The organism is Escherichia sp. MOD1-EC7003 (genome assembly GCF_002965065.1).
In the GTDB taxonomy this organism is placed as follows: Bacteria; Pseudomonadota; Gammaproteobacteria; order Enterobacterales; family Enterobacteriaceae; genus Escherichia.
On sequence record NZ_PTRE01000048.1, the window covers coordinates 57672 to 115342 of the forward strand.

General features: G+C 51.2%; 45 protein-coding genes and 6 pseudogenes (2 of these 51 cut by a window edge). 34 read left to right on the forward strand and 17 right to left on the reverse strand.

Annotated features, from left to right (window positions below; translation table 11 throughout):
* Positions 1–1197 carry the 3' portion of a vWA domain-containing protein gene (locus A7090_RS09080; RefSeq protein ID WP_105273772.1) on the forward strand. 549 nt of this gene lie to the left of the window's left edge, so the window shows 1197 of its 1746 coding nt (coding positions 550–1746); the start codon falls outside the window, past its left edge; its stop codon occupies positions 1195–1197.
* Between the two features lie 120 nt (positions 1198–1317).
* On the opposite strand, the gene rbn is transcribed toward A7090_RS09080, so the two are convergent.
* Positions 1318–2235 carry a ribonuclease BN gene (gene rbn / locus A7090_RS09085; protein WP_105273813.1) on the reverse strand — a complete coding sequence of 306 codons (918 nt, stop codon included), beginning with the start codon at positions 2233–2235 and terminating at the stop codon, positions 1318–1320.
* Between the two features lie 64 nt (positions 2236–2299).
* Here rbn and A7090_RS09090 point away from each other — a divergent pair, with 64 nt between their 5' ends.
* From A7090_RS09090 to pmrD, 9 genes are all read left to right on the forward strand, one after another.
* Positions 2300–2761 carry a GNAT family N-acetyltransferase gene (locus tag A7090_RS09090; RefSeq protein ID WP_105273773.1) on the forward strand — a complete coding sequence of 154 codons (462 nt, stop codon included), beginning with the start codon at positions 2300–2302 and terminating at the stop codon, positions 2759–2761.
* A 54-nt stretch (positions 2762–2815) separates the two neighbouring features.
* Positions 2816–3121 carry a stress response protein ElaB gene (gene elaB, locus A7090_RS09095; RefSeq protein ID WP_000070621.1) on the forward strand — a complete coding sequence of 102 codons (306 nt, stop codon included), beginning with the start codon at positions 2816–2818 and terminating at the stop codon, positions 3119–3121.
* Positions 3122–3199: 78 nt separating this feature from the next.
* Positions 3200–4495: an isochorismate synthase MenF gene (menF, locus tag A7090_RS09100; RefSeq protein ID WP_105273774.1), complete on the forward strand. Its 1296-nt coding sequence runs from the start codon at positions 3200–3202 to the stop codon at positions 4493–4495.
* Between the two features lie 88 nt (positions 4496–4583).
* Positions 4584–6254, forward strand: coding sequence for a 2-succinyl-5-enolpyruvyl-6-hydroxy-3-cyclohexene-1-carboxylic-acid synthase (menD, locus tag A7090_RS09105; protein ID WP_105273775.1), 1671 nt, complete (start codon positions 4584–4586; stop codon positions 6252–6254).
* A complete protein-coding gene (gene menH / locus A7090_RS09110) occupies positions 6251–7009 on the forward strand; it encodes a 2-succinyl-6-hydroxy-2,4-cyclohexadiene-1-carboxylate synthase (RefSeq protein WP_105273776.1) in 759 nt (252 codons plus the stop codon). The genes menD and menH overlap by 4 nt, the downstream gene beginning before the upstream one ends.
* A 14-nt stretch (positions 7010–7023) precedes the next feature.
* On the forward strand, positions 7024–7881 hold the full coding sequence (gene menB / locus A7090_RS09115) for a 1,4-dihydroxy-2-naphthoyl-CoA synthase (protein ID WP_105273777.1): 858 nt from the start codon (positions 7024–7026) through the stop codon (positions 7879–7881).
* Complete coding sequence (menC, locus tag A7090_RS09120) at positions 7881–8843, forward strand: o-succinylbenzoate synthase (RefSeq protein ID WP_105273778.1); 963 nt, start codon at positions 7881–7883, stop codon at positions 8841–8843. The genes menB and menC overlap by 1 nt, the downstream gene beginning before the upstream one ends.
* The gene (gene menE, locus A7090_RS09125) at positions 8840–10195 is read left to right on the forward strand and encodes an o-succinylbenzoate--CoA ligase (protein ID WP_105273779.1); all 1356 of its coding nucleotides are present in this window, start codon (positions 8840–8842) and stop codon (positions 10193–10195) included. Before menC ends, menE begins: the two co-directional genes overlap by 4 nt.
* A gap of 108 nt (positions 10196–10303) precedes the next feature.
* Entirely contained in the window at positions 10304–10570 is a 267-nt protein-coding gene (pmrD, locus tag A7090_RS09130; protein ID WP_105273814.1) for a signal transduction protein PmrD, read from the forward strand.
* Here pmrD and arnF read toward each other — a convergent pair.
* Both arnF and A7090_RS27240 read right to left on the reverse strand, forming a co-directional pair.
* Positions 10564–10836: pseudogene (gene arnF / locus A7090_RS26160) on the reverse strand (4-amino-4-deoxy-L-arabinose-phosphoundecaprenol flippase subunit ArnF); the annotation flags it as partial. The gene pmrD and the pseudogene arnF sit on opposite strands and share 7 nt — an antisense overlap.
* Positions 10828–10896 (reverse strand): annotated as a pseudogene (locus A7090_RS27240) (hypothetical protein); the annotation flags it as partial. The pseudogenes arnF and A7090_RS27240, both read right to left, overlap by 9 nt.
* A gap of 380 nt (positions 10897–11276) precedes the next feature.
* On the opposite strand from A7090_RS27240, the gene ais reads away from it, so the two are divergent.
* Positions 11277–11879, forward strand: coding sequence for a lipopolysaccharide core heptose(II)-phosphate phosphatase Ais (ais, locus tag A7090_RS09145; protein WP_105273781.1), 603 nt, complete (start codon positions 11277–11279; stop codon positions 11877–11879).
* Positions 11880–11917: 38 nt separating this feature from the next.
* Here the strand turns inward: ais and nudI are convergent, their stop codons facing one another.
* Positions 11918–12343, reverse strand: coding sequence for a nucleoside triphosphatase NudI (nudI, locus tag A7090_RS09150; protein WP_105273782.1), 426 nt, complete (start codon positions 12341–12343; stop codon positions 11918–11920).
* 277 nt (positions 12344–12620) lie between these two features.
* On the opposite strand from nudI, the gene A7090_RS09155 reads away from it, so the two are divergent.
* From A7090_RS09155 to A7090_RS26290, 5 genes and pseudogenes are all read left to right on the forward strand, one after another.
* Positions 12621–13163, forward strand: coding sequence for a YfaZ family outer membrane protein (locus A7090_RS09155; protein ID WP_075826943.1), 543 nt, complete (start codon positions 12621–12623; stop codon positions 13161–13163).
* 99 nt (positions 13164–13262) lie between these two features.
* Positions 13263–14465 carry a nicotinamide mononucleotide deamidase-related protein YfaY gene (locus A7090_RS09160; RefSeq protein WP_105273783.1) on the forward strand — a complete coding sequence of 401 codons (1203 nt, stop codon included), beginning with the start codon at positions 13263–13265 and terminating at the stop codon, positions 14463–14465.
* Positions 14466–14684: 219 nt separating this feature from the next.
* Positions 14685–14753, forward strand: a pseudogene (locus A7090_RS26500) (hypothetical protein); the annotation flags it as partial.
* A pseudogene (locus tag A7090_RS09165) lies at positions 14753–15001 on the forward strand (enolase C-terminal domain-like protein); the annotation flags it as partial. The pseudogenes A7090_RS26500 and A7090_RS09165, both read left to right, overlap by 1 nt.
* Before the next feature lie 99 nt (positions 15002–15100).
* A pseudogene (locus A7090_RS26290) lies at positions 15101–15202 on the forward strand (2-keto-3-deoxy-L-rhamnonate aldolase); the annotation flags it as partial.
* 40 nt (positions 15203–15242) lie between these two features.
* On the opposite strand, the gene A7090_RS09170 reads toward A7090_RS26290, so the two are convergent.
* The 4 genes from A7090_RS09170 to glpA all read right to left on the reverse strand — a co-directional run bounded on the left by A7090_RS09170 (position 15243) and on the right by glpA (position 20428).
* On the reverse strand, positions 15243–16169 hold the full coding sequence (locus A7090_RS09170) for an ISNCY family transposase (protein ID WP_105273784.1): 927 nt from the start codon (positions 16167–16169) through the stop codon (positions 15243–15245).
* Between the two features lie 194 nt (positions 16170–16363).
* The gene (glpC, locus tag A7090_RS09175; protein WP_001000377.1) at positions 16364–17554 is read right to left on the reverse strand and encodes an anaerobic glycerol-3-phosphate dehydrogenase subunit GlpC; all 1191 of its coding nucleotides are present in this window, start codon (positions 17552–17554) and stop codon (positions 16364–16366) included.
* Positions 17551–18810, reverse strand: coding sequence for a glycerol-3-phosphate dehydrogenase subunit GlpB (gene glpB / locus A7090_RS09180; RefSeq protein WP_105273785.1), 1260 nt, complete (start codon positions 18808–18810; stop codon positions 17551–17553). The genes glpC and glpB overlap by 4 nt, the downstream gene beginning before the upstream one ends.
* Positions 18800–20428, reverse strand: coding sequence for an anaerobic glycerol-3-phosphate dehydrogenase subunit A (gene glpA, locus A7090_RS09185; RefSeq protein ID WP_105273786.1), 1629 nt, complete (start codon positions 20426–20428; stop codon positions 18800–18802). The genes glpB and glpA overlap by 11 nt, the downstream gene beginning before the upstream one ends.
* A 272-nt stretch (positions 20429–20700) precedes the next feature.
* On the opposite strand from glpA, the gene glpT reads away from it, so the two are divergent.
* Positions 20701–22059, forward strand: a complete 1359-nt coding sequence (glpT, locus tag A7090_RS09190) for a glycerol-3-phosphate transporter (RefSeq protein ID WP_105273787.1) — start codon at positions 20701–20703, stop codon at positions 22057–22059.
* Positions 22060–22063: 4 nt separating this feature from the next.
* The gene (glpQ, locus tag A7090_RS09195) at positions 22064–23140 is read left to right on the forward strand and encodes a glycerophosphodiester phosphodiesterase (protein ID WP_105273788.1); all 1077 of its coding nucleotides are present in this window, start codon (positions 22064–22066) and stop codon (positions 23138–23140) included.
* 41 nt (positions 23141–23181) lie between these two features.
* On the opposite strand, the gene A7090_RS09200 is transcribed toward glpQ, so the two are convergent.
* Positions 23182–24060, reverse strand: a complete 879-nt coding sequence (locus tag A7090_RS09200) for a LysR family transcriptional regulator (RefSeq protein ID WP_105273789.1) — start codon at positions 24058–24060, stop codon at positions 23182–23184.
* A gap of 151 nt (positions 24061–24211) precedes the next feature.
* On the opposite strand from A7090_RS09200, the gene A7090_RS09205 reads away from it, so the two are divergent.
* Complete coding sequence (locus A7090_RS09205) at positions 24212–25402, forward strand: MFS transporter (RefSeq protein ID WP_105273790.1); 1191 nt, start codon at positions 24212–24214, stop codon at positions 25400–25402.
* Between the two features lie 78 nt (positions 25403–25480).
* Positions 25481–26131, forward strand: a complete 651-nt coding sequence (inaA, locus tag A7090_RS09210) for a lipopolysaccharide kinase InaA (protein ID WP_105273791.1) — start codon at positions 25481–25483, stop codon at positions 26129–26131.
* Between the two features lie 152 nt (positions 26132–26283).
* Here the strand turns inward: inaA and yfaE are convergent, their stop codons facing one another.
* The 4 genes from yfaE to ubiG form a co-directional block, all read right to left on the reverse strand.
* Positions 26284–26538 (reverse strand): ferredoxin-like diferric-tyrosyl radical cofactor maintenance protein YfaE, encoded by a 255-nt coding sequence (gene yfaE, locus A7090_RS09215; protein ID WP_105273792.1) that lies wholly within the window; start codon positions 26536–26538, stop codon positions 26284–26286.
* Positions 26538–27668, reverse strand: coding sequence for a class Ia ribonucleoside-diphosphate reductase subunit beta (gene nrdB / locus A7090_RS09220; RefSeq protein WP_105273815.1), 1131 nt, complete (start codon positions 27666–27668; stop codon positions 26538–26540). The genes yfaE and nrdB overlap by 1 nt, the downstream gene beginning before the upstream one ends.
* A gap of 145 nt (positions 27669–27813) precedes the next feature.
* Complete coding sequence (gene nrdA / locus A7090_RS09225; protein WP_105273793.1) at positions 27814–30099, reverse strand: class 1a ribonucleoside-diphosphate reductase subunit alpha; 2286 nt, start codon at positions 30097–30099, stop codon at positions 27814–27816.
* Positions 30100–30554: 455 nt separating this feature from the next.
* Complete coding sequence (ubiG, locus tag A7090_RS09230) at positions 30555–31283, reverse strand: bifunctional 2-polyprenyl-6-hydroxyphenol methylase/3-demethylubiquinol 3-O-methyltransferase UbiG (RefSeq protein WP_105273794.1); 729 nt, start codon at positions 31281–31283, stop codon at positions 30555–30557.
* Positions 31284–31429: 146 nt separating this feature from the next.
* Between ubiG and gyrA the strand changes: the two genes are divergently transcribed.
* From gyrA to A7090_RS09260, 6 genes are all read left to right on the forward strand, one after another.
* The gene (gene gyrA, locus A7090_RS09235) at positions 31430–34057 is read left to right on the forward strand and encodes a DNA topoisomerase (ATP-hydrolyzing) subunit A (protein WP_105273795.1); all 2628 of its coding nucleotides are present in this window, start codon (positions 31430–31432) and stop codon (positions 34055–34057) included.
* 148 nt (positions 34058–34205) lie between these two features.
* On the forward strand, positions 34206–35894 hold the full coding sequence (locus A7090_RS09240; RefSeq protein WP_105273796.1) for a DUF2138 domain-containing protein: 1689 nt from the start codon (positions 34206–34208) through the stop codon (positions 35892–35894).
* Positions 35891–36514: a DUF1175 domain-containing protein gene (locus tag A7090_RS09245; RefSeq protein WP_105273797.1), complete on the forward strand. Its 624-nt coding sequence runs from the start codon at positions 35891–35893 to the stop codon at positions 36512–36514. Before A7090_RS09240 ends, A7090_RS09245 begins: the two co-directional genes overlap by 4 nt.
* Positions 36448–41052: an alpha-2-macroglobulin family protein gene (locus A7090_RS09250; RefSeq protein ID WP_105273798.1), complete on the forward strand. Its 4605-nt coding sequence runs from the start codon at positions 36448–36450 to the stop codon at positions 41050–41052. Before A7090_RS09245 ends, A7090_RS09250 begins: the two co-directional genes overlap by 67 nt.
* Positions 41053–42702, forward strand: coding sequence for a YfaQ family protein (locus A7090_RS09255; protein ID WP_105273799.1), 1650 nt, complete (start codon positions 41053–41055; stop codon positions 42700–42702).
* A 4-nt stretch (positions 42703–42706) separates the two neighbouring features.
* Positions 42707–43489, forward strand: coding sequence for a YfaP family protein (locus tag A7090_RS09260; protein ID WP_105273800.1), 783 nt, complete (start codon positions 42707–42709; stop codon positions 43487–43489).
* Between the two features lie 178 nt (positions 43490–43667).
* Here A7090_RS09260 and A7090_RS26510 read toward each other — a convergent pair.
* Both A7090_RS26510 and A7090_RS09270 read right to left on the reverse strand, forming a co-directional pair.
* Positions 43668–43779 (reverse strand): annotated as a pseudogene (locus tag A7090_RS26510) (hypothetical protein); the annotation flags it as partial.
* Positions 43779–44066 carry a histidine kinase gene (locus A7090_RS09270; RefSeq protein WP_446718722.1) on the reverse strand — a complete coding sequence of 96 codons (288 nt, stop codon included), beginning with the start codon at positions 44064–44066 and terminating at the stop codon, positions 43779–43781. The pseudogene A7090_RS26510 and the gene A7090_RS09270, both read right to left, overlap by 1 nt.
* Positions 44067–44241: 175 nt before the next feature.
* Here A7090_RS09270 and rcsC point away from each other — a divergent pair, with 175 nt between their 5' ends.
* Entirely contained in the window at positions 44242–47091 is a 2850-nt protein-coding gene (rcsC, locus tag A7090_RS09275; RefSeq protein WP_105273802.1) for a two-component system sensor histidine kinase RcsC, read from the forward strand.
* 84 nt (positions 47092–47175) lie between these two features.
* Here the strand turns inward: rcsC and rcsB are convergent, their stop codons facing one another.
* Both rcsB and rcsD read right to left on the reverse strand, forming a co-directional pair.
* The gene (gene rcsB, locus A7090_RS09280) at positions 47176–47826 is read right to left on the reverse strand and encodes a response regulator transcription factor RcsB (RefSeq protein WP_001061917.1); all 651 of its coding nucleotides are present in this window, start codon (positions 47824–47826) and stop codon (positions 47176–47178) included.
* A 16-nt stretch (positions 47827–47842) separates the two neighbouring features.
* Positions 47843–50515 carry a phosphotransferase RcsD gene (rcsD, locus tag A7090_RS09285; protein WP_105273803.1) on the reverse strand — a complete coding sequence of 891 codons (2673 nt, stop codon included), beginning with the start codon at positions 50513–50515 and terminating at the stop codon, positions 47843–47845.
* A gap of 738 nt (positions 50516–51253) precedes the next feature.
* On the opposite strand from rcsD, the gene A7090_RS09300 reads away from it, so the two are divergent.
* The 7 genes from A7090_RS09300 to A7090_RS26520 form a co-directional block, all read left to right on the forward strand.
* Entirely contained in the window at positions 51254–52369 is a 1116-nt protein-coding gene (locus A7090_RS09300) for a porin OmpC (RefSeq protein ID WP_105273806.1), read from the forward strand.
* Between the two features lie 111 nt (positions 52370–52480).
* Positions 52481–53536 (forward strand): FAD:protein FMN transferase ApbE, encoded by a 1056-nt coding sequence (apbE, locus tag A7090_RS09305; RefSeq protein WP_105273807.1) that lies wholly within the window; start codon positions 52481–52483, stop codon positions 53534–53536.
* A 73-nt stretch (positions 53537–53609) separates the two neighbouring features.
* Entirely contained in the window at positions 53610–54674 is a 1065-nt protein-coding gene (gene ada / locus A7090_RS09310; protein ID WP_105273808.1) for a bifunctional DNA-binding transcriptional regulator/O6-methylguanine-DNA methyltransferase Ada, read from the forward strand.
* Entirely contained in the window at positions 54674–55324 is a 651-nt protein-coding gene (gene alkB, locus A7090_RS09315; RefSeq protein ID WP_105273809.1) for a DNA oxidative demethylase AlkB, read from the forward strand. The genes ada and alkB overlap by 1 nt, the downstream gene beginning before the upstream one ends.
* Positions 55325–55399: 75 nt before the next feature.
* Positions 55400–57043, forward strand: coding sequence for a microcin J25 efflux ABC transporter YojI (yojI, locus tag A7090_RS09320; RefSeq protein ID WP_105273810.1), 1644 nt, complete (start codon positions 55400–55402; stop codon positions 57041–57043).
* 84 nt (positions 57044–57127) lie between these two features.
* Positions 57128–57262 (forward strand): hypothetical protein, encoded by a 135-nt coding sequence (locus A7090_RS27025; protein ID WP_274541160.1) that lies wholly within the window; start codon positions 57128–57130, stop codon positions 57260–57262.
* Between the two features lie 79 nt (positions 57263–57341).
* A protein-coding gene (locus A7090_RS26520) for an RHS repeat-associated core domain-containing protein (protein WP_274541161.1) crosses the window boundary here: on the forward strand, positions 57342–57671 show its 5' portion. 72 nt of this gene lie beyond the right edge of the window; only the first 330 of its 402 coding nucleotides appear in the window; it begins with the start codon at positions 57342–57344; the stop codon falls past the right edge of the window.

Here is a 57671-nt window from a genome sequence, read left to right on the forward strand (position 1 = left end):
ATACCTTTCGCTATGCGCTACGAATTGGCACCTGCACCCTGGAATGAACAGCGAACATTGCTGAAAATTGATATCCTGGCGAAAGATCGCAAAAGTGAAGAGTTACCAGCTTCTAATCTGGTCTTTCTTATCGACACGTCTGGTTCAATGATTTCTGATGAACGTTTGCCACTTATCCAGTCTTCGTTGAAATTATTGGTCAAAGAACTTCGTGAGCAGGATAACATTGCCATCGTGACCTACGCTGGCGACTCTCGTATTGCGTTGCCTTCTATCTCCGGTAGTCACAAGGCAGAAATTAATGCTGCAATTGATTCGCTGGATGCAGAAGGCAGTACCAATGGCGGTGCCGGGCTGGAGATGGCTTATCAGCAGGCAGCGAAGGGGTTTATTAAAGGTGGTATCAATCGCATTTTATTGGCCACTGACGGTGACTTTAACGTTGGCATTGACGATCCAAAATCGATTGAATCAATGGTCAAAAAACAGCGTGAGTCCGGTGTTACTCTGTCGACGCTTGGCGTGGGGGATAGCAATTATAACGAGGCAATGATGGTGAGAATTGCCGATGTTGGTAACGGCAACTATAGCTACATTGATACCCTCTCAGAGGCGCAGAAAGTGTTGAACAGTGAAATGCGGCAGACGTTGATTACCGTAGCAAAAGATGTCAAAGCGCAAATTGAGTTTAACCCCGCGTGGGTAACGGAATACCGTCAGATAGGTTATGAAAAGCGCCAACTTAGGGCAGAGGATTTTAATAACGACAACGTTGATGCGGGTGATATTGGCGCAGGTAAACATATAACATTGTTATTTGAATTAACGCTGAAAGGGCAAAAAGCATCAATTGATAAGTTACGCTATGCCCCGGATAACAAATCAGCGAAATCGGACAAAACAAAAGAACTTGCCTGGTTAAAGATTCGTTGGAAATACCCGCAGGGAAAAGAAAGTCAGTTAGTTGAATTCCCGTTGGCATTCGCAATAAAGGCACCTTCAGAAGATATGCGTTTTCGCGCAGCAGTGGCTGCATATGGGCAAAAGTTACGCGGTTCTGAATACCTGAATAATACCTCCTGGCAGCAGATCAAACAGTGGGCTCAGAAGGCAAAAGGGGAAGATCCACAGGGTTACAGAGCGGAATTTATTCGCCTGATTGGACTGGCGAAAGATCTGGACAATTCACAAAACTAAAAATGATAATTCTGTTTGCCTGATATCGACATCAAACGTATCCGGCAAACAGATGAAAAAATGTCAAATAAGTGCGTTGGTATCATTAAATTAATCAGCCAACTAACCACCTCTTTTGACTTAAATGCTAAACACTGCGAAATCATTCGCCAGTTCGGTCGCCGGGAAAATTGACCGGCATTCACGTAACAGGTGCTGACAACCTTTGTCATCATAACGCGAGCTGACGTGGGTAATAATTAGCTTTCCGACTCCGGCCTCACGGGCCAGTGTCGCAGCCTGGCGTGTAGAGCTGTGGCCGCGACTATTGGCTTTGGCTTCCATGGTTATATCCAGCGTTGCTTCATGCACCATGACATCGACACCTTTAGCCAGGTCGATTGCGGCATCGCAGGGACTGGTATCGCCGAAAATAGCGAGTGCTTTACCTGGCGTTGGTGCGGCTAAGTAATCTGCGCCGTTAATCTGCCTGCCGTCTTCCAGCGTGATTGTTTTGCCTGCTTTTAATTCCTGAAACAGCGGGCCAGACGGCACGCCAGCAGCTTTTAATGCCCGGGCATCTAATGCACCTGGTTTATCATGCTCTTCAATACGATAGCCATAACATTCTAATGGGTGTTCCATCGGATAAGCGGTCACTTTGCGCAGGCCGTCATCAAGAATTTCGCCAGCGATAATTTCGACAATTTCCAGCGGATAATCGGTCCACGAGCCGCTAATTCGCAGCGCGGTCTCCACAAATTCACGGACACCTTGCGGACCATAAATCGTTAAGGGCTGCACAATGCCTGACATGGAACGACTGCACAGCAAGCCGGGTAAACCAAAGAGATGATCGCCATGAAGGTGACTGATAAAAATCTTGTTCAGTTTTCCAGGGTTAAAGGCGGTATGCAGGAGCTGATGCTGGGTGCCTTCACCGCAGTCAAACAACCAAAGTCCGCTCTGGGTAGGATGTTGCAGGTTAAGCAATATTGCTGTGACATTACGCGTACGCGTTGGCACACCGGCCGAAGTACCTAAAAAAATTAATTCCATGAGTTCATCACGTTTCAAAAAATATTCCGGCTAGTATAAGGCATACATCTAAAAGGAGAGCATTATGATTGAATGGCAAGATCTGCATCACGCTGAATTATCGGTTTCCCAGCTTTATGCCTTATTACAACTGCGTTGCGCAGTGTTTGTTGTCGAGCAGAATTGCCCTTATCAGGATATCGATGGTGATGATTTGACGGGAGATAATCGCCATATTCTCGGTTGGAAAAATAATGAACTGGTGGCGTATGCGAGGATTCTGAAAAGTGATGATGATCTTGCGCCGGTCGTTATTGCTCGGGTGATTGTCAGTGAAGCGTTGCGTGGCCAAAAAGTGGGGCAACAGCTGATGAGTAAAACACTCGAAACATGTGCGCATCACTGGCCTGATAAGCCTGTTTACCTCGGGGCGCAGGCGCATCTGCAAAACTTCTACCAGAGTTTTGGCTTTATCCCAGTGACGGAGGTCTATGAAGAAGATGGTATCCCACACATTGGGATGGCACGCGAGGTAATTCAGGCGTAATCAATAACCCTTGTCTATAGTTAGTGACAGGTTTTACGCAAATGGAGAACGAGAATGTCTAATCAGTTTGGTGATACACGTATCGATGATGACCTGACGCTGCTTAGTGAAACACTGGAAGAGGTGCTCCGCTCCTCTGGCGATCCCGCCGATCAGAAATATGTTGAGCTGAAAGCGCGTGCAGAAAAAGCGCTGGATGATGTGAAAAAACGGGTTAGCCAGGCTTCAGACAGTTATTACTATCGGGCGAAGCAGGCCGTTTATCGTGCTGATGACTACGTCCACGAAAAGCCCTGGCAAGGAATTGGCGTGGGCGCTGCTGTTGGGCTGGTATTAGGACTGTTGCTGGCACGCCGCTAAAACCTCATTACACCGGGGTACTGCATTTTTGTTGTAGTACCCCGTATAATGTGAGGCTTTTAACAGGGAGAGGTCTGCGTGCAATCACTTACTACGGCGCTGGAAAGTCTACTGCGCCATTTGTCGCAAGAGATTCCGGCGACACCCGGCATTCGGGTTATCGATATTCCTTTCCCTCTCAAAGACGCTTTTGATGCCTTAAGCTGGCTGGCCAGTCAGCGGGCGTATCCGCAATTCTACTGGCAACAGCGTAATGGTGATGAAGAAGCTGCTGTCCTGGGCGCGATTACCTGTTTTACATCGTTGGACCAGGCGCAACGTTTTCTTCGTCAGCACCCGGAACACGCCGACTTACGCATCTGGGGGCTAAATGCGTTTGACCCGTCGCAGGGCCATTTACTTTTACCACGCCTGGAATGGCGACGCTGTGGCGGTAAAGCCACACTGCGGCTGACGCTATTCAGCGAAAGCTCCCTTGAGCACGATGCGATCAAGGCAAAAGAATTTATCGCCACACTGGTGAATATTAAACCCTTGCCTGGGTTACATTTAACCACTACGCGAGAACAACACTGGCCGGACAAAACGGGCTGGACGCAATTAATCGAACTGGCCACGAAAACCATCGCCGAAGGTGAGCTCGACAAAGTGGTTCTTGCCCGGGCAACTGACCTGCATTTCGCAAGTCCAGTCAATGCGGCGGCGATGATGGCGGCCAGTCGCCGGCTCAATCTGAACTGCTACCATTTTTACATGGCCTTTGATGGCGAAAATGCTTTTCTTGGCTCTTCACCGGAACGGTTATGGCGGCGGCGTGACAAAGCGCTGCGTACTGAAGCGCTGGCGGGAACGGTAGCAAATCATCCTGATGATAAGCAGGCGCGGCAGTTGGGTGAGTGGCTGATGGCAGATGATAAAAACCAGCGCGAGAACATGCTGGTGGTGGAAGATATCTGCCAACGATTACAGGCCGATACCCAGACACTGGATGTTTTACCGCCGCAGGTACTGCGTCTGCGTAAAGTGCAGCATCTTCGCCGCTGTATCTGGACTTCACTCAACAAAGCGGATGATGTGATCTGTCTACATCAGTTGCAGCCAACGGCAGCCGTTGCTGGCTTACCGCGCGATCTGGCGCGACAGTTTATCGCCCGTCACGAACTGTTCACCCGAGAATGGTACGCCGGTTCTGCGGGCTATCTCTCATTACAACAAAGCGAATTCTGCGTTTCCCTGCGCTCAGCAAAAATCAGCGGCAATGTCGTGCGATTATATGCTGGCGCGGGCATTCTCCGTGGCTCCGACCCCGAGCAAGAGTGGCAGGAAATCGACAACAAAGCGGCAGGACTGCGGACTTTATTACAAATGGAATAGTAATGAGTCGCATCATTACCGATTCATATCAATAATCTATTTTTGTAGCTCCTTATACTTAGCCGCAATATTGATACCGGACAAACTCATGTCAGTAAGCGCATTTAACCGACGCTGGGCGGCGGTCATTCTGGAAGCATTAACGCGTCACGGCGTCAGACACGTCTGCATCGCCCCTGGCTCGCGTTCTACCCCGTTAACGTTAGCGGCGGCAGAGAATTCTGCATTCATTCACCATACCCATTTTGATGAGCGTGGACTGGGGCATCTGGCGCTGGGGCTGGCGAAAGTCAGCAAGCAGCCGGTGGCGGTGATTGTGACCTCCGGTACGGCGGTGGCGAATCTCTATCCGGCACTGATTGAAGCGGGGTTAACCGGAGAAAAACTGATCCTGTTAACCGCCGATCGCCCGCCTGAGCTCATTGACTGCGGCGCGAATCAGGCGATTCGTCAGCCGGGAATGTTTGCTACTCATCCTGCGTATAGCATTTCACTGCCGCGTCCGACTCAGGATATTCCTGCTCGTTGGCTGGTTTCTACTATCGACCACGCTTTAGGTACGCTGCATGCGGGTGGGGTGCATATTAACTGCCCGTTTGCTGAACCGTTGTATGGTGAGATGGACGACACCGGGCTTAGCTGGCAACAAGGTCTGGGCGACTGGTGGCAGGACGACAAACCGTGGCTGCGTGAAGCGCCTCGTCTGGAAAGTGAAAAACAGCGCGACTGGTTCTTCTGGCGGCAAAAGCGCGGCGTGGTGGTTGCCGGGCGTATGAGCGCGGAAGAGGGCAAAAAAGTGGCCCAGTGGGCGCAAACTCTTGGCTGGCCGCTGATTGGTGACGTGCTGTCGCAAACCGGGCAGCCGCTGCCGTGTGCCGATCTCTGGTTAGGCAATGCCAAAGCGGTGAGTGAATTACAGCAGGCACAAATTGTGGTGCAACTGGGTAGCAGCCTGACCGGCAAACGGCTCCTGCAATGGCAGGTGAGCTGTGAACCAGAAGAGTACTGGATTGTTGATGACATCGAAGGGCGACTTGATCCAGCGCACCATCGTGGGCGTCGCTTGGTTGCCAATATTGCCGACTGGCTGGAGCTGCATCCGGCAGAAAAACGCCAGCCCTGGTGCGTTGAAATCCCGCGCCTGGCTGAACAGGCAATGCAGGCTGTTGTTGCCCGTCGCGATGCTTTTGGCGAAGCGCAACTGGCGCACCGTATCAACAGCTACTTGCCGGAACAGGGGCAACTGTTTGTAGGCAACAGCCTGGTGGTGCGTTTGATTGATGCGCTTTCGCAACTTCCGGCGGGTTACCCGGTGTATAGCAACCGTGGGGCCAGCGGAATTGACGGGCTACTCTCGACTGCCGCAGGCGTTCAGCGGGCCAGTGGTAAACCAACGCTGGCGATTGTGGGCGATCTCTCCGCACTTTACGACCTGAACGCGCTGGCGTTATTGCGCCAGGTTTCCGCGCCGTTGGTATTAATTGTGGTGAACAACAACGGTGGACAAATTTTCTCGCTGTTGCCAACGCCGAAAAGCGAGCGCGAGCGTTTCTATCTGATGCCGCAAAACGTCCATTTTGAGCACGCCGCAGCGATGTTCGAGCTGAAATATCATCGTCCGCAAAACTGGCAGGAACTTGAAACAGCACTTGCCGATGCCTGGCGTACTCCGACCACCACGGTGATTGAAATGGTGGTTAATGACACCGATGGTGCGCAAACCCTCCAGCAACTGCTGGCGCAGGTAAGCCATTTATGATCCTGCACGCGCAGGCCAAACACGGCAAACCAGGTTTACCCTGGCTGGTGTTTTTGCACGGTTTTTCCGGCGATAGCTATGAATGGCAAGAAGTGGGTGAGGTGTTTGCAGACTACTCGCGGTTGTATGTTGATCTCCCTGGTCACGGTAGTTCGGCGGCAATCAGCGTCGATGGATTTGATGATGTCACTAACTTACTGCGTAAAACCCTAGTTAGTTACAACATACTTAACTTCTGGCTGGTGGGGTACTCGCTCGGTGGACGGGTGGCGATGATGGCGGCTTGTCAGGGGATACCAGGGCTTTGTGGCGTTATTGTCGAAGGTGGGCATCCTGGGTTGCAAAGTGCTGAAAAACGTGCGGAACGCCAGCTTTCCGATCGCCGCTGGGCGCAGCGTTTTCGCACAGAACCGTTAACGGCAGTATTTACCGACTGGTATCACCAGCCTGTTTTTGCCTCGCTCAATGACGAACAACGTCGGGAGCTGGTGGCGCTGCGTAGCCACAATAACGGCGTAACGCTTGCCGCCATGCTGGAGGCCACTTCTCTCGCCGTCCAGCCCGATTTACGTGCTAACCTTAGCGCCCGCACATTTGCGTTTTATTATTTATGTGGTGAACGTGACAGCAAATTCCGCGCTCTGGCGGTGGAACTGGCTGCCGACTGCCATGTCATTCCTCGCGCCGGACACAACGCGCACCGGGAAAATCCCGCTGGCGTAATCGCAAGTCTGGCGCAGATCTTGCGTTTCTGACTAAAGGACACACTATGATTTATCCTGATGAAGCAATGCTTTACGCACCGGTTGAATGGAACGATTGCTCCGAAGGTTTCGAGGACATTCGTTATGAAAAATCCACCGACGGTATCGCAAAAATCACCATTAATCGTCCGCAGGTGCGCAATGCCTTCCGTCCTCTGACGGTAAAAGAGATGATCCAGGCACTGGCAGATGCGCGTTATGACGACAACATCGGCGCGATCATTCTGACTGGCGCAGGCGATAAAGCGTTCTGCTCCGGCGGTGACCAGAAGGTGCGTGGTGATTACGGCGGCTATAAAGATGATTCCGGCGTACATCACCTGAACGTGCTGGATTTCCAGCGTCAGATCCGTACCTGCCCGAAACCTGTCGTCGCGATGGTGGCTGGCTACTCCATCGGCGGCGGTCACGTTCTGCACATGATGTGCGACCTGACCATCGCGGCAGATAATGCCATCTTCGGTCAGACAGGCCCGAAAGTCGGTTCCTTCGACGGCGGCTGGGGCGCTTCCTACATGGCTCGCATTGTCGGGCAGAAAAAAGCGCGTGAAATCTGGTTCCTGTGCCGTCAGTACGACGCGAAACAGGCGCTGGATATGGGCCTTGTGAACACCGTGGTACCGCTGGCAGATCTGGAAAAAGAAACCGTCCGTTGGTGTCGCGAAATGCTGCAAAACAGCCCGATGGCGCTGCGCTGCCTGAAAGCTGCACTGAACGCCGACTGTGACGGTCAGGCGGGTTTGCAGGAGTTGGCGGGCAACGCCACCATGCTGTTCTACATGACGGAAGAAGGTCAGGAAGGTCGCAACGCTTTCAACCAGAAACGTCAGCCTGACTTCAGCAAATTCAAACGGAATCCGTAATGCGTAGCGCGCAGGTATACCGCTGGCAGATCCCCATGGACGCGGGGGTGGTTCTGCGCGACAGGCGGTTAAAAACCCGCGACGGGCTGTACATTTGCCTGCGTGAGGGCGAGCGCGAAGGGTGGGGGGAGATCTCCCCACTGCCAGGCTTCAGTCAGGAAACCTGGGAAGAGGCGCAAAGTGTGCTGCTTGCCTGGGTAAATAACTGGCTGGCAGGCAATTGCGAGCTACCGCAGATGCCTTCCGTCGCCTTTGGCGTAAGCTGTGCATTGGCAGAGTTGGCAGACACGCTCCCGCAGGCGGCCAATTACCGTGCTGCGCCGCTGTGTAATGGCGATCCTGACGATCTGATCCTCAAACTTGCCGATATGCCTGGCGAGAAAGTGGCGAAGGTCAAAGTGGGATTGTACGAAGCCGTGCGCGACGGCATGGTGGTTAATCTGTTGCTGGAGGCAATTCCGGATCTGCATTTGCGTCTTGACGCGAATCGCGCCTGGACGCCGCTGAAAGGCCAGCAGTTTGCCAAATACGTTAACCCGGATTATCGCGACCGCATCGCGTTTCTCGAAGAACCGTGCAAAACCCGCGATGATTCGCGTGCGTTTGCCCGTGAAACCGGCATTGCCATTGCCTGGGATGAAAGCTTGCGCGAGCCGGATTTTGCCTTTGTGGCTGAAGAGGGCGTGCGCGCGGTGGTGATCAAACCCACGCTCACGGGCAGCCTGGATAAAGTACGTGAGCAGGTGCAGGCGGCGCACGCGCTGGGGCTGACGGCGGTGATCAGTTCTTCCATTGAGTCGAGCTTAGGCCTAACGCAACTGGCACGGATTGCTGCCTGGTTAACGCCAGAGACTATTCCAGGGCTGGACACGCTGGATCTGATGCAGGCGCAGCAGGTTCGTCGCTGGCCGGGAAGCCCGCTACCATTCGTGGACATTGATGCACTGGAGCGGCTGTTATGATCTTCTCTGACTGGCCGTGGCGTCACTGGCGGCAAGTGCGGGGAGAAGCCATCGCCTTACGTCTTAATGATGAGCAACTCAACTGGCGCGAGCTTTGTGCTCGCGTCGATGAATTAGCCTCAGGTTTTTCGGCGCAGGGTGTGGCTGAGGGCTGCGGCGTGATGTTGCGGGCGTGGAATACGCCGCAAACGCTGCTGGCCTGGCTGGCGTTACTGCAATGCGGGGCGCGGGTGCTGCCCGTAAACCCTCAGCTGCCGCAACCGTTGCTTGAAGAATTGCTGCCCAGTCTTATGCTGCACTTTACGCTGGTGCCGGAAGGGGATAACACGTTTCCGGCGTTAACGTCGCTGCACATTCAGCTGGTTGAAGGCGCACATGCAGCAGTGTGGCAGCCGACGCGTCTGTGCTCAATGACGTTGACCTCTGGTTCCACCGGGTTACCGAAAGCCGCTGTTCATACTTATCAGGCTCATCTTGCCAGTGCCGAAGGGGTATTATCGCTGATTCCATTTGGTGAGCGCGATGACTGGTTGCTCTCTTTGCCGCTGTTTCACGTCTCCGGTCAGGGAATTATGTGGCGCTGGTTATACGCTGGTGCACGGATGGCGGTACGTGATAAACAGCCATTGGAGCAAATGCTGGCAGGCTGTACTCACGCTTCACTGGTGCCGACGCAGCTCTGGCGTTTGCTGGTTAATCGCAGTTCAGTTTCCCTGAAAGCGGTGTTACTTGGCGGCGCGGCTATCCCGGTCGAGTTGACGGAACAGGCGCGCGAGCAGGGTATTCGTTGCTTTTGCGGCTATGGTCTGACCGAGTTTGCCTCCACGGTTTGTGCGAAAGAAGCCGACGGTCTGGCAGACGTCGGTTTACCTTTGCCCGGCCGGGAAGTGAAAATCGTTAACGATGAAGTGTGGCTGCGGGCTGCCAGCATGGCAGAAGGTTACTGGCGTAACGGACAACTGGTTCCACTGGTTAATGACGAAGGCTGGTACGCTACGCGCGATCGCGGCGAGATGCATAACGGTAAACTGGCCATTGTCGGGCGCTTAGATAATCTGTTCTTCAGTGGCGGTGAGGGTATTCAGCCGGAAGAAGTCGAGCGTGTTATTGCTGCACATCCTGCGGTTTTGCAGGTGTTTATCGTCCCCGTTGCCGACAAGGAGTTTGGCCATCGACCAGTAGCGGTGGTGGAGTATGACCAGCAAAGCGTTGATCTTAGCGAATGGGTGAAAGATAAGCTGGCCCGTTTTCAACAACCGGTGCGTTGGCTGACGTTACCATCAGAACTGAAAAACGGCGGTATTAAAATTTCACGTCAGGCGCTAAAAGAGTGGGTGCAACGCCAGCAATAATTAACTTTCTTTTTACTTCTCATTTTTGCCATTCCATTGCCGTCGATAAAGAGTTTATCTGTTAATATGTAAATTGATGTGAAAACTCTTAGCAAACAGGATAATGCAATGGAATGGCTGGTCAAAAAATCGTGCAGTGATAAACAAAATAACAGACATGTACTTATGCTCTGTGATGCTGGCGGTGCGATAAAAATGATCGCCGAAGTGAAGAGTGACTTCGCCGTGAAAGTCGGGGATTTACTCTCGCCTTTGCAGAATGCGCTTTACTGTATTAATCGTGAAAAGCTGCACACGGTGAAAGTCCTCTCGGCAAGCAGTTATAGCTCCGATGAGTGGGAACGACAATGTAAAGCGGCAGGGAAAACTCAGTAACGTTGTTTTGTCGTGGGCAGGAAAATCAGCATCAACCCGCTCATAATACAGGCTACTCCCAGTAGTGCCTTCAGTGAAAAAGTCCCTTCCCAGCCGGGAAGTACCATTGAGGTAATCTATACCAGCACATAGCTCATACTGAGCAAAGCATAGGCTTTGTTTAGCGCAAGTTTATGTAGCGTTTTATACCAACAAAAAACGGAAAGCAGATAACCCAGCAGCCCAAGTAACAGTATCCGGGCATCCAGGCCAGGACAAGCCAGCGCCAGTCCCCAGGGGAGAACCGTCAGTACGCAACTGATAACCGCCAGCCAGCCGTAAATATAGCCCGGAGTTAATAACTGCAACGAGTTCCTCCACGCCCATTGCTGGTCGCGAACAAGGCAAAAGTTCTGACATTGTTTTTCCTTCTGCCATTGAATACCTGTCCACTTATATTTGCTATAAAGAGTGTTGTTTATATTTTGTCATTTGGAGCGAAATTCTAAGGATAGAATATTAACTTAACCTTAAGGAATTAACATTAGACGTAAATATTATTTTTTTTATGTTTTTTCTTATTTAGGCTTTGCATTTGGCAAAATTTTGAGGCATTTTGCGGGCATCGTAGGATTTTTAATATTACACAAACTGCTAATTACCGCCAGAAATGTCGCTCAATTTCACGGTAATTGTCTGGTTGCGCTTGTCTATAGGTGGAGTTTACGTGTTAGCTTTTTGCCGCTCTTCGTTGAAGTCAAAAAAATATATCATCATTTTACTGGCGCTCGCTGCAATTGCCGGACTGGGTACTCATGCCGCCTGGAGTAGCAATGGTTTGCCACGAATCGACAATAAAACACTGGCCAGGCTGGCACAGCAGCACCAGGTTGTCGTTTTGTTTCGCCATGCTGAACGTTGCGATCGTTCAACCAATCAATGCTTGTCAGATAAAACAGGCATTACGGTCAAAGGTACTCATGATGCCCGTGAGATGGGCAACGCTTTTAGCGCTGGTATCCCTGATTTCGATCTTTATTCCAGTAATACCGTCCGGACCATTCAGTCGGCGACCTGGTTTTCAGCGGGTAAAAAGCTGACGGTAGATAAACGACTTCTTCAATGCGGTAATGAGATTTATAGTGCAATTAAAGAATTACAAAGCAAAGCGCCTGATAAAAATATCGTTATTTTCACCCATAATCATTGCCTGACATATATTGCGAAAGATAAGCGTGATGTGACATTTAAACCTGATTATCTGGATGGTTTAGTCATGCATGTGGAAAAAGGCAACGTTTATCTGGATGGGGAATTCGTTAAGCACTGATTTTTCAATCTGACAGCCAGTCATGGCTGCCATCACTGTTACAGAAGACCTTTCAAACGTAACGTTTTTCGGGTGGCGACATTCAAATCATAGTGCGCCAGATCTTCAGGTTTTACCCACGCGTAGTCCTGAAACTCTTCGTTTATTTTCACTTCCCGGTTGGCAGAAACACAGTCAAAGATCAGGTAAATCATATAAATCTCTTCCTTGCGACCATCTGCATACATCTTGGTGCGAATATCATCGCTGAAGGTCCACGGCATGATTTCTGTCAAAAGCAGTTGTTCTCCCAGTTCTTCGCGAATTTCGCGGCGTAGTGCCTCTTCAATTCGCTCGCCAGGCTCCACGCCGCCACCCGAAAGCGCCCATTGACCGGGGAAAACGCCGCGATCGTCGGCCATTTTACACAGCAAATAAGCACCATCATTTTGAATCAAAGGGCATACAATAGTCCGTTGTCGCACAGGGGTAATCCTTATAAATAGAAAGAAACCATGAGAATACGGCAACTCAGAAATATGTGAAAGTGACAGTAATCTCTTTTGCGATGATAACTGCACTGATTATTATTTTGTGCACATCGGTAAAGTATGTTTATTTTTTCGGCGTTTAATTATTTAAGAAGTATTTAGTTACAATAAGTGACTAGATCCCTTTTTTCGCTCATTGAATCCTCTGTGCCAGGCAGTACAATCCCGCAGCTTTGGGAATTTTGATTAACTGCTTGTGGGAAAGGGGAAAATGAAAAAAATTGTACTAGCAGGTTTGGCTGGAATGCTGTTGGTTTCTGCATCGGTCAATGCAATGAGCATCAGCGGTCAGGCGGGTAAAGAATACACCAATATTGGTGTTGGTTTTGGTACTGAATCGACGGGCCTGGCGTTAAGCGGTAACTGGACACATAACGACGACGACGGTGACGTCGCGGGCGTGGGGCTGGGGTTGAATCTGCCTCTTGGGCCGTTAATGGCGACCGTTGGAGGAAAAGGTGTTTACACCAACCCGAATTACGGTGATGAGGGTTATGCCGCAGCGGTTGGAGGTGGTTTGCAGTGGAAAATTGGCAACAGCTTCCGTTTGTTTGGCGAGTATTACTACTCTCCGGATTCGCTCTCCAGCGGTATTCAAAGTTATGAGGAAGCGAATGCTGGCGCGCGTTACACCATTATGCGTCCCGTTAGTATTGAGGCGGGTTATCGCTACCTGAACCTGTCGGGTAAAGACGGTAACCGCGACAACGCCGTGGCTGACGGCCCGTATGTTGGGGTTAACGCCAGTTTCTGATACCTTCCGGCGCGGCATTCTGTCGCGCCATTCACTTTCTTACTACGCCTTATCTCCCTTTGCGTTATAGTGATTCGATAACAAATGCAGGAGATAACCATGTTACAAGTGGAAATGTTATCCACCGGGGATGAAGTGTTACACGGGCAAATCGTTGACACTAACGCTGCCTGGCTGGCCGATTTTTTCTTTCATCAGGGATTGCCATTATCTCGTCGCAATACGGTGGGTGATAACCTCGATGACTTAGTGACCATTCTTCGTGAACGTAGCCAGCACGCCGATGTGCTGATCGTAAACGGCGGGCTGGGGCCGACCAGTGATGATTTAAGCGCACTCGCCGCTGCGACAGCAAAAGGTGAAGGCCTGGTGCTGCATGAAGCCTGGCTCAAAGAGATGGAACGCTATTTCCACGAACGTGGACGGGTAATGGCACCGAGCAACCGTAAACAAGCGGAGCTACCTGCCAGTGCTGAATTTATCAATAACCCGGTTGGCACCGCTTGTGGTTTTGCCGTGCAGCTTAATCGTTGCCTGATGTTCTTTACCCCCGGCGTACCGTCGGAATTTAAGGTGATGGTCGAGCACGAAATCCTGCCACGCCTGCGCGAGCGTTTTTCTTTACCGCAGCCGCCGGTTTGTCTGCGTTTGACTACCTTTGGTCGTTCGGAAAGCGATCTGGCACAAAGCCTGGACACTCTGCAACTGCCGCCGGGCGTAACAATGGGTTATCGCTCTTCTATGCCGATTATCGAACTGAAACTCACCGGGCCAGCAAGCGAGCAACAGGCGATGGAAGAACTGTGGCTGGACGTTAAACGTGTTGCCGGACAGAGCGTGATTTTCGAAGGCACCGAAGGACTGCCCGCGCAGATCTGCCGCGAATTGCAAAACCGCCAGTTCAGCCTGACGTTGAGCGAGCAATTCACCGGTGGTTTATTGGCTTTGCAACTTTCCCGCGCAGGTGCTCCATTGCTGGCGTGTGAAGTGGTTCCTTCACAGGAAGAAACCCTGGCGCAAACTGCACACTGGATTACAGAACGGCGGGCCAATCATTTTGCCGGGCTGGCACTGGCTGTTTCTGGTTTCGAGAACGAACATCTCAACTTTGCGTTAGCCACGCCAGACGGCACTTTCGCTCTGCGTGTTCGTTTTAGCAATACGCGTTACAGCCTGGCTATCCGTCAGGAAGTGTGCGCAATGATGGCACTGAATATGCTGCGCCGTTGGTTAAACGGCCAGGACATCGCCAGTGAGCATGGCTGGATTGAGGTTGTTGAGTCCATGGTCTTATCCGTCTGATTCAGTCACTCTGTGCCGGTTTACTGCACCGGCACATTCCCCCTCCTGCAAAATTTGTCCAACCTGTTGTACTCAATAAGAAAAAAGCCGTGCGCTGATTCACAAATTTGTGCGTAATTTCTCCAGCCTGTTGGACGAGGCGCGGGATTTGATGTGCTTCACAATTTTACTCCCCCTGAGCAATGATACTGATTTCAGTATTTAAGACTGGAGTCCAGTATGTTGGAATCAAGCAAAGTTCCCGCCCTGACACGGGCTATTGATATTCTCAATTTGATTGCCCGCATCCCCATCTGGCAAAAGAGATGGGCTTTATCGGTGGCAAAATGCCGACGCACTGGGGGCCACATAATGGAGATGCGAGGATCCGCAAAGACACCGCTATAGCCGCGGATATGCATGAAAAATGCGGTGAGGATTTCTGGTTGATGCTCGACTGCTGGATGAGTCAGGAGGTGAACTACGCCATCAAACTGGCCCACGCTTGCGCGCCCTATCACCTGAAATGGATCGAAGAGTGCCTGCCGCCACAGCAGTCATATTCATAAATCAGTATTTGATAAACCCGGTTTTGGCGTCGAACTCAATCGTGACTGCAATTTGAAACGCCCCTACAGCCACTAATCACACCGGGCGCTGTTGGCGTTGACACGATGCTCTACAGCGATGCCCTGGATCAACGACTGGCGATGTTTAAATCAGGCAAAAATGGGCCACGTATAAAAGGAAGTTATTAGTATCAAAGGCCCATGGGGATTGCCTGTGGGCCTGTGTTAATTAGTGGTTATTCGCTGCCAGATCGGCTTCGCTTAGCTGGGTGGCTGCGAGTACCAGGTCACGATCAATGCCCTGTTCCAGCATGCGCAGAGCAATTTTAATGGCTTGTTCATGCATGCCTTCCTGCAAACCTTCCAATTTACCTTCTTGCCAGCCAATTTGGTGTCCTTCCTGCCGTAGCCGTTCAGCAATCGTCATCAATCTCTCCTTTTGTAGTGGTGAACGTTCGGCTATCTCCTCAATAAAGCGGGTGAAACGGGAGGTATCGCCGCATTGCAGCAGATAATTAAACAGCGTTTGTACCTGGCTGTCATTAGTGAAGCCCCTAACCAAAAGCGTGGTGATCCTGTCGACCATGCCGATTAAATCGCGGTCGCGAATATGCTTTTGAATCAGTTCCAGCAGAGCTATACGCCGATGTTGCATGATCTCATCGTCAGGCACGATGGTGATATCAACCAACGGAAAAGCCTCGGTGTACAACTGCCGGGCAAGTTGCGGATCGTCAAACTCATCCAGCCAGTTGAGTGAGTACGGGTAGGGCGAGGTTTCGCCATGATAAAACAGCAACGGTACCACCAGCGGGACTCTGTCATGGCCTTTGTCCAGGTGACGCTGCATGGCGGCGGTGGCATAGCGCATTAGCCGAAAAGCCATATTCTTTTCTGCGGAGCTTTGATGTTCAATCACGCAGTAGATATAGCCGTCACCGTCGCTGGTTTCCACCGACCACAAAACATCCGAGTAGTAAGCGCGTAAACTTTTTTCAATAAAGCTGGTGGGTTCCAGGCGTAAGGTTTGCAAGTCGCAAAGCTTACGCAGCGGCTCTGGTAGATGTATTTCGAGAAAATCCCGTGCGGTTTCGGATGAGAACATAAAGGTTTTAAATACCGCATCATGCGGGGAGGAGGTTGTTGATTCGGTCATGGTTGTCCGTCACCTGATATTTATGATGACGCGACATTACGGTTATCCAGGACCTTTGACATCTGCCAGTTTCTGGCTTTGCGAGACGTTTTCAGAGATATTTTCACGGTGATGCAACGCGTACATTGGGTACGGAATCGCGTACGCAAAAATGCCCGGCAAGCGGCTGTGCTTACCGGGCATCAGAAGGGTGTTTAAGCCAGCGCCTGGGCCAGCAGTGTAATCGGATGCTCGCAGCGAAGGCTCGTGGACATCTCAATCTGCCATTTGCAGGTTTCGCAGTCGGTGACCACCAGATCTGCGCCGCTCTCTTCTATCTGGCGGAACAGTGGTGCGCCGATGGCTTGTGAGGTGGGGTAGTTCTCTTTTTTGAAACCGTAAGTACCCGCAATACCGCAGCACTGGGAATCCAGCACTGTTAACTCAAGCCCTGGGATTTTACGCAGCAGCTCCAGGGTGTAGAGCGTCCAGCCCATTTTTTCCATATGGCACGGAGTGTGATAAACCACTTTTAACGGCAGCGGTTTCAGCGGCAAGGTTTTGCCTTCGTCCAGCTTGCGCCATAACCAGCGAGTCGCCAGTTCGATGTGATCGCGCAAGCCTTTGTTGTCGACATTCAGCACTTCCGGGTATTCGTCGCGCAGGGCAAATGTACAGGTAGAGGAGGTGGCTATCACCGGAATGCCTTTTACCCCCACAGCCTCGCGGATCGACTCCACGTTAGTGATCGCCTGTTTACGCGCTTTGTCGGTAAAGCCGTTGGCGATTAGTGGTACACCGCAGCATTTTTCTTTACTGAGTAATTGCACGCCAGTACCCATCGCGTTGAGCACTTTAATTAAATCTTTACCTAACTGCGGATGGTTGTAGTTAACGAAGCAGCCGTGGAAAAAGGCAACCTGGTCTTTATACTGCGCCTGCTGGGCCGCCACGCTGCGATACCAGCGGCGGAAAGTGCCGAAGGAGTATTTCGGTAGTGTGCGGCGATGATCGATTTTTAACGCCGCATCAAGCAGCTGCCGCACTGGTTTCAGCGAAGTAGCGGTGTTGACGATTGGCGCGAACGGCGTGGAAACGCTACCCATCAGGTCGGTATGACTCAACACAAAATTGCGCAGCGACGGGCGAGTGGTGTCATATTTCGCCCGCGCGCGCTGGATGATATCGCCAATCTTCACATCGGACGGGCAGGCAACTTCGCAACGTTTGCAGTTGATGCAATATTTCAGCGCCTCGTCATACAGTGCGCCATCTTTCAAACGCAGACGCTCACCATCCGGCCCGGCTTGTTTTGGCCCTGGATAGCCCGGATTCACTCGGCTTACCGGGCAGGCGGTAGTGCAGACGGTGCACTTAATGCAGTTTTCAAAGCTGGTGTCGTTCATTGTTGGCCTCCTGCGCGTTGGGCAATCTGTTGAGCGGCATGTAAAGCACTGACGGCACAAACGCCGCCGCCGCATCCCTGGGCGATGGGATCAAATCCACCCAGCACCGAACCGATGGCAAACAGGTTCTCAATGGTTTGCCCTGCCTGCGACGGACGTAGCGCCTCGTCAGTGGTTACGCCGAACTGTTGCCACGGTTGGGCGGCAAAAAAATCTCCCTTATACCATTCACCCCGCGTGGCGGTTTGCAGCACATCAAGGCCGAGAATCGGCTCACGAATGCCGTCACGTTCTGCCACCAGCCCGCCGCTAAAGAAACTGCCGCTGGCGAGCACGGCAAAGCGTGGACGCAGCGGGATATCGGCGTGATTGCGGGTCCATATTTCACTCACCTCGCCATTTTTACAGGTCACTTTTTTCACTTCATCGCCCGGCATCCACACGCCGCCCTGACGCACAAACTGACGTTGAAGCTGATTTTGCAGACGAATACCCAGCACGGATGGCGGCAGCGTGGGCAAAAGCATAAGTGAACAAGGTAGTTTTTCATTCAACCAGTGCCACAGCTTGTCATCGGCCAGGCCGAAGCAGGCGGGTATCAGGATCATTTCGCAGGTATTGGCGACAGGAATAAGCGCATCAATTAACAGCGGCCAGTTTTCTTCGTTATCAAGGAAACGGGCGATATTCACCGCGCGAAACTCGCTGGCGTTATTGCGCAGGACATCCAGTTCAGGCAGTTCTATTTCTGCGGTTTCAACTGCAAGGCTGAGTTCGCGCAACGAAGCTGCCGCAAGGTGCGCCTGAAAATCCATCAGGCCGCTAATTCCCACAACACAAATTTTCTTCGCGGGCAGTGGCCAGACGGGGACTTCTGGCGAACTTAGCCAGGTTGAGCGCAGGGTGCCGAGCGGCGTAATCCGCTGGTGGGCCAGTTCCACGCTGCCCTGTAATTGCGCACCGCTTTCGGCAATTAACGCTTGCGCCTGGCAAGCGAGATCGAGTACGCGTTGTGACCCGAGAAGAGAGTAAGGATGGGCAGGTGCCTGCTGACGCAAAGATTCCAGTCCACTGTGAATGTCTGTCACCGGCTGACCATCTGGCAGATGGCTCAGCAAATCCAGCGATCCGGATGAGAAATGCAGCGCACTTTGACCACGCGTAACAATGGCACAGCGCAGGCCATGCTTTTGTAGTTGCAGGCCACAGAGTAATCCGGCGAGGCCGCCGCCCATAATGACAGTATCAAAGCGCATCTTTCTGCTCCTTCTCCAGACCACACAGTCCTTGATAAACCCAGCGGGTAAACTCGCTTTCGCGTAGTGCGTCTCCCCAGGCTATGGGTTGCACGCCTTTCCAGCGTTCGTTAAGGAAGGTGGAAAGTTGCTCAATAGATTGCGCGGACGTCGTGACGTTAAAACGTTGGAGCAGTCCGGCAGCGCGGCAGGCGCAGAGCTCACCCTGGCAGGTTCCCATCCCCACACGAGTGCGACGACGTAAATCTAACAGGCTATTAACGTTCAGATTTTCGACCGCGTACTGCACTTCACCCGCAGTTACCGCTTCGCACTCACACACTAGGCTGCGATGCAAACGGCCTTCGCTTAGCCAGGCGGGTGTGCGATCGCCATGACGATAAACCGCAGAACCGCGCAGCGGGGCAGGCAGGGAGATGACTTTACGCAAGGTGACTTCAGCGGGCTCCTGTGAACCAGGGAGTGCCAGATCGGCGGTCGTACAGGGGCGCGTGTTGCCCAGCTTGCGGCATATAGCGTCAGTAGCCCATTCAGCCATCAGCCGATAGGTCATCAGTTTGCCGCCGGTGATGGTGATAAATCCGTCCAGACCATCGCGTTCAGCATGGTCGAGCAGCACGATGCCACGGCTGACGTTACGTCCGCTCGGGTCGTCATCGCTGGCAACCAACGGGCGCACGCCAGAGTAGGCCCGCAAAATGCGCGTTTTCGCCATAATGGGGGCCAGTTTTTCCCCTTCACGTAGCAGAATATCGACTTCTTCTGCAGTCACTCGATTATCGTCAATCTCATCGTAATCAATACGTAATGAGGTGGTACCAATCAGCGAAATGGTATCGCCAGGCACCAGAATATCGGCGTCGGAAGGTTTACGACAGCGGTTGATCACATGCTGATTAATGCGGTGATCCATGATCAGCAGCGATCCTTTCGCCGGGAACATGCGAATACGCAGATCGGCATATTCGGCGATATGTTGCCCCCAGATCCCAGCGGCATTAACCACGACAGGTGCATGAAGGGCCTGAGTTTCGCCGGTGAGATGGTTACGTACACGAACACCGCACACCGTCGCGCCTTCACGAATCAGCCCCGTGACTTCATGAGCGGTAAGGATAACGGCACCGTGTTCTTTGGCATCCAGCATGTTTGCTGCGGTCAGACGAAATGGATCGACGGTGCCATCCGGAACTTTCACCGCGCCAATCAGTGCCGGGTTTACGGCGGGTTCGATAATGCGCGCTTGCTGAGGATCAATGGCTTCTGCGCTGATCCCTGCTTCCTGGCAAGCGCGGATAAAAGTGGCCTGGAAAGAGAGCTCATCTTCCGGCAAGGTGATAAATAGACCGTTGGTCGGTTCAACGCAGTGACGTGCGATGCGTTTCAGTATCTGGTTTTCACTAATGCATTCGCGTGCAGATTCCGCATCCGTTACCGCATAGCGCGCGCCGCTGTGCAACAGACCGTGGTTGCGCCCGGTGGCGCCGGTTGCGATGTCATGGCGCTCAACCAAAATCACGCGCAGCCCGCGCAGGGCACAGTCTCGGGCAATCCCGGCTCCCGTTGCGCCGCCGCCAATGATAATCACGTCACTTGATTGCGAGTCGCGAGTTTTCATTGTTATCCCTCTGAAGTTCGTTTTTTACCATTTAGCCATAGTAAAAATATGAATTGTTTGATTTCGCGCATATTCGCTCATGATTCGAAAGTGAAACGTGATTTCATGCGTCATTTTGAACATTTCTATCATCATGTTTAATAATGTGTGCTGCAACTCACATTTAATTTATGAATGTTTTTTTAACATCACGGTAGCTCAAGAAATGGCAGGTTCTCCCACTGAATCAAGCTGTTAATCATAAATAAGATCACGGGCCACGGAGGCTATCAATGTTGAGTATTTTTAAACCTGCGCCACATAAAGCGCGCTTACCTGCCGCGGAGATCGATCCGACTTATCGTCGGTTACGCTGGCAAATTTTCCTGGGGATATTCTTTGGTTATGCTGCTTACTATTTGGTTCGTAAGAACTTTGCGCTCGCTATGCCTTATCTGGTCGAGCAGGGATTTTCACGCGGTGATTTAGGTTTTGCCCTTTCGGGGATCTCGATCGCTTATGGATTTTCGAAATTCATCATGGGTTCGGTGTCGGATCGCTCGAATCCGCGCGTTTTCCTCCCTGCAGGTTTGATTCTGGCGGCGGCAGTGATGTTGTTGATGGGCTTTGTACCGTGGGCGACGTCGAGCATTGCGGTGATGTTTGTACTGTTGTTCCTCTGCGGTTGGTTCCAGGGGATGGGGTGGCCGCCGTGTGGTCGTACTATGGTGCACTGGTGGTCGCAGAAAGAACGTGGCGGCATTGTGTCAGTGTGGAATTGTGCGCACAACGTCGGTGGTGGTATTCCGCCTCTGCTGTTCCTGCTGGGGATGGCCTGGTTCAATGACTGGCACGCGGCGCTCTATATGCCCGCTTTCTGCGCCATTCTGGTGGCACTGTTTGCCTTTGCGATGATGCGCGATACTCCGCAATCCTGTGGCTTGCCGCCGATCGAAGAGTACAAAAATGATTATCCGGACGACTATAACGAAAAAGCGGAACAGGAGCTGACTGCGAAGCAAATCTTCATGCAGTACGTGCTGCCGAACAAACTGCTGTGGTACATCGCCATCGCCAACGTGTTCGTTTATCTGCTGCGTTACGGCATCCTCGACTGGTCACCGACTTATCTGAAAGAGGTTAAGCATTTCGCGCTGGATAAATCCTCCTGGGCCTACTTCCTTTATGAATATGCAGGTATTCCGGGCACCCTGCTGTGCGGCTGGATGTCGGACAAAGTCTTCCGCGGTAACCGTGGGGCAACCGGCGTCTTCTTTATGACACTGGTGACCATCGCGACTATCGTTTACTGGATGAACCCGGCAGGTAACCCAACCATCGATATGATTTGTATGATTGTTATCGGCTTCCTCATCTACGGCCCTGTGATGCTGATCGGTCTGCATGCGCTGGAACTGGCACCGAAAAAAGCGGCAGGTACGGCAGCGGGCTTTACCGGGTTGTTTGGTTATCTGGGCGGTTCGGTGGCGGCAAGTGCGATTGTTGGCTACACCGTGGACTTCTTCGGCTGGGATGGTGGCTTTATGGTAATGATTGGAGGCAGCATTCTGGCGGTTATCTTGTTGATTATTGTGATGATTGGCGAAAAACGTCGCCATCAGGAATTACTGCAAAAACGCAACGGAGGCTAATGGCATGAAATTGACGCTGAAAAACCTTAGCATGGCGATCATGATGAGTACTATGGTCATGGGAAGCAGTGCAATGGCGGCAGACAGTAGTGATAAAATAGTGATCGCTCATCGCGGTGCCAGTGGATATTTGCCGGAGCATACGCTGCCAGCAAAAGCGATGGCGTACGCGCAGGGAGCGGATTATCTGGAACAGGATTTGGTGATGACGAAGGATAACCATCTGGTTGTTCTGCACGACCACTATCTTGATCGTGTTACTGATGTCGCCGAGCGTTTCCCGGACAGAGCGCGTAAAGACGGTCGTTACTACGCGATAGATTTCACGCTGGATGAAATTAAGTCACTGAAATTTACTGAAGGCTTCGATATTGAAAACGGTAAAAAAGTACAGACTTATCCGGGGCGTTTCCCGATGGGTAAATCTGACTTCCGGGTGCACACCTTTGAAGAAGAGATTGAATTTGTTCAGGGGTTAAATCACTCTACCGGGAAAAATATCGGTATCTATCCAGAAATTAAAGCGCCGTGGTTCCATCATCAGGAAGGGAAGGATATTGCGGCAAAAACGCTGGAAGTGCTGAAGAAATATGGTTACACCGGTAAGGACGACAAAGTTTATTTGCAATGTTTTGATGCCGATGAACTGAAGCGTATTAAGAATGAGCTGGAACCAAAAATGGGCATGGACCTCAATCTGGTACAGCTGATTGCCTATACCGACTGGAATGAAACGCAGCAAAAACAGCCGGACGGAAGCTGGGTTAATTACAACTACGACTGGATGTTCAAGCCGGGGGCCATGAAACAGGTGGCAGAATATGCTGATGGTATTGGCCCGGATTACCATATGCTGATTGAGGAGACATCACAGCCGGGTAATATCAAACTCACTGGCATGGTGCAAGATGCCCAGCAGAATAAACTGGTGGTGCATCCTTATACTGTGCGGTCGGATCAACTGCCAGAATACAGCACTGATGTGAATCAGTTATATGATGCCCTATATAACAAAGCGGGTGTAAATGGGCTGTTTACTGATTTTCCTGACAAGGCGGTAAAATTCCTTAATAAAGAGTAATGTTATTGCAGGATGGCGTTTATGCGCCATCCTGTTTCACCTCAAATTTTACCACTCATCACTAATTGCTCCGTGCATGTCTGTAGTAAACTCAATGGACTACCTTCTACCGGCTTTTCTTTAGCCAACAACGAAATCTGTCGATAGAAGGTCGGTTCGAGAGGAACGGAACACAATTTACCTGCAATGGTTTTCAGCGTTAATTCTGGTAATAAGGCAATGCCTAAGCCCTGACGAATAAAACTGATCGCTGTATCTGGGTGATTAAATTCATATTTTATTTGTGGGGTAATATTTTTTTCTTTAAATAGCGCCATAATGCTTAATTCATAGCGTCCTTTACTAATAATTAATGGTTCACCCATTAACTCTTCTACTGTAATAGTGCTGTTTTTTGCCAGAGCATGGTCTGGCGGTAATACTACGGTAAATTTATCCTGATAAATGGGCACGGAGTACATTCCGCTTACAGGAAAATGAACAAAACCGGCATCAATGGTTTCATTCTGAAGCGAATCAATAATCGCTGTGCTATTTTCTTCAAAAGGAATAATTTTTATATTCGGATGATGAATTTCAAAGTAGCGAATCACAACTGGTAAAATACAGGCACAGACGCTGGGGAAACAACCAAGTCGCAGCGTTCTTTGAGGGGTCTGTTTTTCCTGTTCAGCTATCTCTTTTACTGCGTTAACTTCCCGATTAATGGCGCGCAGATGATGCACAATGCGGTGACCTGCTGCGGTCAGGTGTATAGCTTTACGGCGATCGCGTAACAGTATATTCACACCAAGTTCTTGTTCGAGGGCAGCAATTGCCTGACTTACCGCCGACTGCGTCATGAACAATCGCTTGCTGGCTTCAGTAAAACCATCGTAATCCAGCACGGCGAGTAAAGAATTTATTTGAGTAAGGGTCATTAGAGTTTACTAATTAATAACATTAAAACGATTAATTTCTCTAATAGCATGCCGCCATTTATACTTCTGTTCTGCAAAGTACATCACAATTTGACGCAACCGCAGTAACGGGAGTGTTGTCTGCGTGCGTCATCCTGACAGGCGGTAGGGTATGAAAGAGAAGTTATGGACGAAGGATTTTTGGGCAATAACCATCATCAGCTTTATTATTTTCTTCGTTTTTTATGTTTTACTAACATTGTTGCCAATTTATATCTCTGACCGCTTACATGCCTCTCCTGATAAAGCCGGTTTGTTGGTGACCTTATTTTTAATTGCCGCTATTGTTATTCGCCCCTTTGCCGGGCAATGGGTGGGTAAATATTCGAATAAAACTATTCTGGTGCTCTCCTCTCTGGCCTTTTTGTTGGTCACTGCGTTGTATCCTTTTTGCCACTCAATTGAATCACTGCTTTTTATTCGGGTGCTTCATGGTATTACCTTCGGGATTATCACTACGGTAAAAGGAACGATTTTCGCGCGGCTGATCCCGGCCTCCCGACGTGGGGAGGGCATCAGTTTTTTCTCTCTGGCAATGGGGCTGGCAATGGTGGTAGGGCCGTGGGTTGGTCTGAATATGGCGCGCTGGGAAGTCTTTAATTTGGCTTTCTGGATATGCACTGGCGTTGCAGCGGTGGGGATTATCCTGTCGCTGATTATGACCGTGCCGCCGGTCATCAGCCATGCCGATGGTTCAAAGCCGAAAATGGGCTTCGCCGCCATGTTCGATCGCGCGGCGTTGCCGTTTGCGATGGTCACATTCTTTATGACCTTTTCGTATGCCGGGGTTTCTGCTTTTCTGGCACTTTATGCTCGCGAACTTAACCTGATGTCGGCTGCCAGTAATTTCCTGCTTTGCTACGCTATCTTCCTGATGATCTGCCGTACCTTTACTGGCAATGTCTGCGACAAAAAAGGACCGAAATATGTGGTTTACCCTTGCCTTATGTTCTTTACGGTAGGGCTGGTGGTTCTCGGCTACACCCAGGGAAGCATAATGATGGTTGTTTCTGGCGCGTTGATTGGTATCGGGTATGGTTCCGTGACGCCAGTTTTTCAGACGCAGATTATCAGTTCAGTGGAACCGCATAAAATCGGTGTCGCAAACTCTCTTTTCTTCAATGCGATGGATGCAGGTCTGGCGCTGGGAGCCTTTGTCATGGGGATGATGGTTGCACATACTGGCTATCGGATGATTTATCTGCTGGGCGCACTATTAGTGGTAGTGGCTGGTGGAATCTATGCGCTGCAAATGAAGGGTAAAAGCGGCGTCATGCTAGTAGCGGCAAAAGAAATTCATTAATACACACGTTTCATTAAGATCTTCTTCAGGTAACCATCTATAGTCATTGTCGTTAATAAAAACGACAGGCGACAGGGTATGGCAGTTTCAGAAAAGTACGACGAATTTAATCACTGGTGGGCAACAGAGGGCGACTGGGTTGAAGAGCCTAACTATCGCCGTAATGGTATGAGCGGGGTGCAATGCGTCGAGCGCAACGGCAAAAAGCTGTATGTAAAACGCATGACGCATCATCTGTTTCATTCCGTACGTTATCCGTTAGGCCGCCCGACGATTGTGCGTGAGGTCGCGGTAATTAAAGAACTCGAACGGGCCGGCGTCATTGTTCCAAAGATCGTTTTTGGTGAAGCGGTGAAAATTGAGGGGGAATGGCGCGCGTTGCTGGTGACTGAAGATATGGCAGGATTCATCAGTATTGCTGACTGGTATGCCCAGCATGTAGTGACGCCTTATTCTGAAGATGTACGGCAAGCCATGTTGAAAGCAGTGGCGCTGGCGTTTAAGAAAATGCATAGCGTTAATCGTCAGCATGGCTGTTGTTATGTTCGCCATATCTATGTGAAAACAGAAGGTAAGGCAGAGGCTGGTTTTCTTGATCTGGAGAAAAGTCGTCGCCGTTTGCGTCGCCATAAAGCGATTAGTCATGACTTCCACCAGCTGGAGAAATATCTGGAGCCGATCCCCAAAGCGGATTGGGAGCAGGTGAAGGCATATTATTACGCCATGTAATCATTGCAGGCCAGATAAGCCGTATAAGCGTCGCACATGGCAGCTATTAGCGCATGCCATGTTGGATGCGGCGAAACGCCTTATCCAACCTACGAAAAGCCGTTGCAGGCCAGATAAGAGGCGTAGGCGTTGCATCTGGCACTAAAACCAATTCACATCTCGATTTCAATATCGCCTTTTGCCCGGCAACAACAGGGCAAAATTTCCCCCGGCTGAATAAAGGCTAACGGCTCGGCAATCCAGTCCACCTGGCCTACGACAAGGCGCGTGCGACAGGAACCGCAGTAACCTTCGCGGCACTGATACTCAACCGCCACATTGTGCGATTCCAGCGCTGCCAGAAGGGAAGGGTGTTCATCCTGGCACAGCAGCTGTGTGCCAGTGATGCGCAGGGTAACGCGGGCCATCAGAGCTGGAAGTTACTTAAATCGTCGGTGTCCACTTCCGAATCGATCTGACCGACCAGATAAGAACTCACTTCCACTTCCTGCGGGGCGACCTGCACGTTATCCGATACCAGCCAGGTGTTGATCCACGGGATTGGGTTGGAGCGCGTCTGGAATGGCAGATCCAAACCGACTGCCTGCATACGGATATTGGTGATGTACTCGACGTACTGGCAAAGAATGTCTTTATTCAGGCCAATCATCGAACCGTCACGGAACAGATAATCGGCCCAGTCTTTCTCTTGCTGTGCCGCCTGGACAAACAGGTCATAGCACTCCTGCTTACACTCTTCGGCAATTTCTGCCATTTCCGGATCATCCGCGCCGCTGCGCAGCAGATTCAGCATATGCTGGGTGCCAGTCAGGTGCAGGGCTTCGTCACGGGCGATCAGGCGAATAATCTTGGCGTTGCCTTCCATCAGTTCACGTTCCGCAAAGGCAAAGGAACAAGCAAAGCTGACGTAGAAGCGGATCGCTTCCAGCGCGTTAACGCTCATCAGACAGAGATACAGTTTTTTCTTCAGCTGGCGCAGGCTAACGGTCACGGTTTTACCGTTAACAGTGTGGGTGCCTTCGCCCAGCAGATGCCAGTAGCTGGTCATTTCGATCAGCTCATCGTAATAGCGGGAGATCCCTTCCGCACGTTTCTGGATCTGCTCATTGGTGACGATATCGTCAAACACAACAGACGGATCGTTAACGATATTACGAATGATATGAGTATAGGAACGGGAATGAATCGTTTCTGAGAATGCCCAGGTTTCGACCCAGGTCTCCAGTTCCGGGATCGAGATCAGCGGCAGCAGCGCCACGTTCGGGCTACGTCCCTGAATGGAGTCCAGCAGCGTCTGATATTTCAGGTTGCTGATGAAAATGTGCTTTTCGTGTTCCGGCAGTGCCTGGTAATCGATACGGTCACGAGAAACGTCAACTTCTTCCGGACGCCAGAAGAAAGAGAGCTGCTTTTCGATCAGCTTTTCGAAGATGTCATATTTTTGCTGATCGTAGCGAGCCACGTTGACCGGCTGACCAAAGAACATCGGTTCTTTGAGCTGATCGTTTTTCGTCTGTGAAAAGGTGGTATATGCCATGAATGTGTCCTGTTGGGAGTTTAATGCCGGATAAGGCATTTTACGTCGCATCCTGTGCCTGATGCGACGCTGGCGCGTCTTATCAGGCCTACAAACCGAGCCGTAGGCCGGATAAGGCGTTCACGCCGCATCCGGCATCTCAAAATCAGATCTTACAGGCGCCGCTTTCGCAGCCATCATCCTGAATTGACGGCGCCAGATCGTCCTGCGCGTCTTCAGCGCCGTCACGAGTGTTCTGATAATACAGCGTTTTAACCCCGAATTTGTAGGCGGTGAGCAGGTCTTTCAGCAGTTGCTGCATCGGCACTTTTCCTGACGGGAAACGTGACGGATCGTAGTTGGTGTTAGCAGAGATCGACTGATCGATAAATTTCTGCATGATACCCACCAGTTGCAGGTAGCCATCGTTACCCGGCATTTCCCACAGCAGCTCATAGGCGTTGCGCAGGAGCTCGTAGTCCGGCACCACCTGGCGCAGAATACCGTCTTTCGACGCTTTGATGCTGACGTAACCGCGCGGCGGTTCAATGCCGTTAGTGGCGTTAGAGATCTGCGAAGAAGTCTCCGACGGCATCAGGGCAGAAAGCGTGGAGTTACGCAAACCGTGCGTTTTGATTGACTCACGCAGTGCTTCCCAGTCGTAATGCAGCGGTTCATTGGCGATGGCATCCAAATCTTTTTTATAGGTATCGATCGGCAGGATCCCTTTCGCATAAGTGGTTTCGTTAAACCATGGGCATGCGCCTTGTTCTTTCGCCAGCTCATTAGACGCTTTCAGCAGGTAATACTGAATGGCTTCAAAGGTTTTATGCGTCAGGTTGTTGGCGCTGCCGTCGGAGTAGCGTTTACCGTGCTTCGCCAGGTAGTAAGCGAAGTTGATCACACCAATACCCAGCGTACGACGACCCATTGCTCCACGTTTGGCTGCCGGGATCGGGTAATCCTGATAATCCAGCAGCGCGTCGAGTGCGCGAACCGCCAGAATTGCCAGCTCTTCCAGTTCATCCAGGCTGTTAATTGCGCCCAGGTTAAAAGCAGACAGCGTGCACAGCGCGATTTCACCGTTCTCGTCGTTGACGTCGTTCAGCGGTTTGGTCGGTAGAGCGATTTCCAGGCACAGGTTAGACTGGCGCACTGGCGCAATAGCCGGATCAAACGGGCTGTGGGTGTTACAGTGGTCAACGTTCTGAATGTAGATACGACCGGTAGACGCACGTTCCTGCATCATCAGCGAGAACAGCTCAACGGCTTTCACACGCTGTTTGCGGATGCTGTCGTCTTTCTCATATTTGGTATACAGACGTTCAAACTCTTCCTGATCGGCGAAGAACGCGTCGTATAGCCCCGGTACGTCGGACGGGCTGAACAGAGTGATATCTTCACCTTTCAGCAGACGGGTATACATCAGTTTGTTGATCTGTACCCCGTAATCCATATGACGCACGCGGTTGCCTTCCACACCACGGTTGTTTTTCAATACCAGCAGGCTTTCGACTTCCAGATGCCATATCGGGTAGAACAGCGTTGCCGCACCGCCGCGCACACCACCCTGGGAGCAGGATTTCACCGCCGTCTGGAAATGTTTGTAGAACGGAATACAACCGGTGTGGAACGCTTCGCCACCGCGGATCGGGCTACCCAGCGCACGAATTCGCCCGGCGTTGATGCCGATACCGGCACGCTGGGAAACGTATTTAACAATCGCGCTGGAGGTCGCGTTGATGGAATCCAGGCTGTCGCCGCACTCGATCAGCACGCAGGAGCTGAACTGACGAGTAGGGGTACGCACGCCGGACATGATTGGCGTCGGCAGCGAAATTTTAAATGTGGAAACCGCGTCGTAAAAACGCTTCACGTATTGCAGGCGCGTTTCACGTGGGTAGTTCGAGAACAAGCACGCGGCAACCAGAATATAAAGGAACTGGGCGCTCTCGTAGATTTCGCCGGTCACTCGGTTCTGTACCAGATATTTGCCTTCGAGCTGTTTAACGGCAGCATAAGAGAAGGTCATATCTCGGTCGTGATCGATAAACGTGTCCATCTGCTTGAACTCTTCTTCCGTGTAGTCTTCCAGCAGATGATTATCGTATTTGCCCATCCCGACCATTTTCACCACATGGTCGTACAGCGCAGGCGGCTCAAACTGGCCGTAGGCTTTTTTACGCAGGTGGAAGATCGCCAGACGTGCGGCGAGATACTGATAATCCGGTACTTCACGGGAGATCAGGTCAGCTGCGGCCTTAATAATCGTTTCATGAATGTCTGACGTTTTAATTCCATCGTAGAACTGGATGTGTGAACGTAGCTCGACCTGTGAAATCGACACGTTGTGCAGCCCTTCCGCTGCCCAATCCAGCACGCGATGAATTTTGTCGAGGTTAATGCGCTCTGTGCGACCGTCACGCTTCGTCACCAGCAGACTCTGATTCATGTGATTGTTACCTGTCCGTGAAAAAGGAAAATATCCCCCTGATTTATCCACAATTGCGCCAGGCGTAAAACCTGTGGATAAATACTATATGTAGGGGGTTGTTGATTAATTTAACGCTATATGGTGAGTATTCTAGTCTGGATTCTTTTGAGTACAAGAGTTGATTTTGACGCTAAATTGAGGTTGGGAAAGAGTAACAAACGCGAAGTCCACGGCGCATCAGGGTTGGCGGGGATGTCAATAATATGCAAAAAAAAATGAAAATTTGATCAAATGCTGATTTCTTCATCAAAGCGGTAAATAGCGCAAATGATACAGCGCAATTTTATTGTGGTGGCAATACTATTGATTGGTCGGCGTTATGTAGGCCGGATAAGCGAAGCGCCATCAGACATTGCTGTCAGAGGCACAGCCTGGTGGCGACGCTGGCGCGTCTTATCCGGCCTACAGGTGACTTATTCGGTTTTGGCGGTAGTGTGCAGCATATAGTTAACATCCACGCCGGGGCCGAGCTTAAAGGAGTTAGTGATCGGGTTGTAATGTAGCCCGGTCATATGACGCTCTTTTAAACTGGTCTGATCCACCCAGCCCAGCAATTCTGCCGGTTTAATAAACTTCTTCACATCGTGCGTGCCTTTAGGCACCATGCGCAAAATATATTCCGCACCGACCACCGCCATCAGCCACGACTTGCCGTTGCGGTTAAGTGTGGAGAAAAAGACATCGCCGCCTGGTTTCACCAGTTGCGCACAGGCTCTCACCACTGACTGCGGATCGGGAACGTGCTCCAGCATCTCCATGCAGGTCACCAGATCATACTGCCCGGCATGTTTAGCTGCGTGCTCTTCAACGGTTTCTTGCACGTACTCCACCTGAATGCCGCTTTCCAGCGCGTGCAGCTTTGCCACCTGCAATGGCTCAAAGCCCATATCCAGACCGGTCACCGTTGCGCCTTCGCGTGCCATACTCTCGGCCAGAATGCCGCCGCCACAACCGACATCGAGCACCTTTTTGCCAAATAAACCACCAGCACGCTCGGCTATATAGCCCAGACGCAGCGGATTAATACGGTGCAGCGGTTTGAACTCACCTTCCAGATCCCACCAGCGGGAGGCGACGGCTTCAAATTTAGCGATCTCTTCGTGGTCTACGTTATGGTTTACCGGCGATTTTTCGGCATTCATTGGCACTTCTACTCCGTAATTGGCAAGACAAACGAGTATATCAGGCATTGGAGGTGAATAAAGCGTATAGGTTTACCTAGATCTTCGCGGCTGTGTTATAATTTGCGACCTTTGAATCCGGGATACAGTAGAGGGATAGCGGTTAGATGAGCGACCTTGCGAGAGAAATTACACCGGTCAACATTGAGGAAGAGCTGAAGAGCTCCTATCTGGATTATGCGATGTCGGTCATTGTTGGCCGTGCGCTGCCAGATGTCCGAGATGGCCTGAAGCCGGTACACCGTCGCGTACTTTACGCCATGAACGTACTAGGCAATGACTGGAACAAAGCCTATAAAAAATCTGCCCGTGTCGTTGGTGACGTAATCGGTAAATACCATCCCCATGGTGACTCGGCGGTCTATGATACGATCGTCCGTATGGCGCAGCCATTCTCGCTGCGTTACATGCTGGTAGACGGTCAGGGCAACTTCGGTTCTATCGACGGCGACTCCGCGGCGGCAATGCGTTATACGGAAATCCGTCTGGCGAAAATTGCCCATGAACTGATGGCCGATCTCGAAAAAGAGACGGTCGATTTCGTTGATAACTATGACGGTACGGAAAAAATTCCTGACGTCATGCCAACCAAAATTCCTAACCTGCTGGTGAACGGTTCTTCCGGTATCGCCGTAGGTATGGCAACCAACATCCCGCCGCACAACCTGACGGAAGTCATCAATGGTTGTCTGGCGTATATCGATGATGAAGACATCAGCATTGAAGGGCTGATGGAACACATCCCGGGGCCAGATTTCCCGACGGCGGCAATCATCAACGGTCGTCGCGGTATCGAAGAAGCTTACCGTACTGGTCGTGGCAAGGTGTATATCCGCGCCCGTGCAGAAGTGGAAGTTGACGCGAAAACCGGACGTGAAACTATTATCGTCCACGAAATTCCGTATCAGGTGAACAAAGCGCGCCTGATCGAGAAGATTGCGGAACTGGTAAAAGAAAAACGCGTGGAAGGCATCAGCGCGCTGCGTGACGAGTCTGACAAAGACGGGATGCGCATCGTGATTGAAGTGAAACGCGATGCGGTTGGTGAAGTGGTACTCAACAACCTCTACTCCCAGACCCAGTTGCAGGTTTCTTTCGGTATCAACATGGTGGCATTGCACCATGGTCAGCCGAAGATCATGAACCTGAAGGATATTATCGCCGCGTTCGTGCGCCACCGTCGCGAAGTCGTGACCCGTCGTACTATTTTCGAACTGCGTAAAGCGCGCGACCGTGCTCATATCCTTGAAGCATTAGCCGTGGCGCTGGCGAACATCGACCCGATCATCGAACTGATCCGTCATGCGCCGACCCCTGCAGAAGCGAAAACTGCGCTGGTTGCTAATCCGTGGCAGCTGGGCAACGTTGCCGCGATGCTCGAACGCGCCGGTGATGATGCTGCGCGTCCGGAATGGCTGGAGCCAGAGTTCGGCGTGCGTGACGGTCTGTACTACCTGACCGAACAGCAAGCTCAGGCGATTCTGGATCTGCGTTTGCAGAAACTGACCGGCCTTGAGCATGAAAAACTGCTTGATGAATACAAAGAACTGCTGGATCAGATCGCGGAACTGCTGCGTATTCTTGGCAGTGCCGATCGTCTGATGGAAGTGATCCGTGAAGAGCTGGAGCTGGTTCGTGAACAGTTCGGTGATAAACGCCGTACTGAAATCACCGCTAACAGCGCAGACATCAACCTGGAAGACCTGATCACCCAGGAAGATGTGGTTGTGACGCTCTCTCATCAGGGCTACGTGAAGTATCAGCCGCTTTCTGAATACGAAGCGCAGCGTCGTGGCGGGAAAGGTAAATCTGCCGCACGTATTAAAGAAGAAGACTTTATCGACCGGCTGCTGGTGGCGAACACCCACGACCATATCCTGTGCTTCTCCAGCCGTGGTCGCGTCTATTCGATGAAGGTCTATCAGTTGCCGGAAGCCACTCGTGGCGCGCGTGGTCGTCCAATCGTCAACCTGCTGCCGCTGGAGCAGGACGAACGTATCACTGCGATCCTGCCGGTGACCGAGTTTGAAGAAGGCGTGAAAGTCTTCATGGCGACGGCTAACGGTACTGTGAAGAAAACCGTCCTCACGGAGTTCAACCGTCTGCGTACCGCCGGTAAAGTGGCGATCAAACTGGTTGATGGCGATGAGCTGATCGGCGTTGACCTGACCAGCGGTGAAGACGAAGTCATGCTGTTCTCTGCCGAAGGTAAAGTTGTACGCTTTAAAGAGTCTTCTGTCCGTGCGATGGGCTGCAACACCACCGGTGTTCGCGGTATTCGCTTAGGTGAAGGCGATAAAGTCGTCTCTCTGATCGTACCGCGTGGCGATGGCGCAATCCTCACCGCAACGCAAAACGGTTACGGTAAACGTACTGCGGTAGCGGAATACCCAACCAAGTCGCGTGCGACGAAAGGGGTTATCTCCATCAAGGTGACTGAACGTAACGGTTTAGTGGTTGGTGCGGAGCAGGTAGATGACTGCGACCAGATCATGATGATCACCGATGCCGGTACGCTGGTACGTACTCGTGTTTCAGAAATCAGCATCGTTGGCCGTAATACCCAGGGCGTGATCCTTATCCGTACTGCGGAAGATGAAAACGTAGTGGGCCTGCAACGTGTCGCTGAACCGGTTGACGAGGAAGATCTGGATACCATCGACGGCAGTGCTGCGGAAGGGGATGATGAAATCGCTCCGGAAGTGGACGTTGACGACGAGCCAGAAGAAGAATAATTTTATCGCTTCACACACAAAAGGGTGTTATCTCCCTTTTTGAATTGAAAAGTCCAGGCTGCGAAGTCTGGGCTTTTGTCGTATTACGGCGCGGTAAAGTTTGGCTGTGCCCGTAAAAAATGGCTGGCTTTACACAAGGAATGTGGCAATGAGTGGTGAAAGAAAGGCGAAAGGCTGGCGGTTTTATGGTCTTGTCGGTTTTGGCGCAATAGCACTGATTTCCGCTGGCGTCTGGGCATTGCAATATGCTGGCAGTGGGCCAGAAAAAACGTTGTCGCCTCTGGTGGTGCAGAACAATTTGCAAATCGATCTCAATGAGCCGGACCTCTTTCTCGATAGCGACTCTCTAAGCCAGCTTCCCAAAGATCTCCTCACCATTCCTTTTCTCCACGATGTCCTGAGCGAAGATTTCGTTTTTTATTATCAGAACCATGCCGACCGTCTGGGCATTGAAGGCAGCATTCGCCGCATTGTCTATGAACACGATCTCACGTTGAAAGATAAGCTCTTTTCGTCACTCTTAGATCAGCCTGCACAGGCGGCGCTATGGCATGATAAACAGGGACATCTTTCACATTATATGGTGCTGATCCAGCGCAGCGGTTTAAGCAAGCTGCTGGAGCCATTGTTGTTTGCCGCTACCAGCGACAGCCAGTTAAGCAAAATGGAAATCAGTAGCATTAAGCTAAATAGTGAAACCATCCCTGTTTATCAGTTGCGCTATAACGGCAATAACGCCCTGATGTTCGCGACATATCAGGACAAGATGCTGGTGTTTTCCAGCACGGATATGCTGTTTAAAGATAATCAGCAGGATACCGAAGCCACGGCAATCGCAAGTGATTTGTTGAGTGGTAAAAAACGCTGGCAAGCCAGCTTTGGCCTGGCAGAGCGAGCTGCCGAAAAAACGCCGATACGCCAGCGCATCGTGGTCAGCGTCAATATGCTGGGGTTTGGCTACCAGCGATTAATGCCTTCTTTTGCTGGCGTGCGCTTCGAAATGAGCAACGACGGCTGGCACAGTTATCTGGCGTTAAATGATGAATCTGCCAGCGTAGATGCCAGTTTCGATTTTACACCGGTATGGAGCATTATGCCTGCCGGGGCCAGCTTCTGTGTGGCGGTGCCTTACTCACATGGTATTGCCGAAGAGATGCTTTCGCATATCGGCGAGGAAAACGACAAGCTGAATGGGGCGTTAGACGGTGCCGCGGGGCTGTGCTGGTATGAAGACTCAAAATTGCAAACTCCGCTATTTGTCGGTCAATTTGATGGCACTGCCGAACAGGCGCAATTGCCAGGGAAACTGTTTACGCAAAATATTGGTGCGCACGAAAGCAACGCGCCAGAAGGTATATTGCCGGTCAGCCAGACTCAGCAGGGCGAAGCACAAGTCTGGCGTCGCGAAGTGAGTTCACGATACGGTCAGTATCCGAAAGCGCAGGCGTCGCAACCAGATCAATTAATGTCGGATTATTTTTTCCGCGTGTCGCTGGCGATGCAAAACAAAACGCTGCTTTTCTCCCTCGATGACACGCTGGTTAATAACGCGTTGCAAACACTGAATAAAACCCGCCCGGCAATGGTGGATGTAATACCCACTGATGGCATCGTTCCACTCTATATCAATCCACAAGGCGCGGCGAAACTGCTGCGTAACGAAACGCTGACCAGTCTGCCGAAGAATCTCGAACCGGTTTTTTATAACGCCGCACAAACCCTATTAATGCCGAAGCTGGACGCTTTATCTCAACAACCGCGTTATGTCATGAAGCTGGCCCAGATGGAACCCGGTGCTGCCTGGCAGTGGCTACCCATAACCTGGCAGCCGCTATGAGGCACGGGCTGCTGGCGCTGATTTGCTGGCTGTGTTGTGTTGTTGCCCATAGCGAAATGCTGAATGTCGAACAAACCGGGCTGTTTCGCGCCTGGTTTGTGCGTATTGCACAGGAACAGCTACGCCAGGGGCCAAGTCCACGCTGGTATCAGCAGGATTGTGCGGGCCTGGTGCGCTTTGCGGCGAACGAGGCGCTAAAAGTTCACGACAGCAAATGGCTAAAAAATAACGGTTTATCTAACCAGTATTTGCCGCCTGAAATAACGCTAACACCTGAACAGCGTCAACTGGCGCAAAACTGGAATCAGGGGAACGGGAAAACCGGCGCCTACGTGACCGCGATTAATTTGATTCAGTACAACAGCCAGTTTATTGGCCAGGACATAAACCAGGCGCTGCCTGGCGATATGATTTTTTTCGATCAGGGCGATGCCCAGCACTTAATGGTCTGGATGGGGCGTTACGTCATCTACCACACCGGAAGCGCCACGAAAACTGACAACGGAATGCTCGCAGTCAGTCTGCAACAACTTATGACATGGAAGGACACCCGATGGATACCCAACGATTCCAATCCCAATTTCATTGGCATTTATCGTTTAAATTTTCTGGCGCGATAGCGGCTTGTCTGTGTTTGTCTCTCGCGGCAACGGGGGAGGTGAAAGCCGACGATTGGCTTCCTTCCAGTAATTATGCACCGCCCGCCGGGGGAACGTTCTTTTTGCTTGCTGACAGCAGTTTTAGCAGCAGCGAAGAGGCGAAAGTGCGACTGGAAGCGCCGGGGCGTGATTATCGGCGCTATCAGATGGAAGAGTACGGCGGCGTGGACGTTCGCCTGTATCGTATTCCTGACCCGATGACATTTTTGCGCCAGCAGAAAAACCTGCATCGCATAGTGGTGCAACCGCAATATCTGGGCGACGGGCTGAACAATACGCTGACCTGGCTGTGGGATAACTGGTACGGCAAATCTCGCCGCGTGATGCAGCGTACTTTCTCTTCCCAGTCACGGCAGAATGTGACTCAGGCGTTACCCGAATTACAGCTCGGTAATGCCATTACAAAGCCTTCCCGTTATGTACAGAACAGCCAGTTTTCACCGCTGAAAAAATATCCCCTGGTGGAACAGTTCCGTTATCCACTCTGGCAGGCTAAACCGGTCGAGCCGCAGCAAGGGGTAAAACTGGAAGGCGCATCCAGCAATTTCATCTCGCCGCAGCCGGGCAACATCTATATTCCTCTCGGCAAACAAGAGCCGGGACTGTACCTCGTCGAAGCGATGGTAGGTGGGTATCGGGCAACGACAGTGGTATTTGTCTCCGATACCGTGGCGCTTAGCAAAGTGTCAGGTAACGAGCTTCTGGTGTGGACCGCTGGCAAAAAACAGGGTGAAGCGAAGCCTGGTTCAGAGATCTTGTGGACTGACGGTCTTGGCGTGATGACCCGCGGTGTGACCGATGACAGCGGTACTTTGCAGTTACAACATATATCGCCGGAACGTTCATACATTCTGGGTAAAGATGCTGAAGGCGGTGTTTTTGTCTCCGAGAATTTTTTCTACGAAAGCGAAATCTACAACACCCGCTTGTATATCTTTACCGACCGCCCTTTGTACCGTGCAGGCGACCGAGTTGATGTTAAAGTGATGGGCCGCGAATTCCGTGATCCGCTGCATTCATCGCCTATTGTCAGTGCCCCAGCGAAACTTTCGGTGCTGGATGCCAATGGTAGCCTGTTGCAAACCGTCAATGTCACGCTGGATGCGCGCACTGGCGGGCAGGGGAGTTTCCACCTGCCAGAAAATGCTGTTGCCGGAGGTTATGAGTTACGCCTTGCTTACCGCAATCAGGTCTATAGCAGCAGTTTTCGCGTAGCCAACTATATCAAGCCACATTTCGAGATTGGTTTAGCTCTCGACAAAAAAGATTTCAAAACCGGTGAAGCGGTCAGCGGCAAACTGCAACTGCTCTACCCGGATGGTGAGCCGGTAAAAAATGCCCGCGTGCAGTTAAGTTTGCGTACTCAGCAACTTTCGATGGTTGGTAACGATTTGCGTTATGCCGGACGCTTTCCGGTATCGCTGGAAGGCAGTGAAACGGTTTCCGACAATAATGGTCATGTGGCGTTAAATCTCCCCGCCGCCGATAAACCAAGCCGTTATTTGTTAACCGTCTCTGCCAGTGACGGCGCGGCGTATCGTGTCACTACCACCAAAGAAATTCTCATTGAACGTGGCCTGGCGCATTACGCTTTAAGCACCGCAGCGCAATATAGTAATAGCGGTGAATCGGTTGTTTTCCGTTATGCCGCGCTGGAATCTTCAAAACAGGTTCCTGTTACGTATGAATGGTTGTGTCTGGAAGATCGCACGAGCCACAGCGGAGATCTACCGTCAGGCGGCAAATCCTTTACCGTCAATTTCGATAAACCAGGTAACTACAATCTGACATTACGCGATAAAGACGGCTTAATTCTTGCCGGATTAAGCCATACCGTCAGCGGTAAGGGCAGCACGGCGCATACTGGTACGGTAGATATCGTGGCGGATAAAACGCTGTACCAGCCAGGCGAAACTGCGAAGATGCTGATTACCTTCCCGGAGCCAATTGATGAAGCGTTATTGACGCTGGAACGCGATCGCGTGGAACAGCAGTCGCTGCTTTCGCATCCGGCAAACTGGCTGACGTTACAACGTTTAAACGATACCCAGTATGAAGCTCGCGTTCCGGTGAGCAATTCCTTTGCGCCCAACATCACTTTTTCGGTGCTGTATACCCGTAACGGTCAGTACAGTTTTCAGAACGCCGGGATCAAAGTTGCCGTTCCCCAGCTGGATATCCGGGTGAAAACGGACAAAACCCATTACCAGCCAGGTGAACTGGTCAATGTTGAATTAACCTCGTTACTGAAAGGTAAACCGGTTTCTGCGCAGCTCACGGTTGGTGTGGTCGATGAAATGATCTACGCGCTGCAACCAGAAATCGCGCCGAATATAGGCAAATTTTTCTATCCCATGGGGCGTAACAATGTGCGCACCAGTTCCAGTTTGTCGTTTATCAGCTACGACCAGGCGCTCTCCAGCGAGCCGGTTGCGCCTGGCGCGACTAACCGCAGCGAGCGGCGAGTAAAAATGCTTGAACGTCCACGGCGTGAAGAGGTGGATACCGCTGCATGGATGCCGTCACTCACAACCGATAAACAAGGCAAAGCGTATTTCACGTTCCTGATGCCTGATTCGTTAACCCGCTGGCGCATCACGGCGCGTGGGATGAACGGCGGCGGGCTGGTTGGACAGGGGCATGCTTATCTGCGTTCGGAAAAAAATCTCTACATGAAGTGGAGTATGCCAACGGTGTATCGCATAGGCGACAAACCAGCGGCAGGACTGTTTATCTTCAGCCAGCAGGATAACGAACCGGTAGCGCTGGTGACTAAATTTGCAGGCGCTGAGATGCGTCAGACGCTGACGCTGCACAAGGGGGCGAATTATATTTCGCTGACGCAGAATATTCAGCAATCTGGCTTGTTAAGTGCAGAACTGCAACAAAATGGTCAAGTGCAGGACCGCATTAGCACAAATCTGTCTTTTGTGGATAACAACTGGCTTGTTGAGCAGCAGAAAAACGTCATGCTCGGCGGTGGCGATAACGCGCTGATGTTGCCCGAGCAGGCGAGCAATATCAGGCTACAAAGTAGCGAAACGCTGCAGGAAATTTTCCGTAACAATCTTGATGCGTTAGTCGATGAGCCGTGGGGTGGCGTGATCAACACCGGTAGCCGTCTGATCCCGCTAAGTCTCGCCTGGCGTTCGCTTGCCGATCACCAGAGTGCCGCCGCTAACGACATTCGTCAGATGATTCAGGATAACCGCCTGCGGCTGATGCAACTGGCAGGGCCAGGAGCGCGTTTTACCTGGTGGGGTGAAGATAGTAATGGCGACGCATTTCTCACGGCATGGGCATGGTACGCCGACTGGCAGGCCAGCCAGGCGCTCGGCGTAACGCAACAACCGGAATACTGGCAGCATATGCTCGACAGCTACGCAGAGCAGGCAGACAACATGCCTTTATTGCATCGGGCGCTGGTGCTGGCGTGGGCGCAGGAGATGAATCTGCCGTGCAAAACGTTGTTGAAAGGGTTGGATGAAGCTATCGCCCGGCGCGGAACTAAAACTGAAGATTTCTCTGAGGAAGACATCAGCGATATCAATGACAGCCTGATCCTCGATACACCTGAATCTCCACTGGCAGATGCGGTGGCAAACGTCTTAACCATGACGTTGCTGAAAAAAGCGCAGTTGAAGTCCACTGTGATGCCACAGATTCAGCAATATGCGTGGGATAAAGCGGCAAACAGCAATCAGCCACTGGCGCACACGGTTGTGCTGCTCAATAGCGGTGGCGACGCTACCCAGGCGGCCGCTATTTTAAGTGGTTTGACCGCTGAGCAATCCACTATTGAGCGCGCGCTGGCCATGAACTGGCTGGCGAAATATATGGCGACAATGCCTCCGGTGGTATTACCTGCGCCTGCGGGCGCATGGGCCAGACATAAGTTAACTGGAGGGGGCGAATACTGGCGTTGGGTTGGTCAGGGTGTGCCAGACATTCTCTCTTTTAGTGACGAATTATCGCCGCAAAATGTGCAGGTCCGCTGGCGTGAACCGGCAAAAACGGCTCAACAAAGTAACATTCCTGTGACCGTTGAACGCCAGTTGTATCGGCTTATCCCTGGTGAAGAAGAGATGAGCTTTACTCTGCAGCCGGTGGCCAGCAATGAGATTGACAGCGATGCGCTGTATCTCGATGAAATCACGCTTACCAGCAAGCAGGATGCCGTTCTGCGCTACGGTCAGGTGGAAGTACCGCTCCCGCCGGGAGCCGACGTTGAGCGGACAACATGGGGCATTTCGGTCAATAAACCCAACGCCGCGAAACAGCAGGGGCAATTGCTGGAAAAAGCGCGTAATGAAATGGGTGAACTGGCCTATATGGTGCCGGTGAAAGAACTGACGGGAACGGTCACTTTCCGCCATTTGCTGCGCTTCTCGCAAAAAGGGCAATTCGTTCTGCCTCCTGTTCGTTATATGCGTTCCTATGCACCTGCACAGCAAAGCATGGCGGCAGGGAGCGAATGGACCGGGCTGCAGGTGAAATAAGTGAACTGGCGCAGAATCGTCTGGCTATTGGCGTTGGTTACTCTGCCAACGCTTGCGGAGGAGACGCCGTTACAACTGGCGCTGCGGGGCGCGCAGCACGATCAACTGTATCAGCTGTCGTCATCAGGCGTGATCAAAGTCTCGACATTACCTGACTCGCTCACCACGCCGTTAGGGAGTTTGTGGAAACTGTATGTTTACGCCTGGCTGGAGGATACCCATCAACCGGAGCAGCCCTACCAGTGTCGCGGCAACTCCCCGGAAGAGGTGTATTGTTGTCAGGCGGGGGAGAGCATAACGCGCGATACCGCGCTGGTACGTTCCTGTGGACTCTATTTTGCACCGCAGCGGTTGCATATTGGCGCAGATGTGTGGGGGCAATACTGGCAACAACGTCAGGCACCTGCGTGGCTGGCGTCTCTTCCTACGCTGAAGCCAGAAACCTCGGTAACGGTTAAATCGTTGCTTGATTCTTTAGCGACGTTACCCGCGCAAAACAAAGCTCAGGAAGTCTTACTGGATGTGGTGTTGGACGAGGCGAAAATCGGAGTCGCATCCATGCTCGGTAGCCGAGTACGGGTGAAAACCTGGAGCTGGTTTGCCGATGATAAACAGGAAATCCGTCAGGGTGGTTTTGCCGGCTGGTTAACCGATGGTACACCACTGTGGGTTATGGGCGGTGGCACCAGCAAAAACGTACTGATGCGTTATGCGACGGTGCTGAATCAGGTTTTGCCTGTACCGACGCAAGTTGCCAGCGGGCAATGTGTCCTGGTGGAACTGTTTGCCCGCTATCCGGTGAAGAAAGTGACATTGGACAAGAGCACGAAGGCAGTACAGCCAGGTGTGCTCAATGGGCGCTATCGCGTGACGTTTGCCAACGGTAACCACATTACATTCGTCAGCCACGGGGAGACGTCTTTACTGACCGAAAAGGGCAAACTGAAGTTACAGTCGCATCTCGACCGCGAAGAGTATGTTGCCAGAGTGCTGGATCGCGAGGCGAAAAGTACGCCCCCTGAGGCAGCGAAAGCCATGACTGTAGCGATACGCACTTTTTTACAGCAAAACGCCAATCGGGAAGGCGAGTGCCTGACTATCCCCGACAGCAGCGCTACGCAGCGTGTTTCTGCTTCACCTGCTACCGCAGGCGCACGTGTGGTTACCGCCTGGACGCAGGATCTCATCTATGCGGGCGATCCGGTTCATTATCACGGCAGTCGCGCTACCGAAGGGACGCTTTCCTGGCGGCAAGCCACCGCTCAGGCGGGGCAGGGAGAGCGTTACGACCAAATACTCGCGTTTGCTTATCCCGACAACAGCCTTAGCCGCTGGGGAGCGCCACGCTCAACCTGCCAGTTATTACCCAAAGCGAAAGCCTGGCTGGAGAAAAAAATGCCACAGTGGCGGCGTATGTTACAAGGCGAGACGGGGTACAACGAGCCTGAAGTTTTTGCAGTTTGCCGTTTAGTCTCAGGTTTCCCCTATACCGATCGGCAGCAGAAACGGCTGTTTATTCGTAACTTCTTTACGCTTCAGGATCGATTGGATTTAACCCATGAGTATCTGCACCTGGCCTTTGATGGTTATCCCACTGGGCTGGATGAGAACTATATCGAAACGCTGACCCGACAATTATTAATGGACTAATGCTATGCGAAAGATTTTTCTTCCGTTGTTACTGGTGGCGCTTTCTCCGCTTGCTCACAGCGAAGGTGTTCAGGATGTCGAAATTGATGCGCCGTTGTCTGGCTGGCATCCGGCAGAGGGTGAAGATGCCAGTTTTTCACAATCGATCAACTATCCCGCGTCGTCCGTCAACATGGCCGATGATCAAAATATTTCTGCGCAGATCCGCGGCAAAATCAAAAATTATGCAGCGGCGGGCAAGGGCAAAGTTCAGCAGGGGCGGCTAGTGGTTAACGGCGTCAGTATGCCGCAGAGAATTGAATCCGATGGTTCCTTTGCGCGTCCCTATATTTTCACTGAAGGCAGCAACAGCGTGCAGGTCATCAGCCCTGATGGGCAAAGCCGACAAAAGATGCAGTTTTACTCTACGCCAGGCGCAGGAGCGATTCGCGCGCGTTTACGGTTGGTTCTTTCGTGGGATACGGACAATACCGATCTCGATCTTCACGTTGTTACGCCCGATGGTGAACATGCCTGGTACGGTAATACGGTGTTGAAAAACAGCGGCGCTCTGGATATGGATGTCACTACAGGCTACGGACCGGAGATTTTCGCCATGCCAGCGCCGATTCACGGGCGCTATCAGGTGTACATCAACTACTATGGTGGACGTAGCGAAACGGAGTTGACGACCGCCAAACTGACGCTGATTACCGATGAAGGATCGGTCAATGAGAAACAGGAAACTTTTATTGTACCGATGCGTAATGCTGGCGAACTGACGCTGGTGAAAAGTTTTGACTGGTGATTAATGCAAAATTGCCTGATGCGCTACGCTTATCAGGCCTACGTAATCTCTGCAATCTATTGAAATTGCATGTTTTTGTAGGCCGGATAAGGCGTTCACGCCGCATCCGGCATGAACAAAGCGCACTTTGTCAGCAATCTGACACCCAATAACTTGTGTTATCGGGTGTTGTTGTTTGTTAATTCAATCGCTCAATCACCATCGCAATTCTCTGATCACAGCGTCGCCAGACCGAGTGTTTTATCTCGTGCCTGCATTGCATGTAACAGAGTGACCAGGATACGCGCGCCTATGCCAGGGAAGGCGCGAGTGATATTTTCGGTAATGGGGGCAAGTTCTGCATTAATGCGCGGATACGCTCCTCACGCGGTAAGTTGATATAGAGGTCGTAGCGATCGCCTAGCGCCTGATTAAGCAGGTTGACCACGGCAGAAAGTTTTTTCTCTTTTTCAGATAAGACTGCTGAACGTCCTTCCGTTTCTACGATATAACCAATAGTAAGCGTCGGGACAATGACCATCAGGATTGCCATCAGGATCATTTGATTGCGTAAGCGGCGTGGATAAATCCACTTCATATAATGCATGCTGAAATCCACTAATCTTGTCCGGTATATGACGATTATCAGAGGTTAAGGTAATGATTTCTCGGCGGTGTATCATATTCCAGAGAAGACAGAACATTGCGGTAACACGTTTTTACCGCTACCTTAACCACACTCCATCGGTCACCTGAGGCGGAGCTTCGCCCCTTTGAAATACCTTGCTTCTTTTCGTACAACCCTGAAAGCCTCGCGCTACATGTTCAGAGCATTGGCGTTAGTGCTCTGGCTGCTGATTGCTTTTTCATCCGTTTTTTACATCGTTAATGCGTTACATCAGCGAGAATCGGAAATTCGTCAGGAATTTAACCTGAGTTCCGATCAGGCTCAGCGCTTTATTCAACGCACCTCCGATGTGATGAAAGAGCTGAAGTACATAGCTGAAAATCGCTTATCAGCAGAAAACGGTGTGCTTTCCCCGCGTGGACGAGAAACGCAGGTGGATGTGCCTGTGTTTGAACCTCTGTTTGCCGACTCCGATTGTTCCGCGATGAGTAACACTTGGCGTGGCTCTCTGGAGTCGTTAGCGTGGTTTATGCGCTACTGGCGCGATAATTTCTCTGCGGCTTATGATCTTAACCGCGTATTTTTAATCGGCAGCGATAACCTCTGCATGGCCAATTTCGGTCTGCGTGATATGCCAGTTGAACGCGATACCGCGTTGAAAGCTTTACATGAACGCATCAATAAATATCGAAATGCACCACAAGATGATAGCGGCAGTAACCTCTACTGGATCAGCGAAGGTCCGCGCCCTGGCGTCGGGTATTTTTACGCGTTGACGCCAGTTTATCTGGCAAACCGGTTGCAGGCGCTTTTGGGTGTCGAGCAGACCATTCGGATGGAGAATTTTTTCTTACCTGGTACGTTGCCGATGGGGGTTACCATTCTTGATGAAAATGGTCATACCCTGATTTCGCTTACCGGACCGGAAAGCAAGATTAAGAGCGATCCTCGCTGGATGCAGGAACGTTCCTGGTTTGGCTATACGGAAGCGTTCCGGGAGCTGGTGCTGAAGAAAAATCTGCCGCCCTCATCGTTAAGCATCGTCTATTCAGTGCCGGTTGATAAGGTGCTGGAACGCATTCGCATGTTGATCCTTAACGCAATTTTGCTGAATGTACTTGCCGGAGCTGCGTTGTTTACTCTCGCTCGAATGTACGAGCGGCGTATTTTCATTCCGGCAGAAAGCGACGCCCTGCGACTGGAAGAACATGAGCAGTTTAATCGCAAGATTGTCGCCTCCGCGCCAGTGGGTATCTGCATTTTGCGTACTGCTGATGGCGTCAATATTTTAAGTAACGAACTGGCGCATACTTATCTCAATATGCTTACGCATGAGGACCGCCAACGGCTGACACAAATTATCTGTGGGCAGCAGGTCAATTTTGTTGATGTCCTGACCAGCAATAATACCAATCTGCAAATCAGCTTCGTCCATTCGCGCTATCGTAATGAAAACGTGGCCATTTGCGTGCTGGTAGATGTTTCTTCGCGCGTGAAGATGGAAGAGTCGTTGCAGGAGATGGCACAGGCAGCAGAGCAGGCGAGCCAGTCGAAATCGATGTTCCTTGCCACCGTCAGTCATGAGCTGCGAACGCCGCTGTATGGCATTATCGGTAACCTGGATCTGTTGCAAACCAAAGAGTTACCGAAAGGCGTCGATCGTCTGGTGACGGCAATGAACAACTCTTCCAGCCTGTTGTTGAAAATTATCAGCGATATTCTCGATTTCTCGAAGATTGAATCGGAACAGTTGAAGATCGAACCGCGTGAGTTTTCGCCGCGTGAAGTGATGAATCACATCACCGCCAACTATTTACCGCTGGTGGTACGCAAGCAGCTGGGCTTGTACTGTTTTATTGAACCGGATGTGCCAGTGGCCTTAAATGGCGACCCGATGCGTTTACAGCAGGTCATCTCTAACTTGCTGAGTAACGCCATAAAATTCACCGATACTGGCTGTATAGTTCTGCATGTTCGCGCTGATGGCCATTATCTCTCTATCCGTGTTCGCGATACCGGCGTGGGGATCCCGGCGAAAGAAGTGGTGCGCTTGTTTGATCCCTTCTTCCAGGTCGGAACGGGCGTACAGCGTAACTTCCAGGGGACCGGTCTGGGGCTGGCGATTTGTGAAAAACTGATCAACATGATGGACGGCGACATCTCGGTCGATTCAGAACCGGGAATGGGCAGCCAGTTTACCGTGCGTATTCCGTTGTACGGTGCTCAGTACCCGCAGAAAAAAGGCGTGGAAGGGTTGAGCGGTAAACGCTGCTGGCTGGCGGTCCGCAATGCGTCGCTCTGCCAGTTCCTGGAAACCAGTTTGCAGCGCAGCGGCATCGTTGTTACAACATACGAAGGGCAGGAACCGACTCCCGAAGATGTGTTAATTACTGACGAGGTAGTGAGTAAAAAATGGCAGGGTAGAGCGGTAGTGACCTTCTGTCGTCGTCATATTGGCATTCCGCTGGAGAAAGCGCCAGGGGAGTGGGTACACAGTGTGGCGACCCCGCATGAGCTACCGGCATTGCTGGCGCGTATTTATTTGATCGAGATGGAGTGCGACGATCCTGCTAACGCTCTGCCATTGACGGACAAAGCGGTCAGCGATAACGACGATATGATGATTCTGGTCGTGGATGATCATCCGATTAACCGGCGCCTGCTGGCAGATCAGTTGGGATCGTTGGGCTATCAATGTAAAACCGCGAATGACGGCGTCGATGCGCTTAATGTACTTAGCAAGAATCATATCGATATCGTGCTTAGCGACGTCAACATGCCAAATATGGATGGTTACCGCTTGACGCAACGCATTCGTCAGTTGGGACTGACGTTGCCGGTAATCGGCGTAACTGCTAATGCGTTGGCTGAAGAGAAGCAGCGGTGTCTGGAGTCCGGTATGGATAGCTGCCTGTCGAAGCCGGTAACGCTGGATGTTATAAAACAGACGCTGACGCTATATGCCGAGAGGGTCAGGAAATCGCGGGAATCGTAGGCCGGATAAGGCGTTACGCCGCATCCGGCAATCGGTGCAAATGCCAGATGCGACGCTGACGCGTTTTATCTGGCCTGCGGGAGATTAGTCTTTATCTGCCGGACTTAACGTCACAGAAGAGAGATAATTCAGCAGAGCGATATCGTTCTCGACGCCCAGTTTCATCATCGCAGATTTCTTCTGGCTACTGATGGTTTTAATACTGCGGTTCAGCTTTTTAGCGATCTCTGTCACCAGGAAACCTTCTGCAAACAGGCGCAGAACTTCACTCTCTTTTGGCGAGAGACGCTTGTCACCGTAACCACCAGCACTGATTTTTTCCAACAGGCGGGAAACACTTTCCGGGGTAAATTTCTTCCCTTTTTGCAGCGCGGCGAGGGCCTTCGGCAGATCGGTCGGCGCACCTTGTTTCAGCACGATCCCTTCGATATCCAGATCCAATACCGCACTAAGAATCGCCGGATTGTTGTTCATGGTCAGAACAATGATCGACAGGCTTGGAAAATGGCGCTTGATGTACTTGATTAAGGTAATGCCATCGCCATACTTATCGCCAGGCATGGAGAGATCGGTAATCAACACATGCGCATCCAGTTTCGGCAGGTTGTTGATCAGTGCTGTAGAGTCTTCAAATTCGCCGACAACATTCACCCACTCAATTTGCTCAAGTGATTTGCGAATACCGAACAAGACTATCGGATGGTCATCGGCAATAATTACGTTCATATTGTTCATGTAATAGGCTACCTTGCTACAGCAAGCTCTTGACATAACTGTCAATGTCGCTGATGTATTTTTCTATTCCTGGAACATTCTTCTCACGAATCAGATGCTCCAGCGTTTCACATAACTGCTTGCCGGGTACCAGATTTAGCATGGCAAATACGCCTTTAAGACGATGAGCCGTTTGGGCTAACGCAGCAAAATCACTGGTTGCTGCTTCAGTATACAGCCTCTTAACATCATCCGGTACTGTGTCTACAAAGAGTGCATAATAGCCGCTGGCATGGAGTTGCGCATTTTCATCTCCACCCAGAGGCGATTCTGTCATCTCTTCCTGCGCCAGTTGCACTTCAATTAATTGTAAGACCGCTTTCTGCATAGCGTTGCTCATATTGAAGTTGACGCACAATTGACCAGGCCCAATTTCCCGTACGCCAGACTCATCATCGCTTAAAAGCAAGCCAGAGGCAGTAAGATTAGACGGATTGTCCGTTAAAAAGATATCATAATCCTGACTAATTAATCTTTCATCGGGTGTGATACAGGTTGCTCCCCAATTTTCTAGCTGGCGAGTGACAATATTCCGAATTTCTGCCGAGGTAACATCCACCATTACGCAGACATCGTCCAGTAAACGCTCTTCTTCCTCTTCAACTTCCGGGTCAGTTGCGAGCATTTTTATATGCACAGAGTAGCGTGTGCCAAGCCCGTCCCGCGTTTTGATGTTTAAATGACCGCCCAGTTTACGCGCCAGTTGATCGCTCAGCCAGAATGCCAGCGGGTCTGCCTTGCCATAGCGATCGTTTTGGGTCTGGTTGATAAACGGGAAGTGCAAATTATCCATTTCATGAATGCTTACGCCTTCTCCGGTGTCCAGAATGCGGAACGTCAGGCGGTCTTCGGAGGATTCATCCTGATCAACCTCAAGGGTGATTTTTCCCAATTGCGTTGAGGTCACGGCATATTGCATCAGCAGCTGCAAAATACGGCGTAAGGCATCGCGATCGCCACGGCGAATATCGTGTGCTTTCAGATGATTGTTAATCAGCAGTTGCAGACCTTTACGCTTGATGGCAGGCAACACTGAAGGCACGACGTCATCAATCAAATCCTGCACGGAAAACTGCACCGTCTCACTTTTCCAGCTATCGTCCGCAAGCATGTTTGCTAACTGTATTTCATCGACCAGTCGCACCAGCACATCTGCCTGATCCGCTAATTGTTTGCTTTCCGGGGCGTTGAGTTTAGCCGCGCTCTCTGCCAGGGACTGTGCGGGTTCTTTCAGCGCATCGCCAATATTTTTCATAAAAGTCATCCGCCCCTGCTGGTTTTTCTCATACAGACGCTGAGCCTGCTTGAGTTTCTTGTTTACCAGCACTTCGCGATCCTGATCGCGAATAATGAAAATTTGTGTGCGCGGCGCAACCTGACTGCGAAACATGCGGATCTCATACAGCTCGTTATTGATTGTCGCCTGAATAATCCCCTGATGCTGCTCTGCCATAGTAGTGATGTTTTGCAGATTCAAATGCGGCAGCAAATGATCGGCAATTTTGTTGCTTATGACAGTGCGGTTCGATTCCTGATCGTGAACCAGCAGGCCGAGCGGCAGCAGTGAGACTATTTCTTCATTTATTGCCCGTAAAATGCGCAATTCGTTATTGACCGCTGTGTTGGGGACGCTTTCTGTACTGCGGCTGGAAAAATGTCGGAATGTGGTATAGCCAAATAACGCCAGCGCCAGCAAACCGATGTTCAGCAGCAGTGGCAGCAGAATGTTTTGCAACGTATCCAGCAGTAAGGTGCCGTAAGGAACCTGCCAGACCAGTCGCATATCGGTAGAGTGGAGTGCCGAGGATATTTCAATCTTCGTACTGTTAAAGTGGATACTGACGCTATCCGTCCCTTCTTTCCCATTATCATTGTTTCCCGTTGCCGTCGCGTCTGGCTCAAGACGGAAACTGTCCAGCGACATACCGGGTGGGATCAAATCATTAATCGGTAGATCAAAAGCCACGACTGTTGCCAGATGTCCCGGCTGGTTAAAGGTGGTATGCAGGGTAAAGTAATGACCGTTCTGCCAGGCCAGGCGGCGCAGGTTAGAAAAACTTTCGCGTTCATCGAGGGCGTTGGCCTGCTGCAACATCTCTGCACGACGTGAATCAACAATGTCGCTGACGGTCGACTCTTTAAATCCGGAGGTGAGATCCTTGAGGGGGAGGGTCGAGATCAGTACCAGACTGTTATCCTGACCATTCAGGTAATACATCGACCACGGTATATTTTCTGCGCCCCATAACGTGTCCAGATAGGTGGACATCCGTTGAGTCATTTCAAGCGTTGAGTTGTCGTGAGAGCCAAAGATCAAGGCTTCCGTTTTGCGGCGCGGTTTTTCCAGATAGTAGACATCCTGTTTCAGGCGCGTCTCTTGTAAACCTTCGCCGGAGGAGGGGGAGGTTGTCGCGGCAATGTTATCGTAGATCTGCCAGGTCACGTAACGCCAGGTATCGACGCGCTTTTGAATTGCGTGGGTAATGTCGACAATCTGGTAACTTTTATCTTTCAGCCAGGCGTTGACGGCACTTTGTACCATCACCCCCATCATCACCAGTAACACAATGATCAACAGTAAAAAGAAGCGGGTAATGCTCCCCGGTAGGAGTGAAAAGCGGGTCGTGGCCGTTGTCTCTTTCTGATGCATTCGTGTTTATGACCTGTTAAAACTTCGCGAAGTGATTGGGCAGTATAAAGGGTACAGTGTGAAATTCCAGACTCTTACCTGATTGATGATTCTCTATTCTCCAGTGATATTTATCATCCTGCGCTGAGGGAAATAGATGTACAAGCGCTATTTTGCTGTACAAATAACCTACAAAAAGACCAACGAAATTAATTGCAAATAAACGAAGAACACTGGAAATTATGCTTATGTTAATTATTTGTGAAATGCTTAACAAGCGTTATAGTTTTCCTGTGGTAGTACAGAATAATGAAAATTGTGTAAAGAAGGGTAAAAAAAACCGGATGCGAGGCATCCGGTTGAAATAGGGGTAAACAGACATTCAGAAATGAATGACGGTAATAAATAAAGTTAATGATGATAGCGGGAAATATTTTAGTTGCGAGTGAAGGTTTTGTTTTGACATTCAGTGCTGTCAAATACTTAAGAATAAGTTATTGATTTTAACCTTGAATTACCATTGCTTGATGTTAGGTGCTTATTTAGCCATTTCGCAGCAATCTTAAAAAGTTCCCTTTCATTTACATTTTGAAACATCTATAGCGATAAATGAAACATCTTAAAAGTTTTAGTATCATATTCGTGTTGGATTATTCTGCATTTTTGGGGAGAATGGACTTGCCGACTGATTAATGAGGGTTAATCAGTATGCAGTGGCATAAAAAAGCAAATAAAGGCATATAACAGAGGGTTAATAACATGAAAGTTAAAGTACTGTCCCTCCTGGTCCCAGCTCTGCTGGTAGCAGGCGCAGCAAACGCTGCTGAAATTTACAACAAAGACGGCAACAAATTAGACTTGTACGGTAAAGTTGACGGCCTGCACTATTTCTCCGACAACGACTCTAAAGATGGCGACAAGACCTACATGCGTCTTGGTTTCAAAGGTGAGACTCAGATTACTGATCAGCTGACCGGTTATGGTCAGTGGGAATATCAGATTCAGGGTAACAAACCTGAAAGTGAGAATAGCTCCTGGACTCGTGTGGCATTCGCTGGTCTGAAATTCCAGGACGTTGGATCTTTCGACTATGGTCGTAACTATGGCGTTGTTTACGATGTAACTTCCTGGACCGACGTACTGCCAGAATTCGGTGGCGATACCTACGATTCTGATAACTTCATGCAGCAGCGTGGTAACGGCTTCGCGACCTACCGTAACACCGACTTCTTCGGTCTGGTTGATGGCCTGAACTTTGCTGTTCAGTACCAGGGTAAAAACGGTAGCCCGTCTGGCGAAGGTATGACTGGTGTGACCAACAATGGTCGTGATGTTCTGAAGCAGAACGGTGACGGTGTTGGTGGTTCTATCACTTATGATTACGAAGGCTTCGGTATCGGTGGTGCGATCTCCAGCTCCAAACGTACTTGGGAGCAGAACAACAGCAATCTGATCGGTAACGGCGACCGTGCAGAAACCTACACTGGTGGTCTGAAATACGACGCTAACAATGTTTACCTGGCGGCTCAGTACACCCAGACTTACAACGCAACTCTGGTTGGTGATTCAGGTTGGGCGAACAAAGCTCAGAACTTTGAAGTGGTTGCCCAGTATCAGTTCGACTTCGGTCTGCGTCCTTCTGTAGCTTACCTGCAATCCAAAGGTAAAGACCTGAATGTCAACATCGCTGGTCGTACTTACGACGACGAAGATCTGCTGAAATATGTTGATGTTGGTGCTACTTACTACTTCAACAAAAACATGTCCACCTACGTTGACTACAAAATCAACCTGCTGGACGACAACCAGTTCACCCGCACTGTTGGCATCAACACTGATGACATCGTAGCTCTGGGTCTGGTTTACCAGTTCTAATTTCGATTTCTATCGAACAAAGGGCCTGCGGGCCCTTTTTTCATTGTTTTCAGCGTACAAACTCAGATTTTTGGTGTACTCTTGCGACCGTTCGCATGAGGATAATCACGTATGGAAATAAGCTTTACCCGCGTGGCACTACTGGCTGCCGCGCTCTTCTTTGTTGGTTGCGATCAAAAAACACAACCCGCTAACTCCCACGTTACTGAAGTTACCGTTCTTGAAGGCAAAACTATGGGTACCTTCTGGCGTGCCAGCATCCCCGGCATTGACGCCAAACGCAGTGCCGAACTTAAAGAAAAGATTCAGACCCAGCTGGACGCCGACGATCAGCTGCTTTCGACCTATAAAAAAGATTCCGCGCTGATGCGCTTTAACGATTCACAAAGCCTGACACCATGGCCGGTAAATGAAGCAATGGCAGATATCGTCACTACCTCGCTGCGCATTGGTGCCAAAACCGATGGCGCGATGGATATTACCGTCGGGCCGCTGGTGAATCTGTGGGGCTTTGGTCCGGAACAACAGCCGGTTCAAATTCCGAGCCAGGAACAGATCGATGCGATGAAAGCCAAAACGGGTTTACAGCACCTGACGGTCATTAATCAGTCGCATCAGCAATATTTGCAAAAAGACCTGCCGGATTTATATGTCGATCTCTCCACCGTCGGTGAAGGTTATGCAGCGGATCATCTGGCACGCTTGATGGAGCAGGAAGGTATTTCACGTTATCTGGTGTCAGTTGGCGGTGCTCTGGATAGCCGTGGTATGAATGCTGAAGGCCAGCCGTGGCGGGTGGCGATTCAAAAACCGACCGATCAGGAAAATGCGGTTCAGGCGGTGGTCGATATCAACGGTCATGGCATTAGCACCTCTGGCAGCTACCGTAACTATTACGAACTGGATGGCAAACGTCTTTCTCATGTTATCGATCCGCATACCGGGCGTCCCATTGAACACAATCTGGTATCCGTGACGGTGATTGCCCCGACGGCGCTGGAGGCTGATGCCTGGGATACCGGCTTAATGGTGCTCGGGCCGGAGAAAGCCAAAGAGATTGTTCGCCGGGAAGGACTGGCGGTTTATATGATCACCAAAGAGGGCGATAGTTTTAAAACCTGGATGTCGCCGCAGTTTAAAAGCTTCCTTATCAGCGAAAAAAATTAAAGCGCAAGATTGTTGGTTTTTGCGTGATGGTGACCGGGCAGACTAAAGGCTATCCTTAACCAGGGAGCTGATTATGAAAAACGCCACATGTTTAACTGACGCTCAACGCTGGCAATCGGTCTTAGCCCGCGACCCGAACGCCGACGGCGAATTCGTTTTCGCCGTGCGCACCACGGGTATCTTTTGCCGTCCGTCTTGCCGAGCCAGACATGCCTTGCGGGAAAATGTCTCCTTCTACGCAAATGCCAGCGAGGCACTGGCCGCCGGATTTCGCCCCTGCAAACGTTGTCAGCCAGACAAAGCCAATCCCCGGCAACATCGCCTTGATAAAATTACCCACGCCTGCCGACTGCTGGAACAGGAAACGCCTGTAACGCTGGAAGCCTTAGCCGACCAGGTGGCAATGAGTCCGTTCCATCTGCATCGCTTGTTTAAAGCCACTACAGGAATGACGCCGAAAGCCTGGCAGCAGGCCTGGCGCGCTCGCCGTTTACGCGAATCGCTGGCGAAAGGGGAGAGCGTGACGACGTCTATTCTTAAGGCTGGATTCCCCGACAGCAGCAGTTACTACCGCAAAGCCGACGAAACGCTGGGCATGACAGCTAAACAGTTTCGTCACGGAGGTGAAAATCTGGCTGTGCGTTATGCGCTGGCTGATAGTGAGCTGGGCCGGTGCCTGGTGGCAGAAAGCGAGCGGGGGATTTGCGCGATATTACTGGGCGATGATGACGCGACATTAATCAGCGAGCTACAGCAGATGTTTCCCGCTGCCGACAACGTGCCTGCTGACCTGACGTTTCAGCAACATGTGCGTGAAGTAATCGCCAGCCTCAATCAACGCGATATGCCGCTGACGTTACCGCTGGATATTCGCGGCACTGCTTTTCAGCAACAAGTCTGGCAGGCACTGCGCACGATACCTTGTGGTGAAACCGTCAGTTATCAGCAACTGGCGAACGCCATCGGCAAACCGAAAGCCGTTCGCGCCGTTGCCAGCGCTTGTGCCGCCAATAAGTTAGCTATCGTTATTCCCTGTCATCGGGTGGTCCGTGGTGATGGCTCACTTTCCGGTTACCGCTGGGGCGTGTCGCGCAAAGCGCAACTGCTGCGCCGCGAAGCCGAACATGAGGAGAGGTAATGTTGGATCTGTTTGCTGATGCAGAACCGTGGCAAGAATCGCTGGCTTCCGGCGCGGTGATTTTGCGCCGTTTTGCTTTTAACGTTGCGGAGCAACTGATGCACGATATCAGTGGCATTGCCAGCCAGTCGCCGTTTCGCCAGATGGTCACTCCAGGTGGATATACCATGTCGGTGGCGATGACCAACTGTGGGCATCTGGGTTGGACGACCCATCGGCAAGGTTATCTCTATTCGCCCATTGATCCGCAAACAAATAAACCGTGGCCCGCCATGCCGCAAAGTTTTTATGATTTATGTCGGCGCGCGGCCACGACAGCAGGTTATTCAGATTTCCAGCCTGACGCTTGCCTTATCAACCGCTACGCCCCTGGCGCGAAACTGTCGTTGCATCAGGATAAAGACGAACCGGATCTGCGTGCACCGATTGTTTCTGTTTCTCTGGGCTTACCCGCTATTTTTCAATTTGGCGGCCTGAAACGAAATGATCCGCTCAAACGTTTGTTGCTGGAACATGGCGATGTGGTGATATGGGGCGGTGAATCGAGGCTGTTTTATCACGGCATTCAACCGCTGAAAGCGGGTTTTCATCCACTCACCGCCGACTGCCGCTATAACCTGACTTTCCGTCTTGCAGGTAAAAAAGAATAAAAATAAGAATTATTATTGCTGTGAACGCGAAGATGTTTAAACTGCGGGCTGTAATTCATTGTCCGGGTTTTCTGCATGGAACTTCTTGTACTTGTCTGGCGGCAGTATCGCTGGCCATTTATCAGTGTGATGGCGCTAAGCCTCGCCAGTGCGGCGTTAGGCATTGGTTTAATTGCTTTTATCAATCAGCGCCTTATCGAAACGGCAGATACCAGTCTGCTGGTGTTGCCGGCGTTTCTGGGTTTATTGCTGCTGTTAATGGCAGTCACTCTCGGATCGCAACTGGCACTCACTATGCTGGGGCACCACTTCGTTTACCGACTGCGTAGCGAATTTATCAAGCGGATTCTGGATACCCACGTCGAGCGTATTGAACAACTTGGTAGCGCCTCGTTGCTGGCGGGGTTAACCAGCGATGTGCGCAATATCACTATTGCATTTGTGCGCTTACCCGAACTGGTGCAGGGGATCATTCTCACTATCGGTTCAGCGGCGTATCTGTGGATGCTATCGGGCAAAATGTTGCTGGTAACGGCTATCTGGATGGCGATCACCATCTGGGGTGGTTTTGTACTGGTGGCGCGGGTGTATAAACATATGGCGACCCTGCGTGAAACCGAAGACAAGCTGTACACGGATTTTCAAACTGTACTCGAAGGGCGCAAAGAGCTGACTCTGAATCGTGAACGCGCCGAGTATGTGTTTAACAACCTCTATATCCCTGATGCCCAAGAGTATCGCCATCATATTATCCGCGCAGACACCTTCCATCTTAGTGCCGTGAACTGGTCAAACATCATGATGCTGGGGGCTATTGGCCTGGTATTCTGGATGGCGAACAGTCTTGGTTGGGCTGATACTAATGTTGCCGCGACCTATTCGTTGACGCTGCTATTCCTGCGTACACCGCTGCTTTCAGCGGTTGGTGCGTTGCCGACGCTACTGACTGCGCAGGTGGCGTTTAATAAGCTAAACAAATTCGCGCTCGCGCCTTTCAAAGCGGAATTTCCGCGCCCGCAGACGTTTCCCGACTGGCAAACACTGGAGCTGCGTAATGTGACGTTTAGTTATCAGGATAACGCGTTTTCCGTTGGGCCGCTGAACCTCACCATCAAACGTGGCGAACTGCTGTTTCTGATTGGCGGCAACGGTAGTGGAAAATCGACACTGGCGATGTTGCTGACGGGCTTGTATCAGCCACAAAGCGGCGAAATCTTGCTGGATGGCAAACCTATCAGCGGCGAACAACCGGAAGATTATCGCAAACTGTTTTCGGCTGTATTTACCGATGTCTGGCTGTTTGATCAACTGCTGGGGCCGGAGGGTAAACCCGCTAATCCGCAGCTGGTTGAGAAGTGGCTGATGCAGTTAAAAATGGATCATAAGTTAGAGTTAAGTAACGGGCGTATTGTTAACCTGAAGTTATCAAAAGGGCAGAAAAAACGCGTGGCGTTGTTGCTGGCGTTGGCAGAAGAACGCGATATTATCCTGCTGGATGAATGGGCGGCAGATCAGGATCCACACTTTCGTCGAGAGTTTTATCAGGTGCTGCTGCCGCTGATGCAGGAGATGGGGAAAACGATTTTCGCCATCAGTCATGATGATCATTACTTTATCCACGCCGACCGCCTGCTGGAAATGCGCAATGGGCAACTTAGCGAGCTGACGGGTGAAGAGCGCGATGCTGCTTCGCGTGATGCCGTTGCCCGGACGGCATAATATTTTGACGCTGACCTGGAAGACAGCTGCCGCCAGGTCAACAACCCGGAGACCGGAAAACCGGAGGAAGGGAAATTTGTTAAGGTGATAAACGCGCACAACATCACCTGGAAATACGATGTGAACGGTCGTCTGGTGGAGAAGCTGGTGGACAAAGGCGGCTACCGCTCGTTGCAGTGGCGTTACCGCTGGGACACCTACCGGACTGGAAACGCCTGAGGGTGAGCGCTGGGAGTATAAATATAACCCGTTCGGCAGGCGTATCAGCAAGCGCTGTACCATCCGTGACTAGCCGGGTATGGATTTTCACTGGAACGGCGACCAGTTAACGGAGGAAATCCCTGTCAGCGCAGGTGGTACGCCAGATGCTGAAAACAGCATTCGCTGGATATACACGCTGGGAAGCTTCACGCCGCTGGCGAGGTATGAGAAGGGACAACTGCATTATGCGGTGACGGATACGGTCGGGCGGGTTCAGGAGTTGCTGACGGAAGACGGCACGATAGTGTGGCGTGGCAAACAGCAGTTGTGGGGTCGGGAAGAGGGAAGAAATAAAGAGGATGCACCGGCCTGCCGGTTACGTTTTCCGGGGCAGTATGAGGATGAGGAATCAGGGCTGTACTACAAC

Coding starts and splice junctions, on each gene's coding strand:
- rbn (WP_105273813.1), bottom strand. CDS start 2,235: ATGGAATTAATTTTTTTAGGTACTTCGGCCGGTGTGCCAACGCGTACG.
- A7090_RS09090 (WP_105273773.1), top strand. CDS start 2,300: ATGATTGAATGGCAAGATCTGCATCACGCTGAATTATCGGTTTCCCAG.
- elaB (WP_000070621.1), top strand. CDS start 2,816: ATGTCTAATCAGTTTGGTGATACACGTATCGATGATGACCTGACGCTG.
- menD (WP_105273775.1), top strand. CDS start 4,584: ATGTCAGTAAGCGCATTTAACCGACGCTGGGCGGCGGTCATTCTGGAA.
- menH (WP_105273776.1), top strand. CDS start 6,251: ATGATCCTGCACGCGCAGGCCAAACACGGCAAACCAGGTTTACCCTGG.
- menB (WP_105273777.1), top strand. CDS start 7,024: ATGATTTATCCTGATGAAGCAATGCTTTACGCACCGGTTGAATGGAAC.
- menC (WP_105273778.1), top strand. CDS start 7,881: ATGCGTAGCGCGCAGGTATACCGCTGGCAGATCCCCATGGACGCGGGG.
- menE (WP_105273779.1), top strand. CDS start 8,840: ATGATCTTCTCTGACTGGCCGTGGCGTCACTGGCGGCAAGTGCGGGGA.
- pmrD (WP_105273814.1), top strand. CDS start 10,304: ATGGAATGGCTGGTCAAAAAATCGTGCAGTGATAAACAAAATAACAGA.
- A7090_RS09155 (WP_075826943.1), top strand. CDS start 12,621: ATGAAAAAAATTGTACTAGCAGGTTTGGCTGGAATGCTGTTGGTTTCT.
- A7090_RS09160 (WP_105273783.1), top strand. CDS start 13,263: ATGTTACAAGTGGAAATGTTATCCACCGGGGATGAAGTGTTACACGGG.
- A7090_RS09170 (WP_105273784.1), bottom strand. CDS start 16,169: ATGACCGAATCAACAACCTCCTCCCCGCATGATGCGGTATTTAAAACC.
- glpC (WP_001000377.1), bottom strand. CDS start 17,554: ATGAACGACACCAGCTTTGAAAACTGCATTAAGTGCACCGTCTGCACT.
- glpB (WP_105273785.1), bottom strand. CDS start 18,810: ATGCGCTTTGATACTGTCATTATGGGCGGCGGCCTCGCCGGATTACTC.
- glpA (WP_105273786.1), bottom strand. CDS start 20,428: ATGAAAACTCGCGACTCGCAATCAAGTGACGTGATTATCATTGGCGGC.
- glpT (WP_105273787.1), top strand. CDS start 20,701: ATGTTGAGTATTTTTAAACCTGCGCCACATAAAGCGCGCTTACCTGCC.
- glpQ (WP_105273788.1), top strand. CDS start 22,064: ATGAAATTGACGCTGAAAAACCTTAGCATGGCGATCATGATGAGTACT.
- A7090_RS09200 (WP_105273789.1), bottom strand. CDS start 24,060: ATGACCCTTACTCAAATAAATTCTTTACTCGCCGTGCTGGATTACGAT.
- A7090_RS09205 (WP_105273790.1), top strand. CDS start 24,212: ATGAAAGAGAAGTTATGGACGAAGGATTTTTGGGCAATAACCATCATC.
- inaA (WP_105273791.1), top strand. CDS start 25,481: ATGGCAGTTTCAGAAAAGTACGACGAATTTAATCACTGGTGGGCAACA.
- yfaE (WP_105273792.1), bottom strand. CDS start 26,538: ATGGCCCGCGTTACCCTGCGCATCACTGGCACACAGCTGCTGTGCCAG.
- nrdB (WP_105273815.1), bottom strand. CDS start 27,668: ATGGCATATACCACCTTTTCACAGACGAAAAACGATCAGCTCAAAGAA.
- nrdA (WP_105273793.1), bottom strand. CDS start 30,099: ATGAATCAGAGTCTGCTGGTGACGAAGCGTGACGGTCGCACAGAGCGC.
- ubiG (WP_105273794.1), bottom strand. CDS start 31,283: ATGAATGCCGAAAAATCGCCGGTAAACCATAACGTAGACCACGAAGAG.
- gyrA (WP_105273795.1), top strand. CDS start 31,430: ATGAGCGACCTTGCGAGAGAAATTACACCGGTCAACATTGAGGAAGAG.
- A7090_RS09240 (WP_105273796.1), top strand. CDS start 34,206: ATGAGTGGTGAAAGAAAGGCGAAAGGCTGGCGGTTTTATGGTCTTGTC.
- A7090_RS09245 (WP_105273797.1), top strand. CDS start 35,891: ATGAGGCACGGGCTGCTGGCGCTGATTTGCTGGCTGTGTTGTGTTGTT.
- A7090_RS09250 (WP_105273798.1), top strand. CDS start 36,448: ATGGATACCCAACGATTCCAATCCCAATTTCATTGGCATTTATCGTTT.
- A7090_RS09260 (WP_105273800.1), top strand. CDS start 42,707: ATGCGAAAGATTTTTCTTCCGTTGTTACTGGTGGCGCTTTCTCCGCTT.
- A7090_RS09270 (WP_446718722.1), bottom strand. CDS start 44,066: ATGAAGTGGATTTATCCACGCCGCTTACGCAATCAAATGATCCTGATG.
- rcsB (WP_001061917.1), bottom strand. CDS start 47,826: ATGAACAATATGAACGTAATTATTGCCGATGACCATCCGATAGTCTTG.
- rcsD (WP_105273803.1), bottom strand. CDS start 50,515: ATGCATCAGAAAGAGACAACGGCCACGACCCGCTTTTCACTCCTACCG.
- A7090_RS09300 (WP_105273806.1), top strand. CDS start 51,254: ATGAAAGTTAAAGTACTGTCCCTCCTGGTCCCAGCTCTGCTGGTAGCA.
- apbE (WP_105273807.1), top strand. CDS start 52,481: ATGGAAATAAGCTTTACCCGCGTGGCACTACTGGCTGCCGCGCTCTTC.
- ada (WP_105273808.1), top strand. CDS start 53,610: ATGAAAAACGCCACATGTTTAACTGACGCTCAACGCTGGCAATCGGTC.
- alkB (WP_105273809.1), top strand. CDS start 54,674: ATGTTGGATCTGTTTGCTGATGCAGAACCGTGGCAAGAATCGCTGGCT.
- yojI (WP_105273810.1), top strand. CDS start 55,400: ATGGAACTTCTTGTACTTGTCTGGCGGCAGTATCGCTGGCCATTTATC.